Raw genomic sequence first — 57150 nt, forward strand, 5'->3', positions numbered from 1 at the left:
GCGTTAGCTTCTATGTTTTACAACTTCGAATTTCCTTTAGCTCTATTATTTAAGGATTGACCTAATTTGTATTCGGCTTTTATTTCTTTCGTCTTATATTATAATTTCAAATGAACTTCTCATTAATATGCAAACAGCTTTCGTTGTTTGCGGTTGCAAAGGTAATACTTATTTTTAAACTACAAAATATTTTTTAAATAAATTCTGAAGTTTTTATTCTAATTATTCCTCGCTTTTCAATTTACAATACTACTCGTCTTTCGTATTGAGAGTGCAAATATAAGATGCTTTATTTTAACTTTCCAAATGGTATTTACAATTATTTTACATTAATACTTTAAATCACTGAATATGAGATTTATATTTTTTAAAATAAATTTTACCACACTTGAAATTATGTATAAATATACAATTTCATGCATTATCCATACTTTATCTAGGGAATATCTTGCCAGTATGTACCAAGTGAAGAATAATTGGAAATACCTTAAAATAACTATTCTTATTTTAATTAATACTCATCCGAACGAACACCGAACAAGCTCTGGAGAAAGTATAGAGGAATCTATATATTTAAAATTATGAAACAACTAGTATTATTTTAATAAATACTGATAGAATCATTATAGTTAAACATTATAGTTATCATCATCTTTTTCTTTTGTATTTGTCTGAGCTAATTTATCTATAAATGAAACTTGACGAAGTTTAGAATTTTTAGTTGGTAAAATTGGAAATCCTTTAAACTCTGCGTACACTTTTGTGAATTTAGCCCCAAGATACATAATGGTCGCTACATAATATATCCATAATAGTAAAATAACAAGTGATCCTGCGGATCCAAAGATTGTAGAATATCGTGTATTAGATAAATATATACCGATTAAATACTTAGCTATAAAAAACAATACGGCTGTAAATATTGCCCCTATGAATGCAGGTTTTGTTTTTATTATTGCATCGGGCAATACCTTGAAAAGAATATAAAATATTAGTACCGATATCAGTATACTTAATGCGTTGTTGATTAAAATAAGGGAAGTTTTATTTAGAGACATATTAAATGAAATTGTATTTAATATATCTTCACCAAAACTTACTAAAACGCTGTTGAGAATTACTGTAGAAATAAGTAGTAAACCTAATGCTAATATAACTAGAAATGAAAGTCCACGGTTTATAATAAATTTTATCCACGCTCTTTTTGGAACTGCTTCTACTCTCCAAATTAAGTTTAGTGAATCTTGCATATCAGTAAACATAGTAGTAGAACCAAAAAGCAAAACTCCAATACCGATGTATAATGCTAATGAACTATCTCCAGATAGAGTAGAGTTTGTTACAAAATTTTGTACAGCTAATGCTACATCTGGACCAACTATATTTTTTAATTCATAATACATTCTATTTTCTATTGCATCTTTTTTATAAAATAAACTTGCGCTAGAAATTATTATAATAAGAAGTGGTGATAGAGAAAATAATGCATAATAAGTTAAAGATGCACTCATTTTCATAATACGATCCTCTCCAAACTCAATTATAGTCTGTTTTAATATTTTGAAATAAAATTTAATTTTATCCATAGTGGTGGTTTAATATTAAAGATACAAATCTTAAATAAAAAAAGCCATTCAAATTTGAATGGCTTTTTTAAATATTAATCAATCGAAAAAAATTACACTAACATTGTAACTGGATTCTCGATATACATTTTTAATGTTTGTAAGAATTGAGCCCCTGTTGCTCCGTCTACTGTACGGTGATCGCATGCTAACGACAACTTCATTGTGTTACCTACAACGATTTGACCATTTTTAACGACAGGTTTCTCTATAATAGCACCTACTGATAAGATACAAGAGTTTGGTTGATTGATAATTGATGTAAATGATTCAATTCCAAACATACCTAAATTAGATACAGAAAAAGTAGATTTATCCATTTCGTCTGCTTTTAACTTACGCTCTCTTGCACGTCCTGCATAATCTTTGATTTCTGCAGAAATCTGAGTAAATGATTTATGATCTGTATTTTTTACTACTGGAACTAATAAGCCATCTTCTACTGCAACTGCAACACCAATATTAATTGCTGCATGTTGAACAATTTTATCATCGTGCCACGTTGCATTAACAGCTGGATGTTTACGTAAAGCCATAGCACTAGCTTTTACAACAATATCGTTAAAAGATACTTTTGTATTAGGTACTGCATTTAATTGCTTACGAGCCTCGATAGCATTATCCATATCTAATTCGATATTTAAATAGTAATGAGGTGCTGTAAATTTAGATTCAGCTAAACGTTTAGCAATTACTTTACGCATTTGAGAGTTCGGAATCTCTTGATCTTCTCCTGTAATAACTGGCTTATCTACTGAAGTAGCAACAGAAGGTTTAACCTCAGTCTTTGTTTCTGTAGATGAAACAGCTGGAGCAGATTTTGGATTTGCTTCAAAATTTTCAACATCTTTCTTTACGATACGACCTTGATCTCCTGATCCTTTTACTTCTCCTAAATTGATTCCTTTATCTTTTGCGATAGATTTAGCTAATGGTGATGCAAAAATACGGTCATTAGAAGATGAAGTTGGAGTAACTTCTAATTCCACAACAACTGGTTTTTCATCATCAAGTACTTCAGTTGTAGCTGCAGTATCTTTTGCTTCCGGAACTTGACCTCCATTTGCAACAATTCCAGAAACATCTGTACCTGCTTCGCCTATAATTGCTAAAACAGTATCTACTGGAGCTGGTTCGTTTTCTTTAGCACCTTGATATAATAAAACACCATCGTATTCAGATTCGAATTCTTGTACTGCTTTATCCGTTTCTATTTCTGCTAAGATATCACCTTCTTTTACCTCATCTCCTACATTTTTATGCCAAACTACAACTGTACCCTCTTCCATCGTATCAGATAAGCGAGGCATTGTAATTACATTTACATTTGTTGGAACTTCAGTTTTCACTTCAGTTTTTGGTTCTGAAGTTGTTTCTTCTTTAACCTCAACTACATTTTCTGTAGTTGTAGTTGGAGCTTCACCGTTAATTAAAGCTGAAATATCTTCACCTTCATTCCCAATGATTGCTAAAACTGTATCAACTGGCGCAGCTTCATTTTCTTTTGCACCTTGGTATAATAATGTTCCATCAAATTCAGATTCGAATTCTTGGATAGCTTTATCAGTTTCTATTTCGGCAATAACATCACCTTCTGAAATTTTATCACCTACATTCTTATGCCACTTAACAACAGTTCCTTCCTCCATTGTGTCGCTTAAGCGCGGCATTGTAATAATTTCTGCCATGGTTTTATTTAGTTATTTTCAACTTTATCTAAGAATGGGTAATTCTCTTGAGAATAAATATGATCATACATCACATTTGGATCTGGGTAAGGAGAATTTTCTGCAAACTCAACACATTCTTCAACAGAAGCTTTAACTTCTTCTATCATTGCATCTAATTGCTCTTTTGTAGCCCAATTGTTAGCTAAAATTTGAGATTCAACAGTTAAGATTGGATCTTCTTGTTTATAAGCTTCTACTTCTTCTTTTGTACGGTAAAGTTCAGCATCAGACATAGAGTGTCCTCTGAAACGGTAAGTACGGATATCTAAGAATGTAGGTCCATCTCCACGACGAGCGCGCTCTAATGCTTCGTATGCAGCTTCCGCTACTTTTACGGGATCCATACCATCTACAGCCATAGAAGGCATATCATATCCTAAACCTAATTTCCAAATATCTTCGTGATTAGCTGTACGTTTTACTGAAGTTCCCATTGCATATTGATTGTTTTCACAAACAAATACAACTGGTAATTTCCAGTTCATTGCCATATTAAATGTTTCGTGTAATGTACCTTGACGTGTTGCACCATCTCCCATAAGACAAATAGTTACATGTTTACGGTCATTAAATTTATCTCCAAATGCAATTCCTGCACCTAAATTAATTTGACCTCCTACAATACCATGTCCTCCAAAGAAATTGTGTTCTTTACTAAAAACGTGCATAGATCCTCCTAATCCTTTAGAAGTACCTGTAGCTTTCCCACAAAGTTCTGCCATAATTCTTTTAGGATCTACTCCCATAGCCATTGGCCATACGTGACAACGATACGCAGTTATCACTCTATCTTCAGGCTCCATTGCATGTAAAAAACCAGCTGGTAGTGCTTCTTGACCATTATAAAGATGTAAGAAACCACGTATTTTCTGTTTTAAATATAATGAACGACACTTATCTTCAAAGCGACGCCAGAAGTTCATATCGCGGTACCATTCAAGGTATTTTTCCTGTGTTAAATTTTCCATAATTGCACAATTCGTTAGAACAAATTTAAACTAATCTTAGACGTGTGCAAAATTGCTAACCTAAAAAATCTTCAGTAAAATGTAATGGTAGTAAATCTTTAGCGCTATCTAACTTAATAATTTGCCCTTCGTTTCCTGATAAAAACAACTGTATATTATCGTTTTGCTTCTTTTCAATTTCAAGAATGTATTGGCGACACATCCCACAAGGAGGTAAAGGAAAATTAATATTTATTGTAGAAACAGCTAGTTTTTTAACTTTAATATGGGGATAATTTGCATTTACATATGCTAAAAGTCCACGTTCTGCACAAGTTCCTACAGGGTAAGAGGCGTTTTCTTGGTTGCTGCTGGCAAATATTTGCCCATCTTCTAACTCTACCGCTGCACCAACATGAAATTTTGAATAGGGCGCATATGCAGTTTTTGAAATCTCATTTGCGCGGGTAACTAGTAATTGATTATTTGTTGTCAACTCGTTCAAACCCTCAAAAGTTTCGTATTCGAAGCTTATTTTTTCTTTTTTCATATAGCTTTAGGTAGAATATAGATCCTATCCTTTTTAAAATTAAACATTTAAAACCCTTTTGCTATTTTATTCTCTAGAAAAAGGAAGTAAATTTATAAAAAAATAGTTGTTATGTTGAAGAAAATTTTCGGAAGTGCAATTTTTGGTGTTTCTGCACAAACAATTACCATTGAAGTAAATATTGACCAAGGCGTAGGCTATCACTTGGTTGGTTTACCAGACTCTGCTATTAAAGAAAGTAATTTTCGTATTCAGGCCGCATTAAAAAATATAGGTTATAAAATTCCTGGCAAAAAAATTACCATTAATATGGCACCTGCCGATTTACAAAAAGAAGGTTCTTCTTATGATCTGACAATAGCGATTGGTATTCTATGTGCTTCTGAACAAATTCAACATCAATCTATCGAAGAATATATTATAATGGGCGAATTATCTTTAGATGGTTCTCTACGCCCTATTAAAGGAGCTTTACCTATTGCGATACAAGCCAAAGAAGAAGGTTTTACAGGATTTATATTACCTAAGCAAAATGCAGATGAAGCTGCCGTAGTACAAGGTATAAATGTCTATGGAGTAGAAAATATTTTAGAAGTTATTGAATTTCTTAACGGCGATAAAGATCTACAACCTCATCACTTTGATTTAAAAGATCATTCTTTACAAGAATTAAATAAATATACACATTGCTTTTCTGATGTAAAAGGCCAAGAAAATGTAAAAAGAGCAATGGAAATTGCTGCAGCAGGAGGACATAATATTATTTTAATTGGACCTCCAGGAAGTGGAAAAACTATGTTAGCCAAAAGAATTGCTTCTATTTTACCCCCTATGACTATTGATGAATCTTTAGAAACTACTAAGATACATAGTGTAGCAGGAAAACTTGGGAATAGATCTTTAGTTTATAATAGACCATTTATTTCACCACATCATACAATTTCAGATGTTGCTTTAGTTGGGGGAGGCTCTTATCCACAGCCTGGCGAAATTTCTTTAGCACATAATGGGGTTCTATTTTTGGATGAATTACCTGAATTTAAACGATCTGTGCTTGAAGTAATGCGCCAACCTTTAGAAGATAGAGAAGTTACTATATCTAGAGCAAGGTTTACAGTAACCTACCCTTCTAGTTTTATGCTTGTTGCTTCGATGAATCCTAGTCCGAGTGGGTATTTTGCAGATGATCCTCAGAATACATCTTCCTTTCATGAAATGCAGCGATATATGAATAAGATTTCTGGTCCTTTACTAGATCGTATAGATTTACATATTGAAGTTACTCCAGTTCCTTTTGATGATTTATCTGAAGCTAGAAATGGAGAAAAAAGTATGAATGTACGTCAACGAGTTATCAAAGCAAGAGAAATTCAGACCCAACGATATAAAAATTCTGGTATTCATTACAATTCTCAAATTGGTCCTAAGGAATTAGACAAATTTTGTATTCTTGATGACGAATCTAAAAAACTTATTAAGACGGCAATGGAGCGGTTAAATTTATCCGCACGTGCATACGATAGAATTCTACGGGTTGCAAGAACCATTGCAGATCTTAGCCAATCAGAGGCAGTAAATGCCAAACATATTGCAGAAGCTATACAATATCGAAGTTTAGATAAAACCTAAATTTAGTTCGCAAATAAAAAAAACCACATCCATTTAAGATGTGGTTTTTTTTATTATTTCACAGAATTAATATCGAATTCTTCTCTTTCTTTATTTTCAGACTGTTTATATGCTTTTAGTATATCACGTACTAATTGATGTCTAACTACATCGCGTTCATCTAAAAATATAAACCCTATATCCTTTACGTCCTTTAATATTTGAATAGCTTCTCTTAAACCCGACTTTTGTTTTGGAGGTAAGTCTATTTGATTAGGATCTCCTGTTATGATGAATTTAGATTTTTTCCCCATACGCGTTAAGAACATTTTCATTTGTGCATAGGTTGTATTTTGCGCTTCATCCAAAATCACAAAAGCATCATCTAAAGTTCGTCCTCTCATAAAAGCTAATGGAGCCACTTCTATTACACCTTTTTCAATATAACCCTGTAATTTTTCATGATGAATCATATCTTTTAAAGCATCGTATAATGGCTGAAGATATGGATCTAATTTATCTTTCATATCCCCAGGTAAAAAACCTAAATTTTCACCTGCTTCTACAGCTGGACGAGTTAGGATTATACGTCGTACCTCTTTATTTTTTAGCGCTTGTACTGCAAGAGCAACACTTGTATATGTTTTACCAGTTCCTGCAGGACCAATAGCAAATGTCATATCTTTTGAGTATACTTTTTCAACAAGTTTTACCTGTCCAGGCGTTTGAGGTTTTATCATTTTCCCATTAACCCCATGTACAATAATCTCGTCCTCTTTTTTCATTTGTGCCATTTCTAGCTGATCTTCCATCATTATAATTTCAAGATCACGAGAATTCAGACGGTTATACTTTTGGATATGAGAAATAATTCTTACAATTTTTTGTTCAAAAATTTGTAATTCATCTTCATTTCCTAAGACAGTTAGTACTTTACCTCTACCAATTATTTTTAGCTTTGGATAATACTCTTTAATTCTTTTTAAATGCTCATTATTAATACCATAGAAGTCTTGAGCATTTATTTCGTTTAGTTCAATATTAATTTCAGTCAAATGTGATATTGTTTTTGGTTCACTAACACAAAAATAAACAATATATTTGCTAAGTATTATAAGAATAATGGCAATTATAACGTTAACAACTGATTTTGGTATAAAAGATTATTTTGTATCCAGCGTAAAAGGTGCGATTCTAAAGGAATTGCCCGACGTTACTATTATTGATATTTCTCATCACGTAAGTCCTTTTGATATATCAGAAGCTGCCTACATTATTCGTAATTCATATGATGAATTTCCAAAAGGAAGTATCCATATCATTGGAGTTAATTCATTAAGTACACCAGACCAAAGACCTATATGTGCTCGAATAAATGGACACTATTTTATTTGTGGAGACAATGGAATCTTATCCTTGATTTGTCATAACGAATTACCAGAAGAAATTTACGAAATTACTATACATCCCGAAGGTATAGACAGCTTATTTCCTGTAAAAAACTGTTTTGTTCCTGTGGCTTGCCATTTAGCTAGAGGTGGTTTACCATCTTTACTAGGACCTAAACGAAATGAGATAAAACAACTTAATGAGTTGAAACCTGTTTACAGAGAAGATAAAGTCTTAATAGGCTATGTTATCTATATCGATCATTTTGGAAATGTAGTTACTAATATTACGCGTAAACAATTTGATGAAGTAGCTGCTGGTCGTAAATACAATATTATTTTACGCCAGAAGGATTTTTCAATCACAGATATTAAGATCATCTATGATCATTACCATGATGTGATACATGATTTTAGTAAAGAATTTCAAGCAATGGGGCGTACTTTATGTGTATTTAATTCAGCTGGATTTTTAGAAGTAACACTTTATAAAAGTAATCCAGTGGTAAGTAGTGGTGCAAATCAACTGATGGGATTAAAGAAAGGAGATACAATAACAGTTGAATTTGAGGATGAATAGTCCTTCGTATTAAAAGAATTTTAAATTTATGGGATATAACTATCTTATATACAAAGCTATACATGTAATATTTGTCGTTAGCTATTTTGCAGGACTTTTTTACATCGTTCGCTTAATGATTTACCATACAGATACACAATCTATGGAAGAGCCAAAAAAATCTATTTTGGCAGAGCAATATAAATACATGAAAGATAGGCTATGGAATATTATTACAGTTCCTGCTTTTTCTATTATGATGATAATGGGTGGAAATATGTTGTACAAAAATCCCGCACTGTTAAATGCAGGATGGATGCAATTTAAACTCGGAGTTATCGTTTTACTAATAATTTATCATTTTTGGTGTTGGAAAACTATTCGTGAACAGAAGAAAGATATTCATAAATATACTTCAGTACGTTTACGTATGATGAACGAATTGGCTACAATAATTTTATTCGCTGTGGTATTTGCAGTGATACAAAAAGCTGGATTTGTACAACATTGGCCATGGGCTATTATTAGCTTTATATTCGTGGGTGTAATTATTATGGTAATTGTAAAAATTATTAATCGAAACAATAAAAATTAATATGTGGACCATTTTTAAAAAAGAGTTTAATCAATTCTTTTTCGGATTCACAGCTTATTTAGCTGCTGCTGCTTTCATTCTTATTTCTGCTTTATTCTTATGGTTTTTTGATAATCAGTATAATGTTTTTAATATTGGAAATGCATCTTTAGGTAGTTTCTTTTTCATCGGACCTTGGATTTTAATGTTTATGATTCCAGCTCTAACTATGAAAATGATTGCAGAAGAGCAGACAAATGGCACATTATTGTGGCTATTCACACTACCTATAAAAAGCACTGAGATAATACTAGGAAAATTTTTCGCAGTTATAAGTATCTTACTGTTTTGTTTACTAAGTACATTTTTATTTGTACTTACGCTAGAAAATTTTATCCATGCGGATCAAACCTTAGATTATGGTGCGATATATAACGGATATTTTGGCTTATTTCTTTTAGGAAGTTTATTTACTGCCATTGGAATACTTACTTCTTCACTTTCCAAAAATCAAGTTATGGCGTATGTATTTGCAGTCGTTTCTTGTTTTTTTATTTACTATGGTTTTGAAGGTTTGGCATCTTATAATTTATTAGGATCTGCTGACTATTATGTACAAAAAATAGGGAGTTATTCTCATTACCAACAATTTTTAAAAGGAATTCTAGATACAAGAGATTTGGGCTACTTTTTAATAATTATTGCTCTATTATTACAATTCGCTAATATTAATTTACAATTAAAAAAATAGTTAACATGAAGAGATTAAATAAAAAATCATTCGTTGTATTGGCTATCTTTTTTATGGTTTTAATTGTTAGTCAAGTTTTTTATAAACGCTTTGATCTAACACAAGACAAACGCTACACTTTAACTGAAACATCTAATTTACTTCTTGATAAAATTGATCACGATTTACAGATAGACATTTTATTGGGTGGAGAGTTAACAGGTAATTATCGAATTTTAAAAAATGAAATTCAATTTTTGCTTGAAGAATTAAAAGAAAAAAATATTAAAATAAAATACCGTTTCGTTGATCCATTAGAAATGAATACAACTGAAATGGAAGAAGCAGGTATTGTTGCTGTTCCTATAAAAACAGATAAAGGTGTGCTTAATGTCTATCCTTACGCTCGATTATCGTATGGAGACAAAACAATTTGGATGGAAACATTAGCAAATGACCCATCTGTTGCTTTTGAAGATTTAGCAATTTCTTCTATAGAAAAATTAGAATATTTATTTGCTGAAAAAATTCAAAAAATTACCAATACCAACCGTAAAAAAATTGGATTCATTGTACATCATGATGAATTACCTCAACAAAATATTGAAGGATTAGGTCGTGCGTTAACTGATAAATATGATGTTGATGTGTATCTAAATCCTATTATTAATAAAAAATTCTCTTTAGATATTGATGATATTGATAGCTTAAAGAAATTTGATGCCTTAATTGTTGCTAAACCAACACTACCCTTTTCTGATAAAGATAAAATGGTATTGGATCAATACATAATGAATGGCGGTAAAATGCTTTGGGCAGTAGAAACGGTTGATGCAGAAATGGATTCTATTTTCCGCTCTGGTAAAATTGTAGCTTTTCCAAGGGATTTAAAAATTAGTGACTTCTTATTCAATTATGGTGTACGTATCCATAATACAGTTATCAAAGATTTAAACGGAGGTAAAATTGTATTAGCAGACGGAGAAACAGCCGGTAATGTAAGCTATAACTATTACACTTGGCCTTATTCTGAATTAGGACTAGCAGGAGATACAAATCCAATTACAGCTAGTATAGATCCGGTAATTTTTAGCTTTGCTAATCCTATTGAATTACTTGAAAATCCTAATGTAAAGCAAACTGTATTACTTAGTACAGCAGCTCAAACTACCATGAAACCTTCGTTAAACTACATTTCATTAAATGAAGTAGAAATAGACGAAAACGAAGAATATAACATGGGCAAAATTCCTATGGCTGTATTGTTAGAAGGAAATTTTAATTCGGCTTATGCTTCACGTATCGAGCGTCAAGAAATCCCTAATTTTAAAGGGAAAACTACCAATGGTAAAATGATTGTACTTTCGGACGGAGATGTACTGAAAAATCATTTATGGAGAGGAATGCCTATGCGATTAGGAGAAGATAAATACTCTGTACGACCGGATAATCCTAATGCTCGTCCAACGACCTATGCCAACCAGACATTTGTATTAAATGCAATGGATTATTTATTAGGTGATGAAGATTTCTTAGCTTTACGTAATCGTAAATTAGAAATTCCTCTTTTAAATGAAACACGTGTTTTGTCTGATAAAGAAAAATGGCAACAACTCAATTTAATCATTCCTACAGCAATTATTGCCCTATTAGGAGGATTAGGATATTTTATTCGTAAAAAGAAATACGCAAAATAATTATAAACATTAATTGTATAATAGTCTAAGGAAATCTTAGACTATTTTTTTTTGTTATGATTAATTATGTAAGATTGATCGTATATTTAATTTAAACACAAAACGAATGAAAATATATATTGTCTTACTTCCAGTTTTAATTCTATTTACGAATTGTGAACAACCAAAAAACACAAGTACTCTTTATAAAAATGATGCAGGAGAAATTACAATCGGAAAAAACTTTGTAGTCGATCGTCCTATGGCCATTCTAATTATTCCTACAGAAGAATCTTTAAAAGAAACTGAGAAAGAAATTGGATTGGATAATTACCGCATTTATTATGATGATGGTGCGTCTATAATGAATGATGCAAATACAGTAATAGAAACAAATAATATTGAATCAATTTAAAAACTGAATAATGAAATCATAACCTTCGTAACAATTGATGGTAAAATATACGATGTAGATTTACGAGATAAAGCTTTTGTTACCTTATTATTCAATGGAAAAGAAGCTCCAAAAGAACTTTTTTCTGATAATTTAGAAACTGACGAACAGATTATAGATTATATGCAATAAAAAAATCCCTTCCATAAAAGGAAGGGATTTTTTTATATGTTTTAAAATAAGATTTATTCTGCGTGTAAGAAAGCTTTCTTAGATAATAAACGTTCTTCACTTTCTACGTGAGCGTCATCTGGTACACAACAATCTACCGGACAAACCGCAGCACATTGTGGTTCTTCGTGGAAACCTTTACACTCCGTACATTTATCAGGAACAATGTAATAAACTTCATCACTTACTGGATCTTGTACTCCATCAGCATCATATTCTATCCCGTCAATATTAACAATAGAACCTGATAAAGATGTTCCTTCAGAATATTTCCAATCTACAGCAGCTTCATAAATTGCGTTGTTTGGACATTCTGGTTCACAAGCACCACAATTTATACATTCATCTGTTATAATAATTGCCATTCTATCTGTTTTTTAATTCCTACATTTGTACTTACAAAATTACATTTTATTTTTAGAATCATGACAATTGAACAAAGGATTTCAGCATTTAATGAATTATCTCAACTATTTAAATATATTACAAATAACGTTCAACCTACGTCAATAGAATTACACGAAAAATTTAAAGCTTTAGATGAAGAAATTGAATATGCTGTAAAGGATGCAGAAGCTTATAATAATTGGTTTACAAAAGAAAATGTTTTTTTCGCGTTAAGCAATTGGTCTGAAGCTCTAACGACAGAAAGCTTATCACAATGGATTGCTCCTTACAATTTTAAACCTACTGATAAAAATGTAGGAATTATCATGGCAGGAAATCTTCCATTAGTTGGTTTTCACGATTTGTTGGCAGTAGTTTTAGCAGATCATACCGCTTTAATTAAAACATCTTCTAAGGATGATAAGTTGATGAAATTTATTGTTAAATACTTATACACAATAAATGAAGATTTTAAAGATGTTCTTAAAATCATTGATCGTCTAAAAGATTTTGATGCTGTAATTGCAACAGGGAGTAATAACACAGCTCGTTATTTTGAACAATATTTTTCTAAAGTTCCTAATATTATTCGTAAAAACAGAACTTCGGTAGCTGTTTTAAATGGAACAGAAACTCCAGAAGAATTAAAAGCTTTAGGAAACGATATGTTTATGTATTTTGGTTTAGGATGTCGTAATATTACTAAAGTATATTTTAAATCAGAAGAACAAATCCATCCATTTTTTGAAAGTATTTATGATTGGGGTGTAAAGGTTATTAATCATCCTAAATACGCCAACAATTATGATTATAATCGAGCAATATACTTATTAGGTCAAGATAAATTTTTAGATAATAATTTTGTTCTTTTAAAGTATGATGAAAATTTACATTCTCCTATCGCTGTCATTAATTATGAATTTTATGATGATGTAAATAAAGTAAAAGATTTTTTAAAGGAAAACACAGATCAAATCCAGTGCGTAGTTGGACATGATATGAAAGATAATCCAAACTATGTTGAATTTGGGAAAACCCAAACACCAACATTAACAGATTATGCGGATAACATTGATACCTTAAAATTCTTAGCAGAGATATAACTTAAAAACCTCCAATTGGAGGTTTTTTTATTATATGAATGTTCTTAAACAACACTAGGATGACAATTAAACTCTCATGCGGAAAAAAGGAATGAATAGTTTTAAAAAATGTCATGGAAATTACTGTCCAAATCGATTGTTTTATTAAAAAATTGGAAAGGTTTTTCAGAGAAATTCCAAGTTGAAATTTTATGCATAAAATCAATTGGTAAATCTGGTCTATTTACATCTTTTAGATTCATTTTAAAACTCACTTCAGATTCTTTTAATACCCAGGAATTTTCATAAGGACGATATTTAATAGAAATTATACCGAACCTTTCTAAAAGTGTATTTTTATTGGTTTGAACAATATTATTTAAGTTCAATTGATATTCAACAACAGAAAATGTTTTCCTATCAATTAAAAAATACGTTCTATCATTAATACCATTATCTAAAAAAATCTCAAACATTTCTTTGTCAGCATACACCGTTTTTTTTAATTCGCTTAATTTATATTGATTTCGTAAAACTTGATTGTATGTAGATTTGATTGCATCTAAAATGTATAAGTTTTTAAAATAGTCTGACGTAACAAAAGACAACTGAACTGGTGCATTACCTTTAACAAGTCTATCCTTTACTATTCCGCTGGATTTTGCTTTAACTTTTCCTTTATCAAATTTCAATTGCAAATTAAGATTGATCGAATTATAATATAATGTATCCATCTTAAAATCTTGAACTAAATCAACCAAAAAGTAATACTTATCTACATTATAATTAGCATTATAATTTCTAATCACATTTTTTAAAATATCTTCTACTCTTAAGTTCGTTAGAAAAGCTTCACTTAGTTTGATTTCTTCTACTTTTTCTAATTTAATCGTTAATTCTGATTGTATATTACTTAAACTGATTGAAGCGTTTTGATAATCTTTCATCGCCACAAACATTTCATCCTGCTTATCAATACCAGATAAGTCTATATTTACTTTGCCTTCGTTATTAGTACTAAAATATTTTGTAGAATGCATAAAATACAAATCAGCTTGCTTTAATGGTTGATTCGTAACATAATCCACCACTTTAATATTGATTTGTTGAGCATTACAACAAGCAGTTATAATGATGAAAATGAATTGTAAATAGTTCATTTATTTAAGATAAGAATTCGTAACGAAAAATTTCTAATTTTAAGGAAAAAAAAAGCCTCCTAATAGGAGGTTTTCTTTTATTTTAACCAATTTTTTAAAATGTGAATCGAGTTGTTAACATAATTTGCGTTGGGCGTAATTGATACTGGTATCGCATTTCATAATATGAGCTTAATGTATTTTGAAAATAAAATTTTTCATTGAATACATTATAAGCCGACAATTCGAAATCGATTTTCTTTTTCTTTAAGGTATATCGATACATTAAATCCCCAAAAAATGAATTTGGATTTGATTTAGAGTCATCATTTATAAATGCATCTATATTCAATTTAATGTAATGACGTTTTGCTGGAAAAATATGTAAACCGAAGTGATGTTCTTGATTGATTATTTTTCTTGTAGATTGATTATCTACATTATTAATATAATTCAACCAATTGTATTTATACTCTAACGTTAACCAACTTATTTTTCTGTATTTTATTTCTGCATGAATACTTGTTAATTCATTTTTAACTTGAATAAAATTATTATTTAACAATTGAGCATGAGCCATCCATTGCTGATGAATTCCAACTTCTAAATTAAATTTAGTTTTGGAAAAATATTGACTAAATTTTGCATTTAATCCATGAGAAACCTGATTATTCTTTCTTTTCAACAACCTGTAAAATTGTACTGGCGTCTGCATTGTATAGATAATTATTAAGCAACGTATTTTCTGTCCACGAATAATTATAGCCAAAATTTACAAATCTTGCTTTTATTGCATTCTTATATTCCGCTATTATCGATGAATTCCATGAATCACGTTCGTTTAATTTTCCATCTCGTTGTTGAATCGAATTGTAATTGTATAACATATAATTTTCATGAAGACTTCCTAAACTTCCTAAACTTTGTTTAAATGCATTACTCGCTCGCAGTTCCCAAAAATTAGATATTTTGTACGACAAAAATAAATTTGGATTAACAAATAAACGATTCAATTGATCCTTTTTAGAAATTGTTTGTAATTTCAAGTGGTTCATTTCAATCGGTACAGCCAATGTTGTTCTGAAATTTCCTTTTTTATATTCGAAGCGATTCTCCCAATAATAATTAAATTTTGACCAATTCACATCATTTGAAAAATTTTCTCCTGCCATGATTTGATTGGCATAAAGTCTACTTTCCATCGTTTGATTGATATAACTAAATCCAAGTTTCGAATGCATCGAAAATGCTTTTATTCCTTTAGTAAATTCGATAAAATTATTTGTATTGAATTTATTAAAATTCACCCGTTGATAAGCATGTTGATAAGATTGATTATTATTAATGAATTCCGTAAAAACACCTGGAGTAATGGCTAATTCTTCTTGATAATCTTTGTATGAAAATAACGATCGAAAATTAACTAATTGTTTCCCTACTTTCTTAATGATCTTGAAATTATTAGCCAATTCCTGATTAGGTTTTTGCAAAACTTGATCAATTAATTCATCTTCTCGTTTCAAATAACCATGACGACGATTCCAAGTTCCTTTAAATTCTAATTCGTTTTGCAAAAAATTATCCGAACTGTTGCGTAATAAAGTGGCTTTCGCTACAAAATCTTCGGTTTGTATATGATTTCGTTTTTGTTCATTAAGCACAATATTTCCTGTGGGCAGAAAATATTGTGTGGAACTTTCGCCCATTCGTTTTTGATAATCGTTGGTATACGACAGATTAAAACGTAAATCTAACTCTTTATCTAATTTGTATAAATGGTTCCAGCTTCCCAACTGAACTGAATTGTTCAGCCACCTTTTTTCATTAAAATTTGGTGTTTGAACTCCTGAAATACCTAACCAACCTTCGTTAGAAAAACGCTCTGAATTATTGATTAAATCTTCGAATGATAAAATAGCCAATTGTTTCGTCACATCTTCTCCTCTATTGTTGGCTTGGTAAGAACCAATCATTTGTTGTTTTTTCGTAAACAACATTGGCGTTACATTAGCTTGATAAAGTACAGGCGAAACTCCTAAACCAATTTCAGCTTTACCTGAATATGTTATCTTATTTTTTAATTTGATGTTTAGCGCTGCCTTAGAACTGACAACCAAACTATCTAACATTTTAATGGGTTGATGATTTTCTAAAATCTGAACTTTATCTACCGCATCGGCCGATAAGTTTTCGTTTGCCAAGGCATATTTTCCACCCAAAAGATCCATTCCTTCAATATAGTATTTGTTGATCGGTTCTCCTTGGTACAAAATTCGACCAGAAGATTCGATTTCTATCCCTGGCATTTTCTTAATGACATCTGCAATTGTACGATCTTGTATATCTTTAAAGTTGGTAACATCGTAAGCAATAGTGTCGCCTTTTTTACGAATTGCGGGTTGTTTTATATTAACTTCTTTTAACTCGATAGCTTTTTCTTGTAGCGTAAAATTAAAATCAGAAGTAGATTCATTCACTAATTCGGAAGTAAAGGCATAATTCATAGCACGAACTTTTACCTCGTACATATCGTATACCGTTTCCTTTATTTCTAACGAAAATTTACCATCCGATTTAGTAATACTATATACCAACGTTTTGTCTTCTTCGTTAGGCGATAAGATGACACTAGCGCCTGCAACAGGTTCTCCCTTTTCGTTGATGATGGTTCCTGAAATTTTTAACTGAGCAAAAATAACATGGGCAAGAATAAAAAATAATAGTGTTAATTGTGGCTTCAAATTTATCTTTTTTTTAGAATGTCATATTTAAATCTTTTTCTATATGCAAGTTTACTTTTTTCAAGTCCAATCATTTTGAAAGAAAGAATCAGTTTTGTAGTTAATATCTCAGGTCACTTTATACAATTGATGAGGTCATCAAAAATAACAGGATAAAATTCTAATCATAGGTTTCAATTTATAATATAAAAGGTAGAGATGGATCTAAAAAAATATATTTCCTTTTTTTATGATTCTCCTCCATTTTTTTCACCTTCTCTTCCTCTAGTTGTAATCCTGCATTCATTAATAATTGAGGCGAATTATTCAATAGAATATTACCGTATTTAAATAGTTCTTTTGAAGATAAAAACTCAAAATCACCTTTTCTTCTAAAAGAAATTCCAGTCTCATAAAAATTATCCAGATTAGGTTTCATTTTATAATTGATCAATTCAAATTGAAAAATTTTATTTTGGTCTTCTAATAAAACGATTGCTCCTGGTAATCCGTAAAATGTGTAAGGTGCTATTTGCATCGGAATTTCTTCTGTATAATATGCAATCCATTCTCTATTTAAATATTTTGTAACCGCTTTTTTTAAAATACGATGCTGGTGATGGATTGTATCATTAGTTAAAGACCACTTTGGAAGAATTAGATCATCTACATTTGCTACTGCCTTATCAAATGTAAAAATCCATTTTTTTTTCTTCATTGTATTGAGATCCATTTCTATAGTCACATTATCAACCCGAGAAGTATAACTTTCAGTTGAATTAATTAATTCATTTGGATGAGTATATTTAATGTTTTTGGTATAAGCTATAGAATCTGAAATAATTCTGTTTTGAGCTCTATAAAATCTTCCATTATTATTGACTAGAACACTAACAATTTCTGAATAGTTTTTTTTACTTAAACTATCTTTTTTAAAATTGTATAAATAATTAAATTCAAAAAATTGAGCTGAAAGGAAATGACTACTTACCAAAAGGAGTAGGGAAATTATTATTTTCATGAGATTTCTATTATAATAGTCCTGTTATTAATATAACAAGACTATTAAATTAATTATTATTCACCATCTGTAGGTGCTTCCTGTTCTTCTTCACATGCTTTACTGGCAGCCTCTTTAGCTTTATCTGGATCTAATTCTCCATACCAACATAATATAAGTGCAATACCACAATCATTTTTAACTGAACTACATGTACGGTTTTGACCAAAAGCTAAAGTTCCGATAAGTGCGAAAGCACTTGCTAATACCATTTTTTTCGTTTGTTTAGTAATTTAAATTCAATAATTAATTATAGTTTGCAACCTATAATTGTCTCATTAACGCTAATTACTTCAATAATAATATACAAATATTTATGATCTTAATCAATTAAAAGCGAATAAATTAAACATAAAAAAAGCTTCCCAAAAGGAAGCTTTAACTATATAAAAGTCTTAAAAAACTTATTTTACTCTTTTAAAGAATGAATCCACAAACTCCATTTTATTAAAGGCTTGTAAATCATTAATTCCTTCTCCAACACCAATGTATTTTACTGGAATATTGAATTGATCCGAAATTCCGATGACTACACCACCTTTTGCAGTACCATCTAATTTAGTCACTGCTAACGAAGAAACTTCTGTTGCTTGTGTAAATTGTTTGGCTTGCTCAAAAGCGTTTTGACCTGTAGAGCCATCTAATACCAACATCACTTCGTGAGGCGCATCTGGAATAACTTTTTGCATCACACGTTTTATCTTAGACAACTCGTTCATTAAATTAACTTTGTTGTGTAAACGTCCTGCTGTATCAATTAAGACAACATCTGCATTTTGCGCAACTGCTGATTGGATAGTATCAAATGCTACCGATGCAGGATCAGATCCCATCGCTTGTTTTACAATTGGTACACCAGCACGATCAGCCCAAATCACTAATTGATCAACTGCTGCTGCACGGAATGTATCTGCTGCTCCTAATACAACTTTTAAACCTTGTGCTTTAAATTGTGAAGCTAATTTACCGATTGTTGTTGTTTTTCCTACTCCATTTACTCCCACGACCATAATTACATACGGAACGTTTTTCTTTGGAATTGAAAATCCAACCGAATCTTCAACGTTATTTTCAGATAATAATGATGCTATTTCTTCTCGTAAGATTTTATCTAATTCAGAAGTAGAAACATACTTATCACGTGCTACACGTTCTTCAATACGTTTAATAATTTTGATGGTAGTTTCAACACCTACATCAGAAGAAATTAACACTTCTTCTAAATCATCTAAAACCTCCTCATCTACTTTGGATTTACCAACAACAGCACGAGAGATTTTATCAAAGAAAGATGAACTAGATTTTTCTAATCCTTCATCTAACTTTTCTTTGTTTTCTTTACCTAATATCTTTTTGAACCAACTCATTAAAAGTTAATTTATCTTAAATTTTGTACGAAGATACAATAAATTAGAGGAATAAAAAAAGCTGCTCTATGTGATAGAGCAGCTCTTATTATATTATAGTGTAAGTAATGCCAAAATATTATTTCGCAAAGAAAGAATCTACTTCTTCAGCATTTACTACTTTTTCAACGAATACGTAAGCCCCAGATTTTGGAGATCTTACCATTCTAATTACTTTAGTCATTTTCTTTGACCCTGTTTGTAATGTTGCTACGGTTTTCTTTGCCATCGTCTAAAGTTTTATTATTTAATCTCCTTGTGAACTGTATACTTTCTTAAAACTGGATTGAATTTTTTTAATTCAATACGGTCTGGAGTATTTTTCTTGTTTTTCGTAGTGATGTAGCGAGACATTCCTGGCATACCACTTTCTTTATGTTCTGTACATTCTAAGATAACCTGTACTCTGTTTCCTTTTTTAGCCATGGTGTCCTAAATTATTTGATTAAACCTTCTTTACGTGCACGTCTAACAGCCTCATCAACTCCTAATTTGTTGATAGTTTTTAAACCGTGTGCAGAAACTTTTAAATTAATCCACTCACCAGCTTCTGGCATAAAAAATTTCTTTGAGAACAAATTCACCTCAAATGTGCGCTTTGTTTTGTTGTTAGCATGAGAAACATTGTTCCCAACTAATCTTTTCTTACCTGTAATTTGACAAATTTTTGACATTTCCTTTTCTTGTCTTATTTTAAACGGAGTGCAAAGTAATAAAATATAAATTACTTAAGCAACTCTTTTAGGTTATTATTTATTAATTTTTTTTGTACTCGGCTTGTATAGTAACTTCTGAGCGAAAGTATAAGCTAAGATAATTCCCATTACCATTAAAGCTATTCTCGCTAAATAATCACCATACTTCGAATAAAACGTTAAATCACTATTCATCAATACAGTACCGTTTAGGGCACCTTGCTCTCCATATGGAATAGATTTCATGATATCTCCTCGCTGATTCACGAAACCGGAAACTCCGGAGTTTGCTGATCGAACAATAGCGCGTCTGTTTTCAATGGCTCTTAGATTACCATATAATAGTAATTGACGATGTCCATCGGTGTAGCCCCACCAAGAATCATTGGTCATCGTGAATAAAACATTCGAACCAGCTCTCACATATTCTGCCACATACTCGCCATAAATAGATTCGTAACATATTACAGGAGCAACAGAAGCGTCGTTTGTTTTATTATTAAAAACAGATCGATTAGGTTGTGTACCTAACGTTTTTGTTGTGCCGCCAAAGTTAAGCATAAATTCTCCAATAATTGGCATTAAAATGTTACGATATGGAAAATTTTCTACTCCTGGTACTAATTTAGATTTATGATACACTGAGATAGAATCGTTAGAATTGACTTGTAATGCCGAATTAAACGAATCATACCACATAAGACCATCCTGAGATACTGACGCTGTTTCTGTTGCTAAACTAGACATTGGGTATATTCTGATGATAGAAGCTCCAGAAACAAAATTTAAATCCTTTTTTTGAGCAGTCCATTCTTTGATATCATTAATGATTAAATCATTATACATGTTATCAAATACCAAGGAAGATGATCCCGGAATTGCTGTTTCTGGTGCTACAATAAATTGTGTTTCCGGTTTGATATTTTTTAAAGCTAAAGCTTTTATTTCATCATAAATTTCTAAACCTCCTTTTTCATATTTTTCTGTGTATGGATCTAAATCTGGCTGAATAACTAACGCATGAAGTGGTTCTCCCTTCTCTTCATGTGTTGCATACATTATATAAGATATCCCAATAGGTATAGCAATCATAGGAATTACATAAATTCCTAATTTGTTCACATATTTAAACTCTTTCTTATTTATATATGCTGTGATATAATAAAATGCTACAATGTTAACTAACCAAATCCACAAGGTTCCTCCAAATGTTCCTGTAAATTCATACCACTGTACCCACTCATAAAACTTAGCAAAACCATTACCTAAGTTAAACCATGGCCATGTTAATTCCCAGTTAAGATGTAATTTTTCAAAAGACATCCACACTGCAGGAAGAAAAATTAAACCATATATATTCCCTGCTTTTTTCTTTACCCAATGATACAATTGGAAAACAATGGACATAAAAAGTGAATTAAATACAACAGGAATAGCATATGAAATCCAAGAATTATGAAAATCACCATTTGCATCTGCTTGTTGCGCATAGTGTAGCCACCAAATAACTATGGCGTTCCAAATAAAAAATGTAAGATAGGATAACCCGAAAACCTTACGTGCTTTTTTCTTGTACTGTGCTCGTTGTGTTATTTGATGCTCTGCCAGCATTAAAGGCACAAATCCAAAAAATAATAACAATGGAAAACCATGTGATGGCCAACCTGCTGATAACAATAATCCTGAGATTATTGCATATGCAATATATTTTTTCATGTTACAAATTTATAATTTCATTCTATAGAAAATGATGATTTTTATTTCTAATTCAGATTTATTTAATTACAATTGTATGGATATAATAATTAGGATCTGGATTTATATCAAAAGATGTTTTAAAAGAAGCATCTTTCAATTTTTTCCATTCTTTTGTAGGATATAATATTAGCTCACTGTTTTCTATTTGTAAAGGCATCGCAAAATCATCAACAATATCTACATATCTATAAAGATAGTATTCTCCCTCCTTTTTTAATTCTAAAACTGGTACGTTCTTAGTTCTTAGGTATTGATCAAAAAAGGCTTTCAAATCCAATCCAGCATGTTTTGAAATATACTGTTCAATTTGTTGTGTAGTAACCGTCTGATGGTAAAATTCTTTATTTAATCCTCTAAGAATTTCTCTAAATTTCACATCATCATTTAACCATGTTCTCAAAGTATGAATCATATTTGCACCTTTATTATACATATCTCCAGGACCTTCTTGGTTAACTCCGTATATACCAATTATAGGTTTTTCATTTGCTATAGACATACGTGTGCCACGTAGATACTCTGCTCCTGCTTTTTTCCCGTAGAGTGATTCTGTATAAAGTGATTCTGAGTAGGATGTAAATGATTCATGAATCCACATATCTGCAACATCTTTATTAGTAATATTATTCCCAAACCATTCGTGTCCAGCTTCATGTACAATGATAAAATCCCATTTTAGCCCCCAACCTGAGTTAGATAAATCTCGACCCAAATATCCATTCTCAAATTTGTTTCCATAAGCAATTGCAGATTGATGCTCCATTCCCAGATGCGGGCTTTCAACCATTTTGAAAGAATCTTCGTAGAATGGATATGGACCAAACCAATATTCAAAACTTTTTAACATCGACTTTGCTTGCTCAAATTGATGTTGGGCTTTCTCTAAATTATAATCTAATACATAATAATCTAAATCAAGTTCACCTTTTTCTCCTTGGTAAGTATCTTTAAAGTTTACGTATTTACCTATATAAGGTATAATGTTGTAATTGTTGATTGGATTAGTAACTCGCCATGTATAAGCGGTTTTATTTTTTATCTTTCTTTGACTGACTAATCGCCCATTTCCAACTCCAACCAAATCGTTTGGAACAATAATTTCTAAATCCATTCCTCTATTTGGTTCATCTCCTAAATAATCTTTATTAGGATACCAAACGCTGGCACCAATTCCTTGGCATGCTACTGACATCCATTCTCTGCCCTTCTCGTCTTTTTTGAAAATCCAACCTCCATCCCAAGGTGCATTTACTGCTTCTTTTGGCGTTCCTTCAAATTCTAATTTCAGCTCGTTTCCTTTTTGCTTGATTTTTTTACCAACATTTAAAAAAATAACATTTCCATCTGTAGCCCAAGCCTTTATTTGTTTTTTATTAATTTCTGCGGAAGTAATCTCCATAGGTTGCTGTAAATCAATTTGCAGAATATTGTTGGGTGATTCTTTAACTACATCAAAATTTATAATTGTAGTTCCTTTAATAGATTTTGTTTTAAAATCAGGTTCTACAGAAATTTTATAATGTTGTACATCCCACCAATCTCTATAAGACGTATTAGATCCTCTCAGCGTATCTTGAGAAGTAAATTCGCCTTTATTGTTTAAAATTTGAGCTTGCGCTTGAATGGCAAATACACTCAGAATTAGTATTAATATCTTCATAGCATTGTTAAAAACTTATCAAAAATAAGATTATATATTTGATATATAACTTTAAATACTACTATGATTAACCCTGAATTTATAATAAAAATAGAAAATCTTAAAAAAAGGAATTTAACACTAGAAGCTCTACAAGAAATTTTACTCCAATTCGATTTACATCATCCTAAATTTGTGGGATTTGCTTTCAGAGACGAGTTAAATCCTAAAGGACTATTATTAACTGCTGAAGGCACTGAAGAGACAGGAATTACAATAAAAGTCCCTAAAAATATTCTAGATTTTGATATTTCTTTGATTGCGAATCTACTTATGCACGAAATGTATCACGTGTATCAACGCACAGGAGACAATCAAATCATAACGAGAGAAGAAAGGGAATGGCAAGCATATAGAGAAATGATTTTTCATGAAAAATTTAAAAATATTCCGGCTCTTGATGAATTTTATATTCGACAATTTGCTGAAAAAGCTTTGACATATTATGATAGAATGTCAGATTTATTACAAGCAAAATATGCTGTTGAAAAAATACAACTACAAAAAATATTAAATGAAACTCATCCCATTCATCAAAACTTGAATGATGATGTTACAAATTACAATGTTTTTGAAAAAATTGATATACGTGTAGGGACTATATTAGAGGTTAATGATTTTGAAGAAAGTTATACTCCAGCTTATCAACTTACAATTGATTTTGGAATATTAGGAATTAAAAAAAGTTCAGCTAAAATAACTGACGTATATAAAAAAGAAGATTTAATCGGTAGACAAATTATGGCGATAATTAATCTTAATTCCAAAGAAATAGAAACTTTAAAGAGCGAATGTTTTGTGATTGGAGTCCTTGGCAATAATCAAGACATTATCTTGTTAGATCCCGCACGAAAAATAGAAAATGGGACAAAAATTGGCTAATAAAGTAATGTAAGTGCTTCTAAAACATATTAAAATGTCATAAACTCGTAGTTCATTTAACGACGAAATAAGCATATTTATACTTTTTTATGGCTAAATATGACAACATGACATCATTTAATTATTGATTGTCATTTATTATCAGTTGGCACAAAGATTGTCTATAAAGATTCGTTCTATGATTTTTAATTAATCTTGAACATTTTAAACGTATAAAAAAGAATCTTTAATTAAAAGAATAAAAATAATATGAGCAAAATTATTGGAATTGATTTAGGTACTACAAACTCTTGTGTTTCTGTAATGGAAGGTAGCGAGCCAGTAGTAATCCCAAATGCAGAAGGAAAAAGAACTACTCCATCTATCGTAGCATTCGTTGAAGGAGGAGAAAGAAAAGTCGGAGATTCAGCTAAACGTCAAGCCGTTACTAACCCTCACAAAACGATTTATTCTATCAAACGTTTTATGGGAACTAAATTCAATACACAAGATACTGAAGGTGTTCCATATAATGTTGTAAAAGGAGATAACGATACACCACGTGTAGAAATTGATGGTCGTATGTATACTCCACAAGAAATCTCAGCGATGACTTTACAAAAAATGAAGAAAACTGCTGAAGATTACTTAGGACAAGAAGTTACAAGAGCCGTAATTACAGTTCCTGCTTACTTTAATGACGCACAACGTCAAGCAACTAAAGAAGCTGGAGAAATTGCTGGTTTAAAAGTTGAGCGTATCATCAATGAGCCTACTGCTGCTGCATTAGCTTACGGATTAGATAAAGCTACATCTGATAAAAAAATCGCTGTATATGATTTAGGTGGAGGAACATTTGATATCTCTATCTTAGAATTAGGAGATGGTGTATTTGAAGTATTATCTACAAACGGAGATACTCGTTTAGGAGGTGATGATTTTGATGATGCAATTATTGACTGGTTAGCAAACGAATTTAAAGCTGCTGAAAATGTAGATTTAAAGAAAGATGCAATGGCATTACAACGTTTACGTGAAGCTGCTGAAAAAGCTAAAATCGAGTTATCTTCTTCTGCACAAACAGAAATTAACTTACCTTATATTACAGCAAACGAAACAGGTCCTAAACACTTAGTTCAGACTTTAACTCGCGCTAAATTTGATCAATTAACTGAAGATTTAGTACGTCGTTCTATGGAGCCATGTAAAAAAGCATTAAATGATGCTGGTTTATCTATCTCTGATATTGACGAAGTTATCTTAGTTGGTGGATCTACACGTATCCCTAAAATCCAAGAAGAAGTAGAAAAATTCTTCGGTAAAAAACCATCTAAAGGAGTTAATCCTGATGAGGTTGTTGCTGTAGGAGCTGCTATCCAAGGAGGTGTATTAACAGGTGATGTAAAAGACGTATTATTATTAGACGTTACACCATTATCTTTAGGTATCGAAACTTTAGGTGGAGTTTTCACTAAATTAATCGAATCTAATACAACTATTCCTACAAAGAAATCTGAGGTTTTCTCTACAGCGGTAGATAATCAGCCAGCGGTAACTTTAAGAATTGGTCAAGGTGAGCGTCCTTTATTCAATGATAACAAAGAAATCGGACATTTCGATTTAGTTGATATTCCACCAGCACAAAGAGGTGTTCCACAAATCGAAGTTACTTTTGACATCGATGCGAATGGTATATTAAGTGTTTCTGCAAAAGATAAAGGAACTGGAAAAGAGCAATCAATCAAAATTGAGGCATCTTCTGGTTTATCTGAAGCGGATATCGAAAGAATGAAACAAGAAGCGAAAGATAACGCTGCGAAAGATGAGGAAGCAAAAACGAAGATTGAAAAAATCAACGCTGCTGATGCATTAATTTTCCAAACGGAAAAACAATTATCTGAATATGGAGAAAAAATTCCAGCTGATAAAAAACAACCAATTGAAGATGCATTAACTGAAGTTAAAGCTGCTCACGCTGCTGAAGACATTACAGCTATCGATGCTTCAATGGAGAAATTGAACACAGCTTGGAATGCTGCATCAGAAGAAATCTATGCTGCAATGAACGAAGGTCAACAAGGAGGAGCTCAAGCTCAACCAGGTGCTGGAGATGCTAAAGCAGATGGTGTTGAAGATGTAGACTTCGAAGAAGTTAAATAATATTACATTCTTTTAAATATAAAAAAAGGCTACCCATTTGGTAGCCTTTTTTTAGTCTTATAATTTTAAAATTATTTCTTTATAAACTTCTGTGTATCTCCGTCATTTATTTTTAAAATATACACACCTTTTGGTAAATCCTGTACCTCAACAGTTTTTATATTATTATAGTGATTTATTTTCTTTACCACTTCTCCTGTTTGATTAAAAATTTCTACCTTTTTAACTATTTCTGAAGAGCTAATATTTAATACTGATGTAGCTGGATTTGGATAAACTGAAACTTGTTTTTTAGACACATCATTAATTGATAAAGTTTGTTGTTGTATAGACACATTATCTATAACTGAAATCAACACCTCATTATAACTTGCATTTCTGTTTACTTCATATTTCAACATAAAACTTGTATCTGATTCTATCTCAGAAGATGGAATAACTAAATCATAAGTTGTACAATCTGTAGTTGAAATAAAATTATCAGAGTTTAAATGCTGAATTTCTCTCCATGTTGTCCCTTGGTCTAATGAATATGATAAAGTAAAATATCCCCAATCTGTATCTTCAGGTACTGGCTCAAGAGCTGTTAACGTAGCATTTGCCTTTCCTATGATTACAGAATAATTGATGTGTATATCTTGCCCATTATTTCCATAAATAATCGGAGAATACATATACTTTGGTCCCACACCGTATTGACCTAACATGGTTCCTAACAAAGCGCCAGCAGCGCTAGTACCTCCACAAAAATATTGAGTAGAAATTACAAAACGATCAATACCCGATTCTGGATTAGCCCAAGCATTATACTCAAAATCAAAATCCTCGAAAACATTAATTTGTGCATTGGCACATAAACTACATAATAATCCTACTAAAAAAGTAAATTTTCTCATTATTGGTTCTTTTTAATTTTATAAATTGATAGATATCAATAGAGATAAAATTAGAAGAACTATTTATGATATACTAGAACATATATTTCAAAATGGATGAATTTTAATAGTATTTTTATAAATTTTAAAACTTCAAAACTTTTGCTTTATCTTTCATAAACTAAAAATAGGACCTTGATTATCAATATAATTAAATGCTTTGAAACTTTACTTCTTCAACAATCCTAATTGAATTCTGTATAGATTGAATATTAATCATTATTTTTGGATTGATTTTGGCTTTAACACCAACTTTAGAAAATTAGAATTAAAAGAAACTATGAAAAAAATATTTTTAGCATCAGCTATTTTATTAACTGTTGTTGCATGTAAAAAAGATAACAAAACAGATGTTGTTGTTGGAAAAAATGAAGCTGGTCAAGAGTTAGTTGTTTCTGAGTCAGGTGATACAATTATAAAAACAGAAATTCAAAATGATACTGTTGCTAAACCTTTAGAAGTACATTCTGTAAGTGCGATTCAGAAAGGTGAAGATGACAAATATGACTTTAGATATAATTTAGAAAAAGGAAAAACGTATCCTTTGACCCTTACAATTAAAGGAACACATTCTGCTTCTGACGGAAAGCAAGATGTAAAAATGTCTAATGAAAGTAAAAAATCTATTGAATATACTGTAAAAGATATCAAAGATGGAGTTTATACATTAGAAGTGAAATCTAAACATTATAGTGAGAAAATGACAGATCCTACAGGAAAGTCTATTTCTTATGATACAAATTCTAGCAAACCTGCAGATAAAGATGTTGCGGTTTCTTGGAATATTTATAAAGCAATGGTTGGTAAACCATATACAATGAAAATTGATCAAAAAGGAAAAGTAATTGCTGTAGATGGATTAGATAATATTCGTAAACAAATTGAAAATTCAGTTAAAAATCAATTAAGTGCAGAAGAACAAAAATTTATTAGTGAAATTCTTAAAAACTCTTTGAATAAAGAAGCTATTTCAGCACAATTTGAGGAAACAATGAATATTTATCCTAATAAGAAATTAAAATTAAACGAATCTTGGTCTGATAAACAAAATATAAACCAAGGACCAATGAAAGGAAGCACAGACTTAACACGTACTTTAGCGAATGTTGATACAAAGAATACTAAGATTACTGTAAAAGGTACTCAAAAATTAAGTGGATCTGAATCGCAAGAAGGTATGAAAATGAGTGCAAATGCGAATGCTGATGTAAATGGTACAATTTTGATAGACACACAATCAGGTTGGATCAATAATGTAAGTTTAACTAAAAAAGAGACGATGAAGCGCACAATGGAGATGAATGGTCAAAAACAAACTATGACAGAATCTGTTACGACGTCTACATCGGTAAATTAGAGACATGAAAACAATTATTTGGATTATTATATTAGGAATTATCTTCCTATTTGTATTTCGTTTTATAAGAAAAATATTAACGATTAAAAATGCATTTAAAAATGCCATGGATCAAGCGCAGCAATTTGGGGGACAACAACAAAATCCTTATAATGAGTCGTCGTATGAATCTGAGGATAGAAAAAATATTCCAATAGAAAAATCAAAATTTAACATTGAAGCAGAAACCGTAGATTTTGAAATAATCGAAGAAAAGAATGAAAAATAACAAGAATTTACTCTACATCCTTGGTTCCATCATTTTCTTTGCTCTTGTAGCATTGATATATTGCGCACCAGTATTATCAGGAAAATCCATTATACAACCCGACATTATTAATTATCGCGGAAGTGCGGAAGAAATGTTAACTTATCAAGAGCAAACCAATGAACATGTTTATTGGTCTAATGCGATGTTTGGTGGTATGCCTACTTACCAAACAGGTGCACAATATGATTTTGATTTAATTAAAGGGATCGATAAAGTAATTCGATTCTTACCAAGGCCTGCAGACTATATCTTTTTATTATTTTCAGGTTTTTTTATTCTTGGATTAACTCTATTTAAAAAATGGAAATATGCACTTACTGGATCAGTTTTTTTTGCAGTAGGTGCTTATTTCTTTATTATAATTGCTGCGGGACATAATGCAAAAGTTCATACAATTGCTTATTTCCCCCCTCTTGTGGCAGGAATTTTATTACTTTATCGTAAAAAGTATATTCCAGGTTTTGTGTTAACGACACTTTTCATGGGGTTACAATTGCAAGCCAACCATATCCAAATGACATTCTATCTGTTTCTTGTTATGTTGGTTTTTGTAATTTTTCAATTCTATTCAGATTTAAAAACAAAACAGATTCCAGCATTCTTTAAAGCGTCTGGATTAGTCGTTGTGGCATGTATAATAGCATTAGGGCTAAATGCATCACGATTGCTAGCTACTTATGAATACAGTAAAGAAACTACACGCGGTAAATCTGAAATGACTTTGTTAAAAACTAATACAGACGGATTAGATCATGATTATATCACACAATGGAGTTATGGAAAATTAGAAACATTAAATCTTTTTATTCCTAATTTGATGGGTGGTTCTTCAATGTCTACACAAGAAGATTTAAAAAATTATTATTCTCAATTACAGAGTTTAGCACAACAAGTTGGCGATGATGAATTTAACCAACAAGTTATTCAGGCTTTAGCACAACAACCTCGCTCTACATATTGGGGAGAACAACCTGGTACTTCAGGACCAGCTTATCAAGGAGCTATTGTAGTTTTCTTATTTATACTAGGATTATTTTTAGTTCGTGGAAGATTTGGGAAATATAAATGGTGGTTATTATCAGCAACAATTCTGAGTATTTTATTAGCATGGGGAAAGAATTTCCAGTTTCTAACGGATGTTTTCGTAGACTATTTCCCGATGTACGATAAGTTCCGTGCTGTATCATCTATACTTGTTATGGCAGAATTAACTATGCCTCTTTTAGCTATTATAACCGTATACTATTTTATCCAAGAAAATGATACAGCTGAGCATAAAACTAAGATGCTAACAATTGTTGGTGGTACAACCATAGGTATTCTAGCTATTTTATATATAGGAGCCTCTGGTATTTTCTCTTTCCAATCTTCAAATGATACATCTTTCACAAGTCAATTTCTAAGTCTAATTGGAGAAGCTAATCCAAACGCAATAGGATTTTGGCAATCTATGCTAAAACAATTAGATGATGCACTTATAGCAGACCGTGTAGCAATGTTTAGAAGTGATACACTTCGTACAATTATTTTTGTTTTATTAACTTTTGCTTTACTATATAGCTATCAAAAAAAATACATAAAAAATTCTACTATTGTTGTTTTATCGCTTGGAGCTTTAGCATTACTTGATGGATACACTGTAAACAAACGCTATTTTAACGATGATAATTTTGTTTCTAGTTACATCGTAGATAATCCTTTTCCAACAGAATTATCTGTAAAACTAGAATCTGAAGCAAACTCAAATAATAATGTAGCACAAATTGCTTATAAAGTTCCATTAAATAAAGCATTATCTAATCTAGCACAAAAAGATCAATCACAGTTTAGAGTTTATAATACCACTCAAAGTACTTTTAATGATGCAGGAACTTCATTTTTCGTAAATTCTATTGGTGGTTACCATGCCGCTAAATTGGGGAAATACCAAGATCTTATTGATATTTACTTTTCAGGAGATGAACGTTTAAAACAATATGGAATTACTGATGAAAGCGGAATGATCAATGTTTTAAACATGCTAAATACAAAATACATTATTCATGGAAATATTCAAGAACCAAAAATTGAATTAAATCCTACAGCATTTGGAAATGCTTGGTTTGTAGGTAATGTAAAATCCGTAAATAATGCTAATGAAGAAATATTAGCACTAAACGATACATATTTAGACAAACAAGTTATTCTAAGAAATGAAATAGCACAAAACCTTCCAAAAGTAGCTGTTGATAGCACTGCAAGTATTCAATTAACTTCTTATACTCCTACAAAAATGGTGTATAAAGCTTCAACAAATACGGATCAAATTGCTGTATTTTCTGAAATTTATTATCCACACGGATGGAAAGCTTCAGTGGATGGAAAAGAAGTCGATATCTTAAAAGCAAACTATATTTTAAGAGCTTTACCAATCGCTAAAGGACAACATGAGATCGTTTTTACTTACGAACCACAAGTTATTACAACTGGTAAAACAATTATGTTAGTTTCTAATGCATTACTAATTATAGTAATTGTAGGAGGTACATTCTTAGGATACAAAAAGTGTAAAAAAGAAAATTATAATTTCAAAACTGAAGGAGCTCCAGTTGCTTAATTTGAAATGAAAAAAATATTAATTATCACCTATTATTGGCCTCCTGCGGGAGGCCCTGGTGTTCAGAGATGGTTGAAGTTTACTAAGTATTTACCAGACTTTGGGTACAAACCTCATGTTTATATCCCTGAAAATCCTTCTTACCCAATTTTAGATCATACATTAGCAAAAGATATAAATCCTCAGGTTAAAATAATTAAAAATTCTATTTGGGAACCTTATCAGCTTGCAGAAAAATTAAATCCTAAAAATAAAGCATACAAGGGTGGGCATTTCGAAAAAAAAGAAAATCAATCTTTTATGTCGAAATTATCAGTTTTTATTAGAGGAAATTTTTTTATTCCTGATGCTAGAAAGTTTTGGATTAAACCTTCAATTGCATTTTTAAAAGAATATATACAACAAGAAGGGATCGAAACTATTGTTACTTCTGGACCGCCTCATAGTATGCATCTTATTGGATTAGGATTAAAAAAAATAATTCCAAATTTAAACTGGATTGCAGATTTTAGAGATCCATGGACTCAAATCAGTTATCACAAAGAGTTAAAACTGACAGCATGGGCTTCTAAAAAACATGACAAACTTGAACATGAAGTAATGACTAAATCTAATTTAGTCTTAGCAACAAGTTATACCGATGGAGAAAACTTTAAAAAAATAGGTGCTAAAAGAGTTGAAGTTATTACCAACGGGTTTGAAGAAGTAAAGATTGATACCCAAAAAGATCCAGATTTCTTTAATATCACTTATTCAGGTGGATTAGAAATGCTTCGAAATCCACTAGCTTTATGGCAAGCACTTTCTGTATTAATAAATCAAAATTCATCTTTTAAACAAGACTTAAAATTAAATTTTTATGGTTCTTTGGCAGATGATGTAAAACAGAGTATTTTAAATTTAGGTTTAAATGATAATTTGAAAGTTCATGGTTATGTGTCACATCAAGAATCTTTAAATTCAATCAATAAAGCTAATATTTTAGTACTAACAAACTTTAATAATGAAGCTTCTAAAGGTATTATTCCTGGGAAATTATTTGAGTACATGGCTACAAACAATCCCATTCTAGCGATAGGACCTGATAATGCAGATGTACAGAGGATTCTAGAAAAAACAAATTCTGGATATTATTTTAATCATCAAGAAACTGAAAATATTAAAAAGTTTATTTTACAACATTATAACAAATGGTTAGCGGATCCAAATTATAAATTTGAAACAGATCAATCAGAAGTTATAAAGTTTAATCGTCGTAACTTAACCGAGAAATTAAGTCAAATAATATCAAAATAGTCCTACTCCATAAGGGCTATTTTTTTTTGGTTAAAAATCAATACTTTAACGATACTATATTATCGAGTTGACAATTTATAGCGTATTAAAATTTCAGCTTCATAAATTATTGTTGCTAAAATTATTAATTTATAACATTTATCATAGTCGGATTAAGCATTTAATTCTTATTTTTAATTTGGAAAAAATATAAACTACAAATTAAAATGAGCGACAACAGAAAAAGTGACGCATTGAATTACCATTCGATGGGTAAACCTGGGAAAATTGCAGTAGTACCTACTAAACCTACCAATACACAAAGAGATTTATCATTAGCATATTCGCCAGGTGTAGCAGAACCTTGTCTAGAAATAGAAAAAGATCCAGAGAATGCTTACAAATATACTGCAAAAGGAAATCTTGTTGCAGTGATAAGTAATGGTACAGCTGTTTTGGGATTAGGAGATATTGGTGCATTAGCTTCTAAACCTGTGATGGAAGGAAAGGGTTTACTTTTTAAAATTTTTGCGGATATAGATGTTTTCGATATTGAATTAGATACGAAGAATGTAGATGAATTCATCAATACTGTAAAAGCATTGGAACCTACATTTGGTGGAATTAATTTAGAAGATATTAAAGCACCAGAATGTTTTGAAATCGAAAGAAGATTAAAGGCCGAAATGAATATTCCGGTAATGCACGACGATCAGCATGGTACTGCGATAATATCTGGAGCTGCTTTAATAAATGCATGTGAGTTACAAGGAAAAGATATTTCACAAGTAAAAATTGTAGTAAATGGTGCTGGTGCTGCTGCCATATCTTGTACTGGTATGTATATTTCGGTTGGAGCAACTAAAGAAAATATTGTAATGTTGGATAGCAAAGGAGTTATCCGTAGAGATCGAGAAAATTTAGATCCGTCAAAAGCAGAATGGGCTACAGCAAGAGATATATCTGCATTAGCTGATGCAGTAAAAGATGCTGATGTATTTATTGGTTTATCTGCTGCAGATGTACTGACTCCTGATATGTTGAATTCTATGGCTGATAATCCAATAGTCTTGGCTATGGCAAACCCAAATCCAGAAATTGCTTATGATACCGCTTTAGCTACTCGACAAGATTTAATTATGGGTACAGGACGATCAGATTACCCAAATCAGGTAAATAATGTGTTAGGCTTTCCATATATATTTAGAGGAGCATTAGATGTACGTTCTACTACGATTAACGAAGAAATGAAAATTGCAGCAGTTCATGCAATTGCTGAACTAGCTAAACTTCCTGTACCAGAGGTCGTAGTACAAGCATACAATAATCACACTTTAAAATTTGGAAAAGATTACATTATACCAAAACCAAATGACCCAAGATTATTACCTGAAGTTTCGGCTGCAGTTGCAAAAGCAGCAATAGAAACAGGCGTTGCAAAAGAAATTATTACTGATTTCGAAGAATATAAAAATTCTTTAATAAAACGTATTGGTAAAGAAAGTACAATCTTGCGTAACTTAACACAAACGGCGAAATCAAATCCAAAACGAGTTGTATTTGCAGAAGGTGACCGTTTCGAAATTTTACGTGCAGCTCAGATTGTAAAAGAAGAAAAAATTGCAACTCCTATAATTTTAGGGAAAAAATCAAAAATTGAACAAATGATCAAAGATCATATGTTAGATTTAGACGGTGTCGAAATAATTGACCCTTTCACTGAAGAAGAAACAGATAGATATAAGAAATTTTTAGATTTTGTATATACTAAACGTCAAAGAAAAGGAATTTCTGTTACTGATGCTAAAAAACTATTAAAGGATAGAAACTACTTTGGAGCATGTATGGTAGAATTTGGGTATGCTGATACAATGATATCTGGTATGACTAAAAATTATTCACAAGCTATACGACCAGCTTTAGAATTAATAGGTTCTAAAGATCATCAAAAAGTTGCAAGTATGTATATGATGTTAACTGAAAAAGGACCTATATTTTTAGGAGATACCACAGTTAATTTAAACCCAAGTACAGAAGAATTAGTAGGTATTACTTTACAAATTAATGAAACGGTTAAGAAGTTTAAAATAGTTCCAAAAATTGGAATGCTATCTTATTCTAACTTTGGATCTAATAAAGGTGAAACACCGGCTAAAGTTCAAAAAGCTGTAAATTATTTACATGAAAATCATCCTGCTGTAATTGTAGATGGAGATATCCAAGCAAATTTCGCTGTAAATAAAACCAAATTAGAAACTAACTTTCCATTTTCTAAACTAAGCGGAACACATGCAAATACATTAATATTTCCTAATCTAGAATCTGCTAATATTTCTTATAAATTATTACAAGAATTAGGAAATATAGAAGCAGTTGGACCAATATTAATAGGATTGAATAAACCTATTCATTTACTCCAATTAGACAGTAGTATTCGAGAGATTGTCAATATGGTTACAATAGCAGTAATAGATGCTCAACAAACAAATTAATTAAATTTACAATAAAGCCTTTACTTTAAAACTAAAGGCTTATTTTTATCGCTTTAATTAAATTAATATGAATAAAAACATTTACTACTCATTATGCCTATTAATGGCTAACACACTATCTTACGCACAAGAAAATATATCATTTGAAGAAAATGAAGGATACACTTTAGGAACAATAAACGAACAAAATGATTGGGAAGTTACTGAAGGACAAGATGGTTTCTTAACTAATCAGATTATAACTAATGAAAAGGCTAGCCAGGGAATATATTCTTTTAAAAATGGACATCAATCTGAATACAATTCACAGTGGATGGCTATTTTTGGTGCGAGTAAAACTTTTGAAACACCTTATAATTACGATCAATTTAGTATTTCTTATGATGTATATGTAACTCAACGTAATGGTGCTGATTTCGAGTTTAACCTATATGGTATCAACTCTGCAAATGAATTTGTACCAGTTGTAGGAATTGGGATGGAAAATCGCGGCTACATTTATATTACTACAAGTGCAGACTATGATTTTGGATACGCAGATGCGGGTGAAAATTGGCCAATAAATGAATGGAATAATATAAAAATAGAAGTTAATTCAAATGAAATTAAATATTTTCTGAATAACACATTAATATATACTACACCGAACTTCTCTCAAGTAGATATAAAAGGACTAACGTTATTACATAACAATTATGGAGGAAATGCCTTCTACGATAATTTTAAAATTAACGAAATCGAATTAAATACTTCAGAAATTATTAAAAATGATATTGCAATCTATCCCAACCCTGTAAACAACCAACTTTTTATAAATACAGTTGAACATATAAAAAAGATTGAAATATATAATATTTTAGGTCAATTAGAGGCTTCTTCACATAACTTAAAGGAGATTAATACAACTACTCTAAACGCTGGGAATTATATTGCTAAAATCACTTTTAAAGATGGAAAAACAATGACGCGAAAATTTATTAAAAAATAGCTTTATATAAAATAAAAAGGACTCCAAATGGAGTCCTTTTTTTATCTATAATCGTTAAGATTAAGCTTGTTCTTCGTTAGCTTCTGTAGCTGGAGTTTCCTCAACAGTTTCAGTTGCTTTTTTACGTCCACGACGAGTTGTTGCTTTTTTCTCAACTTTCGCGTTAGAATAGATTTCATTGAAATCTACTAACTCGATCATAGCCATCTCAGCGCTATCACCTAAACGGAAACCAGTTCTGATGATACGAGTGTATCCACCTGGACGGTCTGCAATTTTAGGAGCTACTGTTCTGAATAATTCAGTAACGGCTTCTTTATTTTGTAAGTATGAGAAAACAACACGACGGTTGTTTGTATCGTCTGTTTTAGACTTTGTTAATAAAGGCTCAACGTATTTTTGTAAAGCCTTCGCTTTAGCTACAGTTGTATTAATTCTTTTGTAAGTGATTAATGATATAGCTAAGTTAGATAATAAAGCTCTTCTATGAGAGGCAGTTCTACCTAAATGATTGAATTTTTTTCCGTGTCTCATTGTAATAATATTATTCTACGTCTAACTTATATTTTACGATGTCCATTCCAAAGTTTAACCCTTTGCTGTCCACCAATTCTTCTAACTCAGTAAGAGATTTCTTACCAAAGTTTCTGAATTTCATTAAGTCAGATTTTGCGAAAGAAACTAATTCGCCTAAAGTTTCAACTTCAGCTGCTTTTAAACAATTCAATGCTCTTACTGATAAATCCATATCCACCAATTTAGTTTTTAATAATTGGCGCATATGTAATGCTTCTTCATCATAAGTCTCACCAGATGCTACTTCTTCTGCTTCAAGAGTGATTCTTTCATCAGAGAATAACATGAAATGGTGAATTAAGATTTTAGCTGTTTCAGTTAAAGCATCTTGTGGAGTTATAGAACCATCCGTAGTGATTTCTAAAACTAATTTTTCATAATCAGTTTTTTGCTCAACACGGTAGTTTTCAATTGCATATTTTACATTCTTAATAGGAGTGTAAATTGAATCAATTGCTATAGTACCAATTGGCGCAGAAGCCTTTTTATTCTCTTCAGCTGGTACGTATCCTCTACCTTTCTCAATCGTGAAAGTGATTGTCAAATTCACTTTTGAATCTAAGTTAGCGATTACTAATTCAGGGTTTAAAACTTGAAAACCAGAGATAAACTTCCCTAAATCACCTGCTGTTAATTGATCTTGCCCTGAGATAGTAGCAGTTACAGTTTCAGCATCTGATTCATCAATTTGTTTCTTAAAACGAACCTTTTTCAGATTTAAAATGATCTCTGTAACATCTTCCACTACCCCTGGAATTGTTGAAAATTCGTGCTCTACTCCTTCAACTTTGATTGAAGTAATTGCGAAACCTTCTAATGAAGAAAGTAATACTCTACGAAGAGCATTTCCAACAGTAATCCCATATCCTGGCTCTAATGGACGGAATTCAAATTGTCCAAAGTTAGAATCAGATTCTACTAAGATTACCTTGTCAGGTTTGATGAAATTTAAAATAGTCATTTTATTAGTCTGATTTTAAGGTTTATTTAGAATATAACTCGACGATTAATTGCTCTTTAATGTCTTCTGGAATTTGAACTCTTTCTGGAGTCTTTAAGAAAGTTCCTGAAGTTTGTTCGTTGTTCCATACTAACCAATCATATTCTCTACGAGAATTTAATGCGTTAGTAATAGGCGCTAAAGATTTAGATTTTTCTCTAACAGCAATAACATCACCAGCTTTTAATTGGTAAGATGGAATGTTTACTACTTCTCCGTTAACAGTAATATGTCTGTGAGAAACTAATTGACGAGCACCAGCACGAGAATTAGAAACTCCTAAACGGTATACTACATTATCTAAACGAGATTCACATAATTGTAATAATACTTCACCTGTAATCCCTTTAGTAGCGTTAGCTTTTTTGTATAAGTTAGAAAATTGTTTTTCTAAAATACCGTAAGTATATTTTGCTTTTTGCTTTTCTGCTAATTGGATAGCATACTCAGATTTTTTAGCTCTTCTTTTGTTAGGTCCGTGTTGCCCTGGAGGATATTTCTTTTTCTCAAAAGATTTATCGTCTCCGAAAATTGGTTGACCAAATTTTCTTGCAATTTTTGTTTTAGGTCCTGTATATCTTGCCATGATTTATTCTATTAAAATTAATTGTTAATAAAGAAAAGATTATACTCTTCTCTTTTTAGGAGGACGACATCCGTTGTGTGGTAATGGAGTTACATCAACGATTTCAGAAACTTCGATTCCACTATTATGGATAGTTCTGATCGCAGACTCACGTCCTTGCCCTGGTCCTTTAACAAATACTTTTACTCTTCTTAATCCAGCTTCGTAAGCAACTGTTGTAGCGTCTTGAGCAGCAACTTGAGCAGCGTAAGGCGTGTTCTTTTTAGAACCACGGAATCCCATTTTACCTGCTGAAGACCAAGAAATTACTTCACCATTTTTATTAGTTAAAGTAATGATAACATTATTAAACGATGCTTGAATATGAGCTTGTCCAGTAGCCTCAACAACTACTTTTCTTTTCTTAACTACTTTTTGATTTTTTGCCATGATCCTATTTATTATTTAGTGGCTTTTTTCTTGTTAGCAACTGTTTTCTTCTTACCTTTTCTTGTACGTGAGTTATTTTTAGTTCTTTGACCACGTAAAGGTAAACCAAGTCTGTGACGAATACCTCTTTGACATCCGATATCCATTAAACGTTTGATGTTTAATTGGATTTCTGAACGTAATTCTCCTTCAACTTTAAAGTTGTCGTTGATTGACGCACGGATTGCATTGATCTCTTCGTCAGTCCATTCGCTAACTTTTTTATCTTCTGAGATGTTGTTCTCAGCTAAGATTGTAGAAGCTGTACTTCTACCGATACCGTAAATGTATGTAAGTCCGATTACCCCTCTTTTATTTTTAGGTAAATCTACACCTGAAATTCTTGCCATAATTCTAAATAATTAACCTTGTCTTTGTTTAAACTTAGGATTCTTTTTGTTGATCACATACAGACGTCCTTTACGACGCACAATTTTACAGTCGGCGCTTCTCTTTTTAATGGATGCTCTAATTTTCATCTTTATAAATTTATCTATAATCCGATAGAACTAATATTACCTATTAATCCTATCTCCAGTCATTATTAAATATCTTAAATTATTAGTAACGATATGAAATACGCCCTTTACTTAAATCATATGGAGACATTTCGATTTTCACCTTATCTCCTGGTAATAATTTAATGTAGTGCATACGCATCTTACCAGAAATATTACATGTAACGACATGTCCATTTTCTAATTCAACACGGAACATTGCATTTGATAATGCTTCTGTAATTGTTCCGTCTTGTTCAATATGTTTTTGTTTAGCCATTTTAATTTTAAATTAAGCTATATCACTTGATGTTCTTCCTGACGACATTAATCCGTCATAACGATGGTTCAGTAAATAAGTATTGATTTGCTGTACTGTATCAAGAATCACACCAACCATAATTAACATTGATGTACCTCCGAAGAACATAGCTAAATTTTGTTCAACACCTAATAATTTAACAATCGCTGGCAAAACAGCAAGCAAAGTTAATAAAATTGCTCCAGGTAACGTAATTTTTGATAAAATATCATCTAAAAAATCTGCAGTTTCTTTACCAGGTCTAATTCCTGGGATGATTCCTCCATTTCGTTTTAGATCTTCAGCCATTTGATTTACAGGAATTGTAATTGCTGTATAGAAATAAGTAAAGATGATAATTAAAAATCCGAAGATTAAATTATACTCTAACGTAAATGGATCTGCCATTTTTGTAAAGAATTGTTTTATTACACTATCGTCCTCTAAAACATAACTTGCTAGTGTTCCTGGTAAAAACATAATTGCTTGTGCAAAGATAATAGGCATTACACCAGCAGCATTTACCTTTAAAGGAATATAAGAACGTACAGAATCTGTTACTGATCTCATATATGAACTACTTGATGTTTGTGCTCTTTTTACATATTGTACAGGTACTTTACGTACTGCTGCGACAATCATAATACATAATGCAATTACAAGGATTAAACCTAACATCTCTAACAAAAAGATAATACCACCACTTGCATCTGTCTCAAATGCATTTAAAATAGCACGAGGTAAATCTGCTAAGATACCAACCATAATTAAGATTGAAATACCATTACCGATTCCCTTGTCTGTAATTTTTTCTCCCATCCACATCGAAAAGACTGTTCCTGTAATTAAAATGATTACTGAAGGAAACCAGAACCAAAAGTTCGATGGTGGAACTAAATAGAATGCATATGGTGATGCAGGATCAAATGGTAAAATCTGTGAAGTTACCAATGTAAGATAAGCTGGAGCTTGTACAAGACAAATTCCGATTGTTAACCAGCGAGTAATTTGATTTACTTTGTTTCTACCGCTTTCTCCTTCTTTTTGTAGTTTTTGAATGTAAGGAACCGCTAATCCCATTAATTGCACCACAATTGATGCAGAGATGTATGGCATTATTCCTAACGCCAAAACGGAAGCTCTACTAAAAGAACCTCCGGTAAAAGAGTTTAATAATCCTAAAATTCCAGAGTTTGCACTTGCTTGGTCTGCAACATAACGATTTACTTCGTTAATATCGACACCTGGTAGCGGAATATAAGAACCTAATCTATAAACCAGAATTAAAAGAAAAGTTAAAAATAACTTTTCCTTTAATTCTTTTATGCTCCAGATATTTTTTATGGTCTGAATAAACCCTTTCATCTATAAAAAAATATTACTTAGCGTTAATTAATTCAACTTTACCTCCAACATTTTCAATAGCTGCTTGTGCAGTTTGAGTGAATTTGTCAGCTGTAATTGTAACTGTAGCTTTTAACTCACCACGACCTAAGATTTTAACTAAATCGTTTTTGTGAGCTAATCCTAACTGTACTAAAATTTCTTTGTTTAATGTATCCGTGATTTTGTTGTTATCAACTAATTCTTGGATAGTATCTAAATTGACTCCTTTATATTCAACACGGTTGATATTTTTGAAACCAAATTTTGGTAAACGTCTTTGTAAAGGCATCTGTCCACCCTCGAATCCGATTTTTCTTGAATAACCAGAACGAGATTTAGCACCTTTGTGTCCACGACCTGCAGTCAAACCGTTTCCACTACCTTCACCTCTACCTTTACGGAATTTATTTTTTACTGAACCAGCAGCTGGTTTTAAATTACTTAAATTCATTTTTAATCTTTTAAAGGTTAGCGATTAAGCTCTTTCTACTTGTACTAAATGTTGAATTTTACGGATCATCCCTTCAATTTGAGGAGTTGATTCATGTTCAACAACTTGATTCATCTTTTTTAATCCTAAAGCTACTAAAGTTGCTTTTTGAGATTTATCACGATTGATAGCACTACGTGTTTGTTTTACTTTTACTTTCATGATATTAATATTAACCGTTAAACACTTTAGTTATAGAAATACCTCTTTGACGAGCGATAGTTTCTACTGAACGTAAGCTTAATAAAGCACGCATAGAAGCCTTAACTGCATTATGAGGGTTAGATGAACCTTTAGATTTAGATAATACATCTTTAATACCTACTGATTCTAATACTGCACGAACTGTACCACCAGCGATAACTCCAGTACCTTTTGCAGCTGGTCTGATGAATACTTGCGCACCACCGAAACGAGCTTCTTGTTCATGAGGAATTGAATTTCCATTTAAAGGAATACGAACTAAGTTTTTCTTAGCATCTTCAATAGCTTTAGCAATTGCAGAAGCTACATCTTTAGATTTCCCTAAACCATAACCTACAACTCCATTTGCATCTCCTACAACTACGATTGCAGAGAAACCAAATGCTCTACCTCCTTTTGTTACTTTAGTAACACGTTGTACTCCAACTAAACGGTCTTTTAAATCTAAACCTGTTGGTTTTACTCTTTCTACGTTTTTAAATCCTAACATAATTTCTTTCTCTTTTTTAGAATTTTAATCCTCCTTCTCTAGCTCCATCAGCTAAAGCTTGAATTCTACCATGATATACGAAACCGTTACGATCAAAAACTACAGTTTCAACTCCTTTAGCAATCGCTTTTGCAGCTAATGCTTTACCAACAGCTCCTGAGATTTCAGTTTTAGTTCCTTCGTACTTTTCTTCACGAGAAGATGCAGCAACGATAGTAACTCCTGAGTTATCATCAATGATTTGAGCGTAAATTTCTTTATTAGAACGGTAAACTGATAAACGTGGGTTTTCAGCAGTACCGAAAATATTACGACGTACGCGTCTTTTTATTTTTTGTCTTTTTTCAACTTTAGATAATGCCATTTTTCAATGATTTTTATGCAGATTTACCTGCTTTTCTTCTAATAATTTCTCCTACAAACTTGATACCTTTTCCTTTGTAAGGTTCTGGTTTACGGAAACCTCTTACTTTAGCTACAATCATACCTAATAATTGGTTGTCATGTGATGATAAAGTAATAATTGGATTTTTACCTTTTTCAGTTAAAGTTTCAACTTTTACTTCAGCAGGAATTTCCATTACGACATTGTGAGAGAAACCTAATGACATATCTAATCTTTGTCCTTGGTTTGATGCTCTATAACCAACACCTACTAATTCTAATTGTTTTTTGAAACCTTCAGTTACACCGATAATCATGTTATTGATTAACGCACGGTATAAACCATGTAAAGCTCTGTTTTCTTTAGAATCATCTGGACGAACAACTGTTAAAACTCCTTCTTCGATAGTAATATCAAAACCTTCTTTTACAGTTTGAACTAACGTTACATTGTTACCTTTAACAGTTACAACGTTATCTTTAAATTCAACTGTAGCAGTAGCTGGTACATTGATGCTTGCTTTTCCTATTCTTGACATAATTACTTGCTTTTAAATATTAGTAAACAAAACATAAAACCTCACCACCAACATTCTCTTGACGAGCTTGTTTCTCAGTCATCACACCTTTAGAAGTAGAGATGATAGCGATACCTAAACCGTTTAATACACGAGGTAATTCTTTAGATCCTGCATATTGACGTAAACCTGGAGTTGAAGCTCTTTTGATTTTACGGATAGCTGGTTCTTTAGTTACTTTGTCGTACTTTAAAGCAATTTTGATTGTACCTTGAGGTTGATCTTGTCCTTCAAATTTGTAGTTTAAGATGTAACCTTGTTCAAATAAGATCTTAGTGATCTCTTTTTTGATTTTTGATGCAGGGATTTCCACAACTTTGTGTCCCGCCATCATTGCATTTCTAACGCGAGTTAGAAAATCTGAAATTGGATCTGTATACATAAATAATTCTATAGTATAGGGAGTTACCCTACTTTTAAAATTAAAATTTAACCAAAATGCACTATGCATTTGGGTTGCAAATATATTGCATATTTTTTAATTACAAACAATTAATCTCAATAATTTATTTTTAATCATTTTAGAATTAGGGATTAAGGTAAAACAGCCTATCGTAAAAATATATTTTTGAGAAATTAAGCATCAAAAACTACTTTTATAAACCATTCATCAAATTAATAAAATGAAAAAATAGCGTAATGTTGAAACTATTTATATAAATTTGATTTGGCTTTAGGGGTATTCTAAAAAGAATTGAGACAGTCCCTTTGAACCTGATACGGTTAACACCGACGTAGGGAAAAGCAATATTTATGCAATTATTGATATAATTGTATGCTTTAATTTCAAAGAAAAATCCTCTTCAGCCATTAATTGTTTTATCATAATTATCAATTAATGGAAAATCAAATCATTCAAAATTTACAGGCTGTACGAAAAAAAAATCCGCTCGTACACAACATTACCAACTTTGTGGTTATGAACAATACAGCAAACGCACTTTTAGCAATTGGTGCATCTCCTGTTATGATTCATGCGCATAAAGAAATAGAAACTATTGTCGAAATCTCCAATTCTTTGGTCATCAATATCGGAACTGCAGATGATTATTGGGCAGAAAGTATGTTGATCGCTGCTAAAAAAGCGAATCAAATTAATAAACCTTGGATTTTAGATCCTGTTGGTGCTGGTATTTCAACTTTCAGAAATGATTTACTAAAAGAATTGTTGACTTATCAACCAACTGTTATACGAGGAAATGCTTCCGAGATTATGGCTTTAGATTCTTTCAGTCATATTCAAGGAAAAGGAGTCGATAGTTCGCATCAAAGTAATCAAGCATTGCAAGCTGCACAAAATTTGAATCAAAAATTTGATTCTATTATATGTATATCTGGCGCATCTGATTTTGTAGTTGACAATCATCAAATCGTAGAAATAAAAAATGGACACGAAATGATGACAAAAGTTACAGGTTTGGGTTGTTCGGCTACAGCTATTATTGGTGCTTTTATTGGTCTTAATGAAAATGCTTTTCTAGAAACAATCAGTGGTATGTCAATTTTTAGTTTGGCTGGAGAATTAGCGCAACAAAAAAGTAACGGACCTGGGAGCTTACAGATGAATTTGTATGATATTCTATATAATTTATCAGAAGAAGAAATTCGTTCACATTTGAGAATCTCTGTTTATGAAAATTAATCCAGTTTTTCCTTATCCGTTATATTTAGTCATTTCAGAAAAAGATTGCATTCATCATCATTGGTTAGATATTGCGGAACAAGCAATTTTAGGTGGAGTTGACATCATTCAACTAAGAGAAAAAGATTGTACAACCAAAGAATATATCGCGAAAGCAACTGAACTAAAAAAAATTACAGATCATTACTCAATTCCATTGATTATCAATGATTCGTTAGAAGTTGCGACTACTGTTAATTCTTGGGGAATACATGTAGGAAGAACAGATATTTCACCGTCCGAAATTATCAATCATCCAGACTCTCCAAAAAATATTGGTTGGTCGTTAGAAGTGATTGAGCAATTAAATGAAAATGAAATGCAATTTGTACATCATTTAGGTGTTAGTCCTATTTTCTCTACTCCAACCAAAACCAATACAATTTCTGAATGGGGTTATGAAGGATTACAAAATTTGAAACCAGAAACTTCCAAACCTTTGATCACAATTGGAGGAATTAATGAAAATAATATTGCCAAAATTGTACAAGCTGGTGCAGATAGTGTTGCTATTGTTTCTGCCATTTGCGGAAGTAGTAATCCTAAAAGATCAGCACAAATTTTAAAACAAATTATCAATCACAATGAATACAATCCGAAAACCATATAGTGTTTTAACCATTGCAGGTTTTGATGGAAGTGGCGGCGCAGGTATACAAGCTGACACCAAAACAATTTCCGCGCATGGTTGCTATGCAACAAATGTGTTGACAGCTTTACCAATTCAAAATACACAAGGCGTAAAAAATATTTACGAAATCCCAACCGAAGCTATTCGAGAACAAATTCAGTCTATTTTAGAAGATATTTATCCTGATGCAATAAAAATTGGAATGGTTCATAGTGTCGAGTTAGTGAATATTATCTCGGAAGAACTTAAAGATTATAAGAATCCGATTGTTTACGATCCTGTAATGGTTGCGACAAGTGGACATCGATTAATCAAAAAAGAAACTATTGCAGCATGTGTTGAAAAACTTTTTCCTTTGGCAACACTTATTACACCAAATCTTGATGAAGCAAGTGTGTTGGTTAATCATAAAATAGATTCGACTGATTTGATGATTTCTTATGGAAAAAAAATTATGGATTTAGGTTGTCAAAATCTTTTATTGAAAGGAGGGCATTTGGAGCAAGAAGAAATAGTGAGTTATTTATTTCAAAAAAATCAATCTGTCCAAAGTTATACTTCGCAAAAAATAGCGACCAAAAATACGCACGGTTCTGGTTGCTCTTTATCTTCTGCAATTGCAAGTAATTTAGCATTAGGATTTCCACTTTCAGAAAGTGTAGAATTGGCACAAAAATATATTGAGCAAGCAATTTTAGGAAGCAAAGACTTAACAATTGGCAAAGGAAATGGACCTTTAAATCATTTATTCAATCCTCAAAAATTAAAAACATATGACATTCACAACTAAAGCTTGGAAAACAATCGCGCCTATTTATGATGATATTATAAATATGCCGTTTATAAAAGAATTACGAAATGGAACATTACCAATAGAAAAATTTCAGTTCTATATGTTACAAGACGCAAAATATTTAGAACATTTTGGTCGTGTATTAGCAGTGATTGGTGCAAAATCTGAAGACAATCAACAAGCAATTGATTTTTTCGAATTTGGTAAAAATGCCTTGATTGTAGAACGCGCTTTACACGAATCTTATTTCCAAGATTTTGGATTAGCACAAAATATCAGTATAGAAACACAACCTGTTTGTCATCATTATTCGCATTTCTTAAAAAGCACCGTTACATTCGAACCTATCGAAGTTGCTTTGGCTGCAGTTTTACCTTGCTTCTGGATTTATAAGGAAGTAGGCGATGAAATCATCAAAAATCAATCAAAAGAAAATAATCCTTATCAAAAATGGATTGATACGTATAGCGGAGAAGATTTTGGCGAAGGTGTAAAAAAAGCAAAACAGTATGTTGACAAAATTGCAGAAGAAACAACTGATAAAATAAAAACGCAAATGCTAGAAGCTTTTGTAAAAGCAAGCGAATTAGAATTTCAGTTTTGGAATGCTGCTTATGAAAACATCACATGGAACAGAAAATAAAAGCAATTTTTTTTGATTTTGACGGAGTAATTGTTGACAGTTTACAATTATGGAATTTGATGTTTGAGGAAGTTGGGAAAACATACAAATTAAATGCAACTTGTTTACTTGAAAATGATGGATTGAATTTCACGACGAATGAAGCCATACAATTAATGCTAGAAAATCAGCAACGATTTACGACAGATTTATATGAAGAAATTATTGATTGGACTGAGTTATTTTATGTTGAACATTTTCATCATTATATAAAATTGAATGATTATGTGATTGAGATGTTAGGAAATTTAAAATCAAATCACATTCAGATTCTTCTTGTTTCAAATTCATCGCGTAAACAGATAAATCATGCATTCAAGGTATTAAAACTCCATCCATATTTTGATCATACAATTACGGCTGATGATGTTTTGAAAGGGAAACCAGATGCAGAACCTTATTTAAAAGCTTTGTTATTATCCCAAAAACAAAAAGAAGAAATTATAGTAATCGAAGATTCGTTGACAGGAATAGATGCAGCAAAAAATGCAGGATTAACGTATAAAATATATAAACATCCCGACTATATTCAACATCCCAATTATTTAAGTGATTTTAGAGAAATCATCAAAATGATACAATAAAAAAATCCTTACTCAATAAAGAGTAAGGATTAATATATTAATAGCTAATGGTATATTACCAAGAAGCTTTTTTAACACCTGGGATTAACCCTTCGTTTGCCATCTCACGGAAAGTTACACGAGAGATCCCGAAAGTTCTCATGTATCCTCTTGGACGTCCTGTTAATTTACAACGGTTGTGTAAACGTACAGGAGAAGCGTTTTTAGGTAATTTTTGTAATGCTTCGTAATCACCAGCTTCTAATAAAGCAGTTCTTTTCGCAGCATATTTAGCAACTAATGCTTCTCTTTTGCGCTCACGCGCTTTCATTGATTCTTTAGCCATGATTATTGTTCTTTAGTAAATGGTAATCCAAACTTAGCTAATAAAGCTTTCGCTTCTTTGTCTGTTGGTGCAGATGTAACAAATGTAATATCTAAACCTTGAATTTTCTTGATTTTATCAATAGAAATTTCTGGGAAAATGATTTGTTCTTTGATACCTAAGTTATAGTTACCTCTACCATCAAATCCTGTTGAAGAAATTCCGTTAAAATCACGTACACGTGGTAAAGACGCAGAAACTAAACGATCTAAGAATTCGTACATTTTCGAACCACGTAAAGTTACTTTTGCCCCAATTGGCATTCCTTTACGTAATTTGAAAGCTGCCTCATCTTTCTTAGAGATAGTTGCAACTGCTTTTTGACCTGTGATTAATTCTAACTCTTCGATAGCGTAATCAACGATTTTTTTATCAGCTGTAGCAGCACCTAAACCTTGAGATAAAACAATTTTCTCTAGTTTAGGAACTTGCATAATTGATTTGTATCCAAATTCTTCCATTAAGGCAGATACAATCTCTTCTTTATATTTAACCTGCGGACGAGGTGTGTATGTAGTTGTACTCATCTTAGATAGCTTTACCTGATTTTTTAGCAATTCTTACTTTTTTTCCATCAACCTCTTGGATAGCTACTTTAGTTGCTTTCCCAGTTTCAGGATCTACTAAAGCCAATTTGCATAAATAGATTTGAGCTTCTTTTTCTACAACTCCACCTTGTGGATTCTGTGCGCTTGGCTTTACACGTTTTTTTGCGATATTAACCCCTTCAACGATAGCTTTAGCTTTGTCAGGGAATACGCGTAATACTGTTCCAGTTTGTCCTTTTGAAGAACCTGATAAAACAATTACTTTGTCTCCTTTTTTAATTTTTAACTTTGCCATGTTGATCTTATTATAATACCTCTGGGGCTAATGATACAATTTTCATATATTCTTTATCACGTAACTCACGAGCAACTGGTCCGAATACACGAGTACCACGCATTTCTCCTTGAGTGTTTAATAATACACAAGCATTATCATCGAAACGGATATATGAACCGTCTTTTCTACGAACTTCTTTCTTAGTTCTAACTACAACAGCTTTAGATACAGCACCTTTCTTAACGTTTCCGTTTGGAGTTGCATCTTTAATAGCAACTACGATTTTGTCACCAACTGATGCGTATCTTCTTTTAGTACCACCTAAAACGCGGATTACTAATGCTTCACGAGCTCCTGTGTTATCTGCAACTTTTAATCTAGATTCTTGTTGTAACATAACTTATTATTATTTAGCTCTTTCTATGATTTCTACTAATCTCCATCTTTTGTTCTTAGACAAAGGACGAGTCTCCATGATACGCACAGTGTCACCTTCGTTACACTCGTTAGCTTCGTCGTGCGCTGTATATTTCTTCGTTTTTAAAACGAATTTCCCATAGAATGGGTGCTTTTGTTTCTTAGTTTCAGCAATAACAATGGTTTTATCCATTTTATTAGATGTAACTAAACCTACTCTTTCTTTTCTTAATTTTCTTTCCATCAGTTACAGATTACTGTTATGATTGTTTTTCGTTTAATACAGTATTAAGACGAGCAATAGTTCTGCGTAAGTCTCTAATACCGATTGGATTTCCTACAGGAGAAACTGCGTTAGTTAATTTTAACGAATCGTAGTTTGCTTTTTCCTCAGCTAATTTAGCTTTGATCTCCTCTACGCTTAGATTTTTAATATCTGCTGCTTTCATTTTTTCTTAATTTTTAGAATTAATTAATTTTGGAAATCACGTGCAACGATAAACCTAGTCTTAACAGGTAATTTCTGAGCTGCTAAACGCAATGCTTCAGTAGCAACCTCTAATGGCACACCTCCCACTTCGAAAATAATACGACCTGGTTGTACAGGAGCAACCCAGTATTCTGGAGCACCTTTACCTTTACCCATACGTACCTCTGCTGGTTTCTTAGTGATTGGTTTATCTGGAAATATTTTAATCCATAATTGACCTTCTCTCTTCATAAAACGAGTTGCTGCAATACGAGCTGCCTCGATTTGACGAGCTGTAATAAAAGCTTCGTCTAAAGATTTAATCCCGAAAGTCCCGTAAGCTAATTCAGTTCCTCTGTGAGAAACTCCTTTCATCTTACCTTTTTGGGTTTTTCTAAATTTTACTCTTCTCGGTGATAACATATCTACTTAATTTCTTTATGTTAGTTATAAAACTAAATTATCGCTTTCTATTATTAGATCTTTCACCTCCTTTACCGCTAGATTTCTTTTGTTTCTTTTGTAATCCAACTAATGGAGATAATTCTCTCTTACCATATACCTCACCTTTCATAACCCAAACTTTGATCCCTAAACGACCGTAAGTTGTGTGAGCTTCTGAGATGTGGTAATCAATGTCTGCACGGAATGTAGACAAAGGAATACGTCCATCTTTGTAACTTTCAGAACGTGCCATTTCAGCTCCGTTTAAACGTCCAGAGATTTGAACTTTGATTCCTTCTGCATTCATACGCATTGCAGATGTAATAGCCATTTTAATAGCACGACGGTAAGAAATACGATTCTCAATTTGACGAGCGATACTATCACCTACTAAGATTGCATCTAATTCAGGTCTTTTAATTTCAAAAATGTTAATTTGAACCTCTTTACCAGTGATTTTCTTTAACTCTTCTTTTAATTTATCAACCTCTTGTCCACCTTTACCAATAATGATACCTGGACGAGCAGTAGTTACAGTTACAGTAACTAATTTTAAAGTACGATCAATGTAAATACGAGAAACTCCGGCTTTAGATAAACGCGCTCTTAAATAAGTACGAATTTTTGCATCTTCTGCGATCTTATCACCGTAATCATTTCCACCGTACCAGTTAGAATCCCATCCTCTGATGATACCTAAACGATTTCCGATTGGATTAGTCTTTTGTCCCATATTCTTAATCTTGTACTTTTTGTTTATCTTCCTTAGTTCCTAAAACCAAAGTTACATGGTTTGAACGTTTTCTGATTCTATGTGCTCTACCTTGAGGAGCAGTACGAATACGTTTTAATTGACGCGCACTGTCTACAGAGATTTCTTTAACATATAATCCAGCTTCTTCAACATCAGCTCCTTCGTTTTTAACTTGCCAGTTAGCGATAGCGCTTAATAACAATTTCTCTAAACGGATAGAAGCGTGGTTTTTAGTATATTTTAAAATACCTAAAGCTTTTTGAATTTCAACTCCACGGATGATATCAACTACCAATCTCATTTTACGAGGAGAAGTAGGAACATTATTTAATTTCGCGAAAGCTACCTGCTTGTTAGCTTCTTTGATTCTTTCGTTACTTAATCTTTTTCTAGATCCCATGGCCTTCTACTATTTTTTTCCTTTGTTTTTAGCTCCGGCATGACCTCTAAAAGTACGTGTAGGAGCGAACTCACCTAATTTATGACCTACCATATTCTCAGTAACATAAACTGGAATAAATTGCTTTCCATTATGAACAGCGATCGTTTGACCAACGAAATCAGGAGAAATCATTGATGCTCTAGACCAAGTTTTAATTACGTTTTTGCTACCCGATTCAACGTTTGCAAGAACTTTCTTTTCTAATTTATAGTGGATGAATGGTCCTTTTTTTAATGAACGTGCCATAAATTATTTTTTTCTTCTTTCAACAATATATTTGTTCGACGACTTCTTTTTAGCTCTGGTTTTGTAACCTTTTGCTGGAATTCCGTTACGAGAACGAGGAATACCTCCGGTTGCACGACCTTCACCACCACCCATTGGGTGATCAACAGGGTTCATTACCATTGGTCTTGTTCTAGGACGACGACCTTGCCATCTTGAACGACCAGCTTTACCTGAAACCTCTAATTGGTGATCTGTATTAGATACCACACCAACAGTCGCTTTACACTCCACTAAAATCATTCTTGATTCACCACTAGGTAACTTAACGATAGCATATTTACCATCACGTGCAACTAATTGCGCATAAGTACCAGCACTTCTTGCCATAACAGCACCTTGACCAGGACGTAACTCAATACAAGAGATTACTGTACCTAAAGGCATGTTTTTTAATTTCATGGCATTACCTACTTCTGGCTCAACATTGTCTCCTGAATAAATCACTTGACCTGCTTTTAAACCATTTTGAGCAATAATGTATCTCTTTTCTCCATCTTCGTAAGATAATAAAGCGATAAATGCAGTTCTGTTTGGATCATATTGTACAGATTCAACAGTTGCAGCACCTTCTCTCTCACGTTTGAAGTCGATGATACGGTATTTTTGTTTGTGTCCACCACCGATATAACGCATTGTCATTTTACCAGTGTTGTTACGTCCACCCGATTTAGATTTTCCTTCGATTAATGTTTTCTCAGGCTTAGCGTTTTTATCAACAGCTGCGAATTCATTAACTACTCTAAAACGTTGTCCTGGGGTGATAGGTTTTAATTTTCTTACTGACATTTTTTAATTCTTAAATTATCCGAACAACTCAATTGCTTGACCTTCAGCTAAGCTAACGATCGCTTTTTTCATTTTATTTGTTTTTCCAGTTTGAAAACCTGTTTTTGTGTAACGAGTTTTAACCTTTGGAGCAGAAATTAAAGTACTAACTGAAACTACATTCACACCGTAAGTTGCTTCAATAGCTTTTTTGATTTGAATCTTGTTAGCCTTTGTATCTACATAAAACGAATATTGCGCTAATAATTCACTATTACTAGTTGCTTTTTCTGAAATTACTGGTTTAATTAATATTCCCATTTTCGTTTTATTTACTTAAATTTTCTTGTACCGACGCTAATGACCCTTCTAAAAAGATAATTTCAGAAGCATTGATTAAGTCGTAAACATTTAATTCTGAAGTAGTTACAACTTTAGTCTTTTGCAAATTGCGTGACGACAAATATACGTTATTATTTGATTCACCCAATACGAATAAAGATTTTTTACCTTCTAATCCTAAATTAGATAATAAAGACTTAAATTCTTTAGTTTTTGGAGCTTCAAATGTGAAGTTTTCAATAACTTTAATTTCGTTATCAGCTAATTTCTGAGATAATACAGATTTTTTAGCTAATCTCTTTTGAGCTTTGTTTAACTTGAAAGAGTAGTTTCTTGGACGTGGTCCGAAAACTCTACCTCCTCCACGGAAAACCGGAGATTTGATAGATCCCGCACGTGCAGTACCTGTACCCTTTTGTTTTTTGATCTTACGAGTTGATCCCGCAATTTCAGCTCTTTCTTTTGATTTATGTGTTCCTTGGCGTTGAGCAGCTAAGTATTGTTTTACTTCTAAATACACTGTATGTGTAGATGGCTCAATTCCGAAGATTTGCTCGTCTAAAGAAACTGTTCTTCCAGTCTCTTGACCGTTTATGTTTAATACTACTACTTCCATTACTTGAATCTTCTAACGATTACGTATGAACTTTTTGGACCAGGTATAGCTCCTTTAATAATTAAAAGGTTTTTCTCTGTGTCTACTTTCAATACTTGTAAATTTTGAACGGTAATTTGTTTACCTCCCATTCTACCAGCCATACGCATTCCTTTGAATACACGTGATGGATCTGAACCAGCACCAATAGATCCTGGAGCTCTTAAACGGTTATGTTGTCCGTGTGTTGCTTGACCAACTCCACCGAAACCATGACGTTTAACAACACCTTGGAAACCTTTACCTTTAGAAGTACCTGTAACACTTACAAATTCTCCTTCAGTTAATAAATCAACTGAAACGATATCTCCTAAATTTACTGAGTTTACAAATTCCTCACCGTAAAATTCAACTAATTTACGTTTTGGAGTTGTACCAGCTTTTTTGAAATGTCCTTGTAAAGCTTTAGTTGTGTTTTTTTCTTTTGCGTCATCGAAACCAAGTTGAGCAGCAACGTACCCATCTTTCTCTAAGGTTCTGACTTGAGTAACCACACATGGCCCAGCTTGTACGATAGTAACAGGAATGTTTTTTCCTTTCTCATCAAATAAGCTAGTCATGGCGATCTTTCTACCAATGATACCTGACATTGTTATAAATTTATTTAATTAATAATATAAAATTTAAAGAAAACCTGCCGTTAGAGACGACAGGATTCTTCTATTTATTTTGAGATTGCAAATATAGTAAAAAAAATTTAACTACACTTTAATTTCAACTTCAACTCCAGAAGGTAATTCTAACTTCATTAAAGCATCTACTGTTTTAGATGAAGAAGAATAAATATCTAATAATCTTTTGTGAGCTGATAATTGGAATTGTTCACGAGATTTTTTGTTAACGTGAGGAGATCTTAAAACTGTAAAGATTCTTTTATGAGTTGGTAATGGAATTGGACCATTAACAACAGCTCCTGTAGCTTTTACAGTTTTTACGATTTTTTCAGCTGATTTATCAACTAAACTATAATCGTAAGATTTTAATTTTATTCTGATTTTTTGACTCATTTCTTAATTTAATTAAGCGTTACCTTTTGCTTTAGCGATTACAGCTTCTGACACATTTGTTGGTGCAGGAGCATAATGATCGAATTCCATAGTTGATGTAGCACGACCTGAAGATAATGTACGTAATGATGTTACGTAACCGAACATTTCTGCTAATGGAACCATAGCTTTAATAACTTTAGCGTTATTTCTATCATCCATTCCTGAAACTTGTCCACGTCTTCTGTTTAAATCTCCTACAACATCTCCCATGTTCTCTTCTGGAGTTAATACTTCTAACTTCATAATTGGCTCTAAAATTTGAGCACCAGCAGCTTTAGCAGCAGCTTTATACCCCATTTGAGCAGCTAATTCGAAAGATAGAGCATCAGAATCCACAGGGTGGAAAGATCCGTCTTTAACAGTAACTTTTAATGAATCCATTTCGAATCCAGCTAAAGGTCCATTTTTCATGGCAGCTTTAAATCCTTTTTCGATAGAAGGGATATATTCTTTAGGAATGTTACCACCTTTAATTACAGATTCAAATTCTAATCCAGCTTTTCCTTCTTCTGCTGGTCCCATTGTGAAAACGATATCAGCAAATTTACCACGTCCACCAGATTGTTTTTTGTAAACTTCACGGTGTTCAGCTAATCTAGAGAAAGCTTCTTTGTATTCTACTTGAGGCTCACCTTGGTTAACTTCAACTTTGAACTCACGTCTTAAACGGTCAACGATGATATCTAAGTGTAACTCTCCCATTCCTGAGATAATAGTTTGCCCAGATGCTTCATCAGTACGAACAGTAAAAGTTGGATCTTCTTCAGCTAATTTAGCTAAAGCCATACCTAATTTATCAACGTCAGCTTTAGTTTTAGGCTCAACCGCGATACCAATTACTGGATCTGGGAAGTCCATAGACTCTAATACGATAGGTGCTTTTTCATCACATAAAGTATCACCTGTTTTGATATCTTTAAATCCTACAGCAGCTCCAATATCACCAGCTTCAATAAATGGAATTGGCTCTTGTTTTTGCGCGTGCATTTGGAAGATACGAGAGATACGCTCTTTATTACCAGAACGAGTGTTTAAAACATAAGAACCTGCATCTAAGCGTCCTGAATAAGCACGGAAGAATGCTAAACGACCTACGAATGGGTCAGTAGCAATTTTAAATGCTAATGCAGCAAACGGCTCTTCTACAGATGGTTTTCTGAAGATAGGCTCATCTGTTTTAGGATCTGTACCTGGAATCGCTTCTTTATCCATCGGAGATGGTAAGTAACGACATACAGCGTCTAACATAAACTGTACACCTTTGTTTTTAAACGAAGATCCACAAGTCATTGGAATGATAGACATATCTAAAGTAGCAGCACGTAATGCAGCGTGAACTTCATCCTCAGAGATAGAGTTTTCATCCTCCATATATTTCTCTAATAAGTTCTCGTCGTAAGCAGCTACTTCTTCAATTAATTGGCTACGGAATTGTTTAACGTCATCTAACATTTCTGTTGGAATATCAACTACATCAAAAGTTGCTCCGTTATTCTCTTCATGCCAAACAATCGCACGATTCTTAATTAAATCTACAACACCTTTAAAATCAGCTTCATCACCAATTGGTAAAACGATAGGAACAGCGTTTGATCCTAACATTTCGCGTACTTGACGACAAACATTTAAAAAGTCTGATCCTTGACGGTCCATTTTATTAACGAAACCTAAACGAGGAACTTTATAGTTATCTGCTAAACGCCAGTTTGTTTCAGACTGAGGCTCAACACCATCTACTGCAGAAAATAAGAATACTAAACCGTCTAACACACGTAAAGAACGGTTTACCTCTACTGTAAAGTCAACGTGACCAGGAGTGTCAATAATATTGAAGTGGTAGTGGTTTGCACCTGGTAAAGGTTTCCCTTGCTCAGTTGGAAATGTCCAATCACAAGTAGTAGCAGCTGAAGTAATTGTAATACCACGCTCTGCTTCTTGTTCCATCCAGTCCATTGTTGACGCACCTTCGTGAGTTTCACCAATTTTATGGTTTTTTCCAGTGTAAAATAAAATACGCTCTGTAGTAGTAGTTTTCCCTGCATCAATATGTGCAGCAATACCAATATTTCTAGT

68 protein-coding genes and 1 riboswitch (1 of these 69 only partly in view) are annotated in these 57150 nt (G+C 32.0%); of the genes, 20 read left to right on the top strand and 48 right to left on the bottom strand.

The window, feature by feature from the left end:
- Window positions 1–629: 629 nt before the first annotated feature.
- The 4 genes from IM532_RS07915 to IM532_RS07930 all read right to left on the bottom strand — a co-directional run bounded on the left by IM532_RS07915 (window position 630) and on the right by IM532_RS07930 (window position 4807).
- Window positions 630–1586, bottom strand: a complete 957-nt coding sequence (locus IM532_RS07915) for a YihY/virulence factor BrkB family protein (protein ID WP_194182927.1) — start codon at window positions 1584–1586, stop codon at window positions 630–632.
- 92 nt (window positions 1587–1678) lie between these two features.
- A complete protein-coding gene (locus IM532_RS07920) occupies window positions 1679–3313 on the bottom strand; it encodes a pyruvate dehydrogenase complex dihydrolipoamide acetyltransferase (RefSeq protein WP_194182928.1) in 1635 nt (544 codons plus the stop codon).
- Window positions 3314–3321: 8 nt separating this feature from the next.
- A complete protein-coding gene (pdhA, locus tag IM532_RS07925; protein ID WP_194182929.1) occupies window positions 3322–4323 on the bottom strand; it encodes a pyruvate dehydrogenase (acetyl-transferring) E1 component subunit alpha in 1002 nt (333 codons plus the stop codon).
- 55 nt (window positions 4324–4378) lie between these two features.
- Complete coding sequence (locus IM532_RS07930; RefSeq protein WP_228063691.1) at window positions 4379–4807, bottom strand: cytidine deaminase; 429 nt, start codon at window positions 4805–4807, stop codon at window positions 4379–4381.
- Window positions 4808–4963: 156 nt separating this feature from the next.
- Here IM532_RS07930 and IM532_RS07935 point away from each other — a divergent pair, with 156 nt between their 5' ends.
- Entirely contained in the window at window positions 4964–6481 is a 1518-nt protein-coding gene (locus tag IM532_RS07935) for a YifB family Mg chelatase-like AAA ATPase (RefSeq protein WP_194182931.1), read from the top strand.
- A 53-nt stretch (window positions 6482–6534) separates the two neighbouring features.
- Here the strand turns inward: IM532_RS07935 and IM532_RS07940 are convergent, their stop codons facing one another.
- Window positions 6535–7515, bottom strand: a complete 981-nt coding sequence (locus tag IM532_RS07940) for a PhoH family protein (RefSeq protein ID WP_194182932.1) — start codon at window positions 7513–7515, stop codon at window positions 6535–6537.
- A gap of 67 nt (window positions 7516–7582) precedes the next feature.
- Here IM532_RS07940 and IM532_RS07945 point away from each other — a divergent pair, with 67 nt between their 5' ends.
- The 5 genes from IM532_RS07945 (at window position 7583) to IM532_RS07965 (ending at window position 11802) form a co-directional block, all read left to right on the top strand.
- The gene (locus IM532_RS07945; RefSeq protein ID WP_194182933.1) at window positions 7583–8428 is read left to right on the top strand and encodes an SAM hydrolase/SAM-dependent halogenase family protein; all 846 of its coding nucleotides are present in this window, start codon (window positions 7583–7585) and stop codon (window positions 8426–8428) included.
- A gap of 28 nt (window positions 8429–8456) precedes the next feature.
- On the top strand, window positions 8457–9002 hold the full coding sequence (locus tag IM532_RS07950) for a CopD family protein (protein WP_194182934.1): 546 nt from the start codon (window positions 8457–8459) through the stop codon (window positions 9000–9002).
- 1 nt (window position 9003) lies between these two features.
- Window positions 9004–9732: an ABC transporter permease subunit gene (locus IM532_RS07955; protein ID WP_194182935.1), complete on the top strand. Its 729-nt coding sequence runs from the start codon at window positions 9004–9006 to the stop codon at window positions 9730–9732.
- 5 nt (window positions 9733–9737) lie between these two features.
- On the top strand, window positions 9738–11408 hold the full coding sequence (gene gldG / locus IM532_RS07960; RefSeq protein ID WP_194182936.1) for a gliding motility-associated ABC transporter substrate-binding protein GldG: 1671 nt from the start codon (window positions 9738–9740) through the stop codon (window positions 11406–11408).
- Window positions 11409–11514: 106 nt separating this feature from the next.
- The gene (locus IM532_RS07965) at window positions 11515–11802 is read left to right on the top strand and encodes a hypothetical protein (protein WP_194182937.1); all 288 of its coding nucleotides are present in this window, start codon (window positions 11515–11517) and stop codon (window positions 11800–11802) included.
- 224 nt (window positions 11803–12026) lie between these two features.
- Here the strand turns inward: IM532_RS07965 and IM532_RS07970 are convergent, their stop codons facing one another.
- Window positions 12027–12377: a 4Fe-4S dicluster domain-containing protein gene (locus IM532_RS07970; RefSeq protein ID WP_194182938.1), complete on the bottom strand. Its 351-nt coding sequence runs from the start codon at window positions 12375–12377 to the stop codon at window positions 12027–12029.
- A gap of 60 nt (window positions 12378–12437) precedes the next feature.
- Here IM532_RS07970 and IM532_RS07975 point away from each other — a divergent pair, with 60 nt between their 5' ends.
- Window positions 12438–13502, top strand: coding sequence for an acyl-CoA reductase (locus IM532_RS07975; protein ID WP_194182939.1), 1065 nt, complete (start codon window positions 12438–12440; stop codon window positions 13500–13502).
- Window positions 13503–13603: 101 nt separating this feature from the next.
- Here IM532_RS07975 and IM532_RS07980 read toward each other — a convergent pair whose 3' ends face one another.
- The 11 genes from IM532_RS07980 to IM532_RS08030 form a co-directional block, all read right to left on the bottom strand.
- Window positions 13604–14641: a hypothetical protein gene (locus IM532_RS07980; protein WP_194182940.1), complete on the bottom strand. Its 1038-nt coding sequence runs from the start codon at window positions 14639–14641 to the stop codon at window positions 13604–13606.
- Between the two features lie 94 nt (window positions 14642–14735).
- Window positions 14736–15305: a hypothetical protein gene (locus IM532_RS07985; protein WP_194182941.1), complete on the bottom strand. Its 570-nt coding sequence runs from the start codon at window positions 15303–15305 to the stop codon at window positions 14736–14738.
- A complete protein-coding gene (locus tag IM532_RS07990; RefSeq protein WP_194182942.1) occupies window positions 15289–17361 on the bottom strand; it encodes a carboxypeptidase regulatory-like domain-containing protein in 2073 nt (690 codons plus the stop codon). The genes IM532_RS07985 and IM532_RS07990 overlap by 17 nt, the downstream gene beginning before the upstream one ends.
- A 178-nt stretch (window positions 17362–17539) precedes the next feature.
- On the bottom strand, window positions 17540–18361 hold the full coding sequence (locus IM532_RS07995) for a GLPGLI family protein (protein ID WP_194182943.1): 822 nt from the start codon (window positions 18359–18361) through the stop codon (window positions 17540–17542).
- Window positions 18362–18417: 56 nt separating this feature from the next.
- On the bottom strand, window positions 18418–18612 hold the full coding sequence (locus tag IM532_RS08000) for a hypothetical protein (RefSeq protein WP_194182944.1): 195 nt from the start codon (window positions 18610–18612) through the stop codon (window positions 18418–18420).
- Between the two features lie 192 nt (window positions 18613–18804).
- The gene (gene ftsY, locus IM532_RS08005) at window positions 18805–19767 is read right to left on the bottom strand and encodes a signal recognition particle-docking protein FtsY (RefSeq protein WP_194182945.1); all 963 of its coding nucleotides are present in this window, start codon (window positions 19765–19767) and stop codon (window positions 18805–18807) included.
- A 118-nt stretch (window positions 19768–19885) separates the two neighbouring features.
- On the bottom strand, window positions 19886–20035 hold the full coding sequence (locus IM532_RS08010) for a DUF4295 domain-containing protein (RefSeq protein WP_194182946.1): 150 nt from the start codon (window positions 20033–20035) through the stop codon (window positions 19886–19888).
- Window positions 20036–20049: 14 nt separating this feature from the next.
- On the bottom strand, window positions 20050–20232 hold the full coding sequence (rpmG, locus tag IM532_RS08015) for a 50S ribosomal protein L33 (RefSeq protein WP_194182947.1): 183 nt from the start codon (window positions 20230–20232) through the stop codon (window positions 20050–20052).
- Window positions 20233–20243: 11 nt separating this feature from the next.
- A complete protein-coding gene (gene rpmB, locus IM532_RS08020) occupies window positions 20244–20480 on the bottom strand; it encodes a 50S ribosomal protein L28 (RefSeq protein WP_194182948.1) in 237 nt (78 codons plus the stop codon).
- Window positions 20481–20555: 75 nt separating this feature from the next.
- Entirely contained in the window at window positions 20556–22217 is a 1662-nt protein-coding gene (gene lnt, locus IM532_RS08025; protein WP_194182949.1) for an apolipoprotein N-acyltransferase, read from the bottom strand.
- Between the two features lie 58 nt (window positions 22218–22275).
- Window positions 22276–23919, bottom strand: coding sequence for a M1 family metallopeptidase (locus IM532_RS08030; protein WP_194182950.1), 1644 nt, complete (start codon window positions 23917–23919; stop codon window positions 22276–22278).
- Window positions 23920–23982: 63 nt separating this feature from the next.
- On the opposite strand from IM532_RS08030, the gene IM532_RS13820 reads away from it, so the two are divergent.
- On the top strand, window positions 23983–24840 hold the full coding sequence (locus IM532_RS13820) for a tRNA-binding protein (RefSeq protein WP_317172998.1): 858 nt from the start codon (window positions 23983–23985) through the stop codon (window positions 24838–24840).
- Window positions 24841–25089: 249 nt separating this feature from the next.
- The gene (gene dnaK / locus IM532_RS08040; protein ID WP_194182951.1) at window positions 25090–26979 is read left to right on the top strand and encodes a molecular chaperone DnaK; all 1890 of its coding nucleotides are present in this window, start codon (window positions 25090–25092) and stop codon (window positions 26977–26979) included.
- A 71-nt stretch (window positions 26980–27050) separates the two neighbouring features.
- Here dnaK and IM532_RS08045 read toward each other — a convergent pair whose 3' ends face one another.
- Entirely contained in the window at window positions 27051–27875 is an 825-nt protein-coding gene (locus IM532_RS08045) for a T9SS type A sorting domain-containing protein (protein ID WP_194182952.1), read from the bottom strand.
- Window positions 27876–28194: 319 nt separating this feature from the next.
- On the opposite strand from IM532_RS08045, the gene IM532_RS08050 reads away from it, so the two are divergent.
- From IM532_RS08050 to IM532_RS08075, 6 genes are all read left to right on the top strand, one after another.
- The gene (locus IM532_RS08050; RefSeq protein ID WP_194182953.1) at window positions 28195–29271 is read left to right on the top strand and encodes a DUF6263 family protein; all 1077 of its coding nucleotides are present in this window, start codon (window positions 28195–28197) and stop codon (window positions 29269–29271) included.
- A gap of 4 nt (window positions 29272–29275) precedes the next feature.
- The gene (locus IM532_RS08055; RefSeq protein ID WP_194182954.1) at window positions 29276–29539 is read left to right on the top strand and encodes a hypothetical protein; all 264 of its coding nucleotides are present in this window, start codon (window positions 29276–29278) and stop codon (window positions 29537–29539) included.
- Window positions 29529–32177: a YfhO family protein gene (locus tag IM532_RS08060; protein ID WP_194182955.1), complete on the top strand. Its 2649-nt coding sequence runs from the start codon at window positions 29529–29531 to the stop codon at window positions 32175–32177. The genes IM532_RS08055 and IM532_RS08060 overlap by 11 nt, the downstream gene beginning before the upstream one ends.
- A gap of 6 nt (window positions 32178–32183) precedes the next feature.
- Window positions 32184–33473, top strand: a complete 1290-nt coding sequence (locus tag IM532_RS08065) for a glycosyltransferase (protein WP_194182956.1) — start codon at window positions 32184–32186, stop codon at window positions 33471–33473.
- Window positions 33474–33679: 206 nt separating this feature from the next.
- Window positions 33680–35944, top strand: a complete 2265-nt coding sequence (locus tag IM532_RS08070) for an NADP-dependent malic enzyme (RefSeq protein WP_194182957.1) — start codon at window positions 33680–33682, stop codon at window positions 35942–35944.
- A 67-nt stretch (window positions 35945–36011) separates the two neighbouring features.
- Window positions 36012–36932 (top strand): T9SS type A sorting domain-containing protein, encoded by a 921-nt coding sequence (locus IM532_RS08075; RefSeq protein WP_194182958.1) that lies wholly within the window; start codon window positions 36012–36014, stop codon window positions 36930–36932.
- Window positions 36933–36992: 60 nt separating this feature from the next.
- Here the strand turns inward: IM532_RS08075 and rplQ are convergent, their stop codons facing one another.
- The 14 genes from rplQ to rpsH form a co-directional block, all read right to left on the bottom strand.
- Window positions 36993–37466 carry a 50S ribosomal protein L17 gene (gene rplQ / locus IM532_RS08080; RefSeq protein ID WP_194182959.1) on the bottom strand — a complete coding sequence of 158 codons (474 nt, stop codon included), beginning with the start codon at window positions 37464–37466 and terminating at the stop codon, window positions 36993–36995.
- Between the two features lie 10 nt (window positions 37467–37476).
- A complete protein-coding gene (locus IM532_RS08085; protein WP_194182960.1) occupies window positions 37477–38469 on the bottom strand; it encodes a DNA-directed RNA polymerase subunit alpha in 993 nt (330 codons plus the stop codon).
- Between the two features lie 22 nt (window positions 38470–38491).
- Entirely contained in the window at window positions 38492–39094 is a 603-nt protein-coding gene (gene rpsD / locus IM532_RS08090; RefSeq protein WP_194182961.1) for a 30S ribosomal protein S4, read from the bottom strand.
- A gap of 39 nt (window positions 39095–39133) precedes the next feature.
- Complete coding sequence (rpsK, locus tag IM532_RS08095; RefSeq protein ID WP_194182962.1) at window positions 39134–39523, bottom strand: 30S ribosomal protein S11; 390 nt, start codon at window positions 39521–39523, stop codon at window positions 39134–39136.
- Window positions 39524–39534: 11 nt separating this feature from the next.
- Complete coding sequence (rpsM, locus tag IM532_RS08100) at window positions 39535–39912, bottom strand: 30S ribosomal protein S13 (RefSeq protein ID WP_194182963.1); 378 nt, start codon at window positions 39910–39912, stop codon at window positions 39535–39537.
- 12 nt (window positions 39913–39924) lie between these two features.
- Entirely contained in the window at window positions 39925–40041 is a 117-nt protein-coding gene (gene ykgO / locus IM532_RS08105; RefSeq protein ID WP_013598490.1) for a type B 50S ribosomal protein L36, read from the bottom strand.
- 82 nt (window positions 40042–40123) lie between these two features.
- On the bottom strand, window positions 40124–40339 hold the full coding sequence (gene infA / locus IM532_RS08110; RefSeq protein WP_194182964.1) for a translation initiation factor IF-1: 216 nt from the start codon (window positions 40337–40339) through the stop codon (window positions 40124–40126).
- A 12-nt stretch (window positions 40340–40351) separates the two neighbouring features.
- A complete protein-coding gene (gene secY / locus IM532_RS08115) occupies window positions 40352–41725 on the bottom strand; it encodes a preprotein translocase subunit SecY (protein ID WP_194182965.1) in 1374 nt (457 codons plus the stop codon).
- A 13-nt stretch (window positions 41726–41738) separates the two neighbouring features.
- Window positions 41739–42197, bottom strand: coding sequence for a 50S ribosomal protein L15 (gene rplO, locus IM532_RS08120; RefSeq protein WP_194182966.1), 459 nt, complete (start codon window positions 42195–42197; stop codon window positions 41739–41741).
- Between the two features lie 24 nt (window positions 42198–42221).
- The gene (gene rpmD / locus IM532_RS08125) at window positions 42222–42401 is read right to left on the bottom strand and encodes a 50S ribosomal protein L30 (RefSeq protein WP_317173001.1); all 180 of its coding nucleotides are present in this window, start codon (window positions 42399–42401) and stop codon (window positions 42222–42224) included.
- Window positions 42402–42408: 7 nt separating this feature from the next.
- On the bottom strand, window positions 42409–42930 hold the full coding sequence (gene rpsE / locus IM532_RS08130) for a 30S ribosomal protein S5 (protein ID WP_194182968.1): 522 nt from the start codon (window positions 42928–42930) through the stop codon (window positions 42409–42411).
- 16 nt (window positions 42931–42946) lie between these two features.
- Entirely contained in the window at window positions 42947–43294 is a 348-nt protein-coding gene (rplR, locus tag IM532_RS08135; RefSeq protein WP_194182969.1) for a 50S ribosomal protein L18, read from the bottom strand.
- 13 nt (window positions 43295–43307) lie between these two features.
- Window positions 43308–43853 (bottom strand): 50S ribosomal protein L6, encoded by a 546-nt coding sequence (gene rplF, locus IM532_RS08140; protein WP_194182970.1) that lies wholly within the window; start codon window positions 43851–43853, stop codon window positions 43308–43310.
- Window positions 43854–43872: 19 nt separating this feature from the next.
- Entirely contained in the window at window positions 43873–44274 is a 402-nt protein-coding gene (rpsH, locus tag IM532_RS08145; protein WP_194183186.1) for a 30S ribosomal protein S8, read from the bottom strand.
- Window positions 44275–44557: 283 nt separating this feature from the next.
- Window positions 44558–44650: riboswitch (TPP riboswitch) on the top strand.
- 80 nt (window positions 44651–44730) lie between these two features.
- Here rpsH and thiM point away from each other — a divergent pair.
- Genes thiM through IM532_RS08170 form a run of 5 tightly spaced genes read left to right on the top strand, consistent with a single transcriptional unit; the run spans window position 44731 to window position 48263 of the window.
- Window positions 44731–45534 carry a hydroxyethylthiazole kinase gene (gene thiM, locus IM532_RS08150; protein WP_194182971.1) on the top strand — a complete coding sequence of 268 codons (804 nt, stop codon included), beginning with the start codon at window positions 44731–44733 and terminating at the stop codon, window positions 45532–45534.
- Entirely contained in the window at window positions 45524–46183 is a 660-nt protein-coding gene (gene thiE, locus IM532_RS08155) for a thiamine phosphate synthase (RefSeq protein ID WP_194182972.1), read from the top strand. Before thiM ends, thiE begins: the two co-directional genes overlap by 11 nt.
- On the top strand, window positions 46158–46994 hold the full coding sequence (thiD, locus tag IM532_RS08160) for a bifunctional hydroxymethylpyrimidine kinase/phosphomethylpyrimidine kinase (RefSeq protein ID WP_194182973.1): 837 nt from the start codon (window positions 46158–46160) through the stop codon (window positions 46992–46994). Before thiE ends, thiD begins: the two co-directional genes overlap by 26 nt.
- Window positions 46978–47640 carry a thiaminase II gene (gene tenA / locus IM532_RS08165; RefSeq protein WP_194182974.1) on the top strand — a complete coding sequence of 221 codons (663 nt, stop codon included), beginning with the start codon at window positions 46978–46980 and terminating at the stop codon, window positions 47638–47640. Before thiD ends, tenA begins: the two co-directional genes overlap by 17 nt.
- Window positions 47625–48263 carry an HAD family hydrolase gene (locus IM532_RS08170; protein WP_194182975.1) on the top strand — a complete coding sequence of 213 codons (639 nt, stop codon included), beginning with the start codon at window positions 47625–47627 and terminating at the stop codon, window positions 48261–48263. The genes tenA and IM532_RS08170 overlap by 16 nt, the downstream gene beginning before the upstream one ends.
- A gap of 55 nt (window positions 48264–48318) precedes the next feature.
- Here IM532_RS08170 and rpsN read toward each other — a convergent pair whose 3' ends face one another.
- The 16 genes from rpsN to fusA form a co-directional block, all read right to left on the bottom strand.
- Entirely contained in the window at window positions 48319–48588 is a 270-nt protein-coding gene (gene rpsN, locus IM532_RS08175; protein ID WP_092907640.1) for a 30S ribosomal protein S14, read from the bottom strand.
- 2 nt (window positions 48589–48590) lie between these two features.
- Window positions 48591–49154 (bottom strand): 50S ribosomal protein L5, encoded by a 564-nt coding sequence (gene rplE / locus IM532_RS08180; RefSeq protein ID WP_194182976.1) that lies wholly within the window; start codon window positions 49152–49154, stop codon window positions 48591–48593.
- Window position 49155: 1 nt separating this feature from the next.
- The gene (gene rplX / locus IM532_RS08185; protein ID WP_194182977.1) at window positions 49156–49470 is read right to left on the bottom strand and encodes a 50S ribosomal protein L24; all 315 of its coding nucleotides are present in this window, start codon (window positions 49468–49470) and stop codon (window positions 49156–49158) included.
- 10 nt (window positions 49471–49480) lie between these two features.
- Complete coding sequence (gene rplN, locus IM532_RS08190) at window positions 49481–49849, bottom strand: 50S ribosomal protein L14 (protein WP_092907634.1); 369 nt, start codon at window positions 49847–49849, stop codon at window positions 49481–49483.
- A gap of 9 nt (window positions 49850–49858) precedes the next feature.
- A complete protein-coding gene (gene rpsQ / locus IM532_RS08195; RefSeq protein ID WP_194182978.1) occupies window positions 49859–50113 on the bottom strand; it encodes a 30S ribosomal protein S17 in 255 nt (84 codons plus the stop codon).
- 16 nt (window positions 50114–50129) lie between these two features.
- Window positions 50130–50318, bottom strand: a complete 189-nt coding sequence (gene rpmC / locus IM532_RS08200; protein ID WP_194182979.1) for a 50S ribosomal protein L29 — start codon at window positions 50316–50318, stop codon at window positions 50130–50132.
- Between the two features lie 23 nt (window positions 50319–50341).
- Window positions 50342–50761 carry a 50S ribosomal protein L16 gene (rplP, locus tag IM532_RS08205; protein WP_121933341.1) on the bottom strand — a complete coding sequence of 140 codons (420 nt, stop codon included), beginning with the start codon at window positions 50759–50761 and terminating at the stop codon, window positions 50342–50344.
- A gap of 37 nt (window positions 50762–50798) precedes the next feature.
- On the bottom strand, window positions 50799–51515 hold the full coding sequence (gene rpsC, locus IM532_RS08210; protein WP_194182980.1) for a 30S ribosomal protein S3: 717 nt from the start codon (window positions 51513–51515) through the stop codon (window positions 50799–50801).
- 4 nt (window positions 51516–51519) lie between these two features.
- Entirely contained in the window at window positions 51520–51936 is a 417-nt protein-coding gene (gene rplV / locus IM532_RS08215; RefSeq protein ID WP_194182981.1) for a 50S ribosomal protein L22, read from the bottom strand.
- 9 nt (window positions 51937–51945) lie between these two features.
- Window positions 51946–52224, bottom strand: coding sequence for a 30S ribosomal protein S19 (gene rpsS, locus IM532_RS08220; RefSeq protein WP_019974202.1), 279 nt, complete (start codon window positions 52222–52224; stop codon window positions 51946–51948).
- Between the two features lie 3 nt (window positions 52225–52227).
- Complete coding sequence (gene rplB / locus IM532_RS08225; RefSeq protein WP_194182982.1) at window positions 52228–53052, bottom strand: 50S ribosomal protein L2; 825 nt, start codon at window positions 53050–53052, stop codon at window positions 52228–52230.
- 15 nt (window positions 53053–53067) lie between these two features.
- The gene (gene rplW / locus IM532_RS08230; RefSeq protein WP_194182983.1) at window positions 53068–53352 is read right to left on the bottom strand and encodes a 50S ribosomal protein L23; all 285 of its coding nucleotides are present in this window, start codon (window positions 53350–53352) and stop codon (window positions 53068–53070) included.
- A 7-nt stretch (window positions 53353–53359) separates the two neighbouring features.
- Entirely contained in the window at window positions 53360–53989 is a 630-nt protein-coding gene (gene rplD / locus IM532_RS08235) for a 50S ribosomal protein L4 (RefSeq protein ID WP_194182984.1), read from the bottom strand.
- Window positions 53989–54618: a 50S ribosomal protein L3 gene (gene rplC / locus IM532_RS08240; protein WP_194182985.1), complete on the bottom strand. Its 630-nt coding sequence runs from the start codon at window positions 54616–54618 to the stop codon at window positions 53989–53991. Before rplC ends, rplD begins: the two co-directional genes overlap by 1 nt.
- Window positions 54619–54729: 111 nt before the next feature.
- Complete coding sequence (gene rpsJ / locus IM532_RS08245; protein ID WP_019974208.1) at window positions 54730–55035, bottom strand: 30S ribosomal protein S10; 306 nt, start codon at window positions 55033–55035, stop codon at window positions 54730–54732.
- A 12-nt stretch (window positions 55036–55047) separates the two neighbouring features.
- On the bottom strand, window positions 55048–57150 hold the 3' portion of the coding sequence (fusA, locus tag IM532_RS08250) for an elongation factor G (RefSeq protein WP_194182986.1). The gene runs 21 nt beyond the window's last position; the window shows 2103 of its 2124 coding nt (coding positions 22–2124); its start codon lies off the right edge, out of view; it ends in the stop codon at window positions 55048–55050.

The organism is Faecalibacter rhinopitheci, from assembly GCF_015234135.1.
GTDB classification, from domain to species: domain Bacteria; phylum Bacteroidota; class Bacteroidia; order Flavobacteriales; family Weeksellaceae; genus Empedobacter; species Empedobacter rhinopitheci.

What these genes read in the sequence shown, in the direction of transcription:
- IM532_RS07915 (WP_194182927.1), bottom strand. Translation starts at nt 1,586, where the DNA reads ATGGATAAAATTAAATTTTATTTCAAAATATTAAAACAGACTATAATT.
- IM532_RS07920 (WP_194182928.1), bottom strand. Translation starts at nt 3,313, where the DNA reads ATGGCAGAAATTATTACAATGCCGCGCTTAAGCGACACAATGGAGGAA.
- pdhA (WP_194182929.1), bottom strand. Translation starts at nt 4,323, where the DNA reads ATGGAAAATTTAACACAGGAAAAATACCTTGAATGGTACCGCGATATG.
- IM532_RS07935 (WP_194182931.1), top strand. Translation starts at nt 4,964, where the DNA reads ATGTTGAAGAAAATTTTCGGAAGTGCAATTTTTGGTGTTTCTGCACAA.
- IM532_RS07945 (WP_194182933.1), top strand. Translation starts at nt 7,583, where the DNA reads ATGGCAATTATAACGTTAACAACTGATTTTGGTATAAAAGATTATTTT.
- IM532_RS07950 (WP_194182934.1), top strand. Translation starts at nt 8,457, where the DNA reads ATGGGATATAACTATCTTATATACAAAGCTATACATGTAATATTTGTC.
- IM532_RS07955 (WP_194182935.1), top strand. Translation starts at nt 9,004, where the DNA reads ATGTGGACCATTTTTAAAAAAGAGTTTAATCAATTCTTTTTCGGATTC.
- gldG (WP_194182936.1), top strand. Translation starts at nt 9,738, where the DNA reads ATGAAGAGATTAAATAAAAAATCATTCGTTGTATTGGCTATCTTTTTT.
- IM532_RS07965 (WP_194182937.1), top strand. Translation starts at nt 11,515, where the DNA reads ATGAAAATATATATTGTCTTACTTCCAGTTTTAATTCTATTTACGAAT.
- IM532_RS07970 (WP_194182938.1), bottom strand. Translation starts at nt 12,377, where the DNA reads ATGGCAATTATTATAACAGATGAATGTATAAATTGTGGTGCTTGTGAA.
- IM532_RS07975 (WP_194182939.1), top strand. Translation starts at nt 12,438, where the DNA reads ATGACAATTGAACAAAGGATTTCAGCATTTAATGAATTATCTCAACTA.
- IM532_RS07980 (WP_194182940.1), bottom strand. Translation starts at nt 14,641, where the DNA reads ATGAACTATTTACAATTCATTTTCATCATTATAACTGCTTGTTGTAAT.
- IM532_RS07995 (WP_194182943.1), bottom strand. Translation starts at nt 18,361, where the DNA reads ATGAAAATAATAATTTCCCTACTCCTTTTGGTAAGTAGTCATTTCCTT.
- IM532_RS08000 (WP_194182944.1), bottom strand. Translation starts at nt 18,612, where the DNA reads ATGGTATTAGCAAGTGCTTTCGCACTTATCGGAACTTTAGCTTTTGGT.
- ftsY (WP_194182945.1), bottom strand. Translation starts at nt 19,767, where the DNA reads ATGAGTTGGTTCAAAAAGATATTAGGTAAAGAAAACAAAGAAAAGTTA.
- IM532_RS08010 (WP_194182946.1), bottom strand. Translation starts at nt 20,035, where the DNA reads ATGGCAAAGAAAACCGTAGCAACATTACAAACAGGGTCAAAGAAAATG.
- rpmG (WP_194182947.1), bottom strand. Translation starts at nt 20,232, where the DNA reads ATGGCTAAAAAAGGAAACAGAGTACAGGTTATCTTAGAATGTACAGAA.
- rpmB (WP_194182948.1), bottom strand. Translation starts at nt 20,480, where the DNA reads ATGTCAAAAATTTGTCAAATTACAGGTAAGAAAAGATTAGTTGGGAAC.
- lnt (WP_194182949.1), bottom strand. Translation starts at nt 22,217, where the DNA reads ATGAAAAAATATATTGCATATGCAATAATCTCAGGATTATTGTTATCA.
- IM532_RS08030 (WP_194182950.1), bottom strand. Translation starts at nt 23,919, where the DNA reads ATGAAGATATTAATACTAATTCTGAGTGTATTTGCCATTCAAGCGCAA.
- IM532_RS13820 (WP_317172998.1), top strand. Translation starts at nt 23,983, where the DNA reads ATGATTAACCCTGAATTTATAATAAAAATAGAAAATCTTAAAAAAAGG.
- dnaK (WP_194182951.1), top strand. Translation starts at nt 25,090, where the DNA reads ATGAGCAAAATTATTGGAATTGATTTAGGTACTACAAACTCTTGTGTT.
- IM532_RS08045 (WP_194182952.1), bottom strand. Translation starts at nt 27,875, where the DNA reads ATGAGAAAATTTACTTTTTTAGTAGGATTATTATGTAGTTTATGTGCC.
- IM532_RS08050 (WP_194182953.1), top strand. Translation starts at nt 28,195, where the DNA reads ATGAAAAAAATATTTTTAGCATCAGCTATTTTATTAACTGTTGTTGCA.
- IM532_RS08055 (WP_194182954.1), top strand. Translation starts at nt 29,276, where the DNA reads ATGAAAACAATTATTTGGATTATTATATTAGGAATTATCTTCCTATTT.
- IM532_RS08060 (WP_194182955.1), top strand. Translation starts at nt 29,529, where the DNA reads ATGAAAAATAACAAGAATTTACTCTACATCCTTGGTTCCATCATTTTC.
- IM532_RS08065 (WP_194182956.1), top strand. Translation starts at nt 32,184, where the DNA reads ATGAAAAAAATATTAATTATCACCTATTATTGGCCTCCTGCGGGAGGC.
- IM532_RS08070 (WP_194182957.1), top strand. Translation starts at nt 33,680, where the DNA reads ATGAGCGACAACAGAAAAAGTGACGCATTGAATTACCATTCGATGGGT.
- IM532_RS08075 (WP_194182958.1), top strand. Translation starts at nt 36,012, where the DNA reads ATGAATAAAAACATTTACTACTCATTATGCCTATTAATGGCTAACACA.
- rplQ (WP_194182959.1), bottom strand. Translation starts at nt 37,466, where the DNA reads ATGAGACACGGAAAAAAATTCAATCATTTAGGTAGAACTGCCTCTCAT.
- IM532_RS08085 (WP_194182960.1), bottom strand. Translation starts at nt 38,469, where the DNA reads ATGACTATTTTAAATTTCATCAAACCTGACAAGGTAATCTTAGTAGAA.
- rpsD (WP_194182961.1), bottom strand. Translation starts at nt 39,094, where the DNA reads ATGGCAAGATATACAGGACCTAAAACAAAAATTGCAAGAAAATTTGGT.
- rpsK (WP_194182962.1), bottom strand. Translation starts at nt 39,523, where the DNA reads ATGGCAAAAAATCAAAAAGTAGTTAAGAAAAGAAAAGTAGTTGTTGAG.
- rpsM (WP_194182963.1), bottom strand. Translation starts at nt 39,912, where the DNA reads ATGGCAAGAATTTCAGGTGTAGATTTACCTAAAAATAAAAGAGGGGTA.
- ykgO (WP_013598490.1), bottom strand. Translation starts at nt 40,041, where the DNA reads ATGAAAATTAGAGCATCCATTAAAAAGAGAAGCGCCGACTGTAAAATT.
- infA (WP_194182964.1), bottom strand. Translation starts at nt 40,339, where the DNA reads ATGGCTAAACAAAAACATATTGAACAAGACGGAACAATTACAGAAGCA.
- secY (WP_194182965.1), bottom strand. Translation starts at nt 41,725, where the DNA reads ATGAAAGGGTTTATTCAGACCATAAAAAATATCTGGAGCATAAAAGAA.
- rplO (WP_194182966.1), bottom strand. Translation starts at nt 42,197, where the DNA reads ATGAATTTAAGTAATTTAAAACCAGCTGCTGGTTCAGTAAAAAATAAA.
- rpsE (WP_194182968.1), bottom strand. Translation starts at nt 42,930, where the DNA reads ATGTTAGGATTTAAAAACGTAGAAAGAGTAAAACCAACAGGTTTAGAT.
- rplR (WP_194182969.1), bottom strand. Translation starts at nt 43,294, where the DNA reads ATGGCATTATCTAAAGTTGAAAAAAGACAAAAAATAAAAAGACGCGTA.
- rplF (WP_194182970.1), bottom strand. Translation starts at nt 43,853, where the DNA reads ATGTCAAGAATAGGAAAAGCAAGCATCAATGTACCAGCTACTGCTACA.
- rpsH (WP_194183186.1), bottom strand. Translation starts at nt 44,274, where the DNA reads ATGTATACAGATCCAATTTCAGATTTTCTAACTCGCGTTAGAAATGCA.
- thiM (WP_194182971.1), top strand. Translation starts at nt 44,731, where the DNA reads ATGGAAAATCAAATCATTCAAAATTTACAGGCTGTACGAAAAAAAAAT.
- thiE (WP_194182972.1), top strand. Translation starts at nt 45,524, where the DNA reads ATGAAAATTAATCCAGTTTTTCCTTATCCGTTATATTTAGTCATTTCA.
- thiD (WP_194182973.1), top strand. Translation starts at nt 46,158, where the DNA reads ATGAATACAATCCGAAAACCATATAGTGTTTTAACCATTGCAGGTTTT.
- tenA (WP_194182974.1), top strand. Translation starts at nt 46,978, where the DNA reads ATGACATTCACAACTAAAGCTTGGAAAACAATCGCGCCTATTTATGAT.
- IM532_RS08170 (WP_194182975.1), top strand. Translation starts at nt 47,625, where the DNA reads ATGGAACAGAAAATAAAAGCAATTTTTTTTGATTTTGACGGAGTAATT.
- rpsN (WP_092907640.1), bottom strand. Translation starts at nt 48,588, where the DNA reads ATGGCTAAAGAATCAATGAAAGCGCGTGAGCGCAAAAGAGAAGCATTA.
- rplE (WP_194182976.1), bottom strand. Translation starts at nt 49,154, where the DNA reads ATGAGTACAACTACATACACACCTCGTCCGCAGGTTAAATATAAAGAA.
- rplX (WP_194182977.1), bottom strand. Translation starts at nt 49,470, where the DNA reads ATGGCAAAGTTAAAAATTAAAAAAGGAGACAAAGTAATTGTTTTATCA.
- rplN (WP_092907634.1), bottom strand. Translation starts at nt 49,849, where the DNA reads ATGTTACAACAAGAATCTAGATTAAAAGTTGCAGATAACACAGGAGCT.
- rpsQ (WP_194182978.1), bottom strand. Translation starts at nt 50,113, where the DNA reads ATGGAAAGAAAATTAAGAAAAGAAAGAGTAGGTTTAGTTACATCTAAT.
- rpmC (WP_194182979.1), bottom strand. Translation starts at nt 50,318, where the DNA reads ATGAAAGCAGCAGATATTAAAAATCTAAGCGTAGAGGAGATCAAAGCT.
- rplP (WP_121933341.1), bottom strand. Translation starts at nt 50,761, where the DNA reads ATGTTATCACCGAGAAGAGTAAAATTTAGAAAAACCCAAAAAGGTAAG.
- rpsC (WP_194182980.1), bottom strand. Translation starts at nt 51,515, where the DNA reads ATGGGACAAAAGACTAATCCAATCGGAAATCGTTTAGGTATCATCAGA.
- rplV (WP_194182981.1), bottom strand. Translation starts at nt 51,936, where the DNA reads ATGGGATCTAGAAAAAGATTAAGTAACGAAAGAATCAAAGAAGCTAAC.
- rpsS (WP_019974202.1), bottom strand. Translation starts at nt 52,224, where the DNA reads ATGGCACGTTCATTAAAAAAAGGACCATTCATCCACTATAAATTAGAA.
- rplB (WP_194182982.1), bottom strand. Translation starts at nt 53,052, where the DNA reads ATGTCAGTAAGAAAATTAAAACCTATCACCCCAGGACAACGTTTTAGA.
- rplW (WP_194182983.1), bottom strand. Translation starts at nt 53,352, where the DNA reads ATGGGAATATTAATTAAACCAGTAATTTCAGAAAAAGCAACTAGTAAT.
- rplD (WP_194182984.1), bottom strand. Translation starts at nt 53,989, where the DNA reads ATGGAAGTAGTAGTATTAAACATAAACGGTCAAGAGACTGGAAGAACA.
- rplC (WP_194182985.1), bottom strand. Translation starts at nt 54,618, where the DNA reads ATGTCAGGTATCATTGGTAGAAAGATCGCCATGACTAGCTTATTTGAT.
- rpsJ (WP_019974208.1), bottom strand. Translation starts at nt 55,035, where the DNA reads ATGAGTCAAAAAATCAGAATAAAATTAAAATCTTACGATTATAGTTTA.